Source organism: Streptomyces sp. NPDC093260 (genome assembly GCF_040683715.1).
GTDB lineage: Bacteria > Actinomycetota > Actinomycetes > Streptomycetales > Streptomycetaceae > Streptomyces > Streptomyces sennicomposti.
In genome coordinates this window covers 1-55914 of the sequence record NZ_JBFBEK010000014.1, presented here as the reverse complement: position 1 = coordinate 55914, position 55914 = coordinate 1, and the positions used below count along the sequence as shown (strand labels likewise).

General features: G+C 73.4%; 49 protein-coding genes. 25 read left to right on the top strand and 24 right to left on the bottom strand.

The window, feature by feature from the left end; translation table 11 throughout:
• Window positions 1-345: 345 nt before the first annotated feature.
• Window positions 346-573, bottom strand: coding sequence for a DUF5133 domain-containing protein (locus AB0N63_RS19420; protein ID WP_365530220.1), 228 nt, complete (start codon window positions 571-573; stop codon window positions 346-348).
• 200 nt (window positions 574-773) lie between these two features.
• Here AB0N63_RS19420 and AB0N63_RS19415 point away from each other — a divergent pair, with 200 nt between their 5' ends.
• Entirely contained in the window at window positions 774-965 is a 192-nt protein-coding gene (locus AB0N63_RS19415; RefSeq protein WP_365530219.1) for a hypothetical protein, read from the top strand.
• A gap of 243 nt (window positions 966-1208) precedes the next feature.
• Here the strand turns inward: AB0N63_RS19415 and AB0N63_RS19410 are convergent, their stop codons facing one another.
• Both AB0N63_RS19410 and AB0N63_RS19405 read right to left on the bottom strand, forming a co-directional pair.
• Entirely contained in the window at window positions 1209-2495 is a 1287-nt protein-coding gene (locus AB0N63_RS19410; protein WP_365530342.1) for a GNAT family N-acetyltransferase, read from the bottom strand.
• Between the two features lie 149 nt (window positions 2496-2644).
• Entirely contained in the window at window positions 2645-3538 is an 894-nt protein-coding gene (locus tag AB0N63_RS19405; RefSeq protein ID WP_365530218.1) for a hypothetical protein, read from the bottom strand.
• A gap of 341 nt (window positions 3539-3879) precedes the next feature.
• On the opposite strand from AB0N63_RS19405, the gene AB0N63_RS19400 reads away from it, so the two are divergent.
• On the top strand, window positions 3880-7020 hold the full coding sequence (locus AB0N63_RS19400; protein ID WP_365530217.1) for a TIM-barrel domain-containing protein: 3141 nt from the start codon (window positions 3880-3882) through the stop codon (window positions 7018-7020).
• Between the two features lie 355 nt (window positions 7021-7375).
• On the top strand, window positions 7376-8581 hold the full coding sequence (locus AB0N63_RS19395; protein ID WP_365530341.1) for a cytochrome P450: 1206 nt from the start codon (window positions 7376-7378) through the stop codon (window positions 8579-8581).
• Window positions 8582-8638: 57 nt separating this feature from the next.
• On the opposite strand, the gene AB0N63_RS19390 is transcribed toward AB0N63_RS19395, so the two are convergent.
• Entirely contained in the window at window positions 8639-9466 is an 828-nt protein-coding gene (locus tag AB0N63_RS19390) for an alpha/beta fold hydrolase (RefSeq protein ID WP_365530216.1), read from the bottom strand.
• 118 nt (window positions 9467-9584) lie between these two features.
• Between AB0N63_RS19390 and AB0N63_RS19385 the strand changes: the two genes are divergently transcribed.
• The 4 genes from AB0N63_RS19385 (at window position 9585) to AB0N63_RS19370 (ending at window position 14243) form a co-directional block, all read left to right on the top strand.
• On the top strand, window positions 9585-10004 hold the full coding sequence (locus tag AB0N63_RS19385; RefSeq protein WP_365530340.1) for a MarR family transcriptional regulator: 420 nt from the start codon (window positions 9585-9587) through the stop codon (window positions 10002-10004).
• An 821-nt stretch (window positions 10005-10825) separates the two neighbouring features.
• Window positions 10826-11383, top strand: a complete 558-nt coding sequence (locus AB0N63_RS19380) for an NUDIX domain-containing protein (protein ID WP_365530215.1) — start codon at window positions 10826-10828, stop codon at window positions 11381-11383.
• Window positions 11384-11519: 136 nt separating this feature from the next.
• A complete protein-coding gene (locus tag AB0N63_RS19375) occupies window positions 11520-12428 on the top strand; it encodes a poly-gamma-glutamate hydrolase family protein (protein WP_365530214.1) in 909 nt (302 codons plus the stop codon).
• Between the two features lie 162 nt (window positions 12429-12590).
• A complete protein-coding gene (locus AB0N63_RS19370) occupies window positions 12591-14243 on the top strand; it encodes an allantoin permease (protein ID WP_365530213.1) in 1653 nt (550 codons plus the stop codon).
• Between the two features lie 83 nt (window positions 14244-14326).
• Here the strand turns inward: AB0N63_RS19370 and sigJ are convergent, their stop codons facing one another.
• Complete coding sequence (gene sigJ, locus AB0N63_RS19365) at window positions 14327-15241, bottom strand: RNA polymerase sigma factor SigJ (RefSeq protein ID WP_365530212.1); 915 nt, start codon at window positions 15239-15241, stop codon at window positions 14327-14329.
• Between the two features lie 98 nt (window positions 15242-15339).
• Here sigJ and AB0N63_RS19360 point away from each other — a divergent pair, with 98 nt between their 5' ends.
• Window positions 15340-15723, top strand: a complete 384-nt coding sequence (locus AB0N63_RS19360) for a hypothetical protein (protein WP_365530211.1) — start codon at window positions 15340-15342, stop codon at window positions 15721-15723.
• A 77-nt stretch (window positions 15724-15800) separates the two neighbouring features.
• Here AB0N63_RS19360 and AB0N63_RS19355 read toward each other — a convergent pair whose 3' ends face one another.
• Window positions 15801-16781, bottom strand: coding sequence for a VOC family protein (locus tag AB0N63_RS19355; RefSeq protein ID WP_365530210.1), 981 nt, complete (start codon window positions 16779-16781; stop codon window positions 15801-15803).
• Window positions 16782-16876: 95 nt separating this feature from the next.
• Window positions 16877-17299 carry an ASCH domain-containing protein gene (locus tag AB0N63_RS19350; RefSeq protein WP_365530209.1) on the bottom strand — a complete coding sequence of 141 codons (423 nt, stop codon included), beginning with the start codon at window positions 17297-17299 and terminating at the stop codon, window positions 16877-16879.
• 384 nt (window positions 17300-17683) lie between these two features.
• Between AB0N63_RS19350 and AB0N63_RS19345 the strand changes: the two genes are divergently transcribed.
• Window positions 17684-19789, top strand: coding sequence for a SpoIIE family protein phosphatase (locus tag AB0N63_RS19345; RefSeq protein ID WP_365530208.1), 2106 nt, complete (start codon window positions 17684-17686; stop codon window positions 19787-19789).
• A 64-nt stretch (window positions 19790-19853) separates the two neighbouring features.
• Here the strand turns inward: AB0N63_RS19345 and AB0N63_RS19340 are convergent, their stop codons facing one another.
• From AB0N63_RS19340 to AB0N63_RS19315, 6 genes are all read right to left on the bottom strand, one after another.
• Window positions 19854-20477, bottom strand: coding sequence for a lytic transglycosylase domain-containing protein (locus AB0N63_RS19340; RefSeq protein ID WP_365530207.1), 624 nt, complete (start codon window positions 20475-20477; stop codon window positions 19854-19856).
• A gap of 119 nt (window positions 20478-20596) precedes the next feature.
• Window positions 20597-25099 carry an AAA family ATPase gene (locus AB0N63_RS19335; protein ID WP_365530206.1) on the bottom strand — a complete coding sequence of 1501 codons (4503 nt, stop codon included), beginning with the start codon at window positions 25097-25099 and terminating at the stop codon, window positions 20597-20599.
• Complete coding sequence (locus tag AB0N63_RS19330; RefSeq protein ID WP_365530205.1) at window positions 25096-26001, bottom strand: hypothetical protein; 906 nt, start codon at window positions 25999-26001, stop codon at window positions 25096-25098. The genes AB0N63_RS19335 and AB0N63_RS19330 overlap by 4 nt, the downstream gene beginning before the upstream one ends.
• Before the next feature lie 75 nt (window positions 26002-26076).
• Window positions 26077-27315: an MFS transporter gene (locus AB0N63_RS19325; RefSeq protein WP_365530204.1), complete on the bottom strand. Its 1239-nt coding sequence runs from the start codon at window positions 27313-27315 to the stop codon at window positions 26077-26079.
• A gap of 353 nt (window positions 27316-27668) precedes the next feature.
• Complete coding sequence (locus AB0N63_RS19320) at window positions 27669-28607, bottom strand: SDR family oxidoreductase (RefSeq protein WP_365530203.1); 939 nt, start codon at window positions 28605-28607, stop codon at window positions 27669-27671.
• 282 nt (window positions 28608-28889) lie between these two features.
• The gene (locus tag AB0N63_RS19315) at window positions 28890-29489 is read right to left on the bottom strand and encodes a TetR/AcrR family transcriptional regulator (RefSeq protein WP_365530202.1); all 600 of its coding nucleotides are present in this window, start codon (window positions 29487-29489) and stop codon (window positions 28890-28892) included.
• An 89-nt stretch (window positions 29490-29578) separates the two neighbouring features.
• Here AB0N63_RS19315 and AB0N63_RS19310 point away from each other — a divergent pair, with 89 nt between their 5' ends.
• The gene (locus AB0N63_RS19310) at window positions 29579-30301 is read left to right on the top strand and encodes an SDR family NAD(P)-dependent oxidoreductase (protein WP_365530201.1); all 723 of its coding nucleotides are present in this window, start codon (window positions 29579-29581) and stop codon (window positions 30299-30301) included.
• Window positions 30302-30898: 597 nt separating this feature from the next.
• Here the strand turns inward: AB0N63_RS19310 and AB0N63_RS19305 are convergent.
• Window positions 30899-31537 (bottom strand): peroxiredoxin-like family protein, encoded by a 639-nt coding sequence (locus tag AB0N63_RS19305; RefSeq protein ID WP_365530200.1) that lies wholly within the window; start codon window positions 31535-31537, stop codon window positions 30899-30901.
• Between the two features lie 63 nt (window positions 31538-31600).
• Between AB0N63_RS19305 and AB0N63_RS19300 the strand changes: the two genes are divergently transcribed.
• Entirely contained in the window at window positions 31601-32215 is a 615-nt protein-coding gene (locus AB0N63_RS19300; protein WP_365530199.1) for a TetR/AcrR family transcriptional regulator C-terminal domain-containing protein, read from the top strand.
• 457 nt (window positions 32216-32672) lie between these two features.
• Here the strand turns inward: AB0N63_RS19300 and AB0N63_RS19295 are convergent, their stop codons facing one another.
• The gene (locus AB0N63_RS19295) at window positions 32673-33398 is read right to left on the bottom strand and encodes a dienelactone hydrolase family protein (protein ID WP_365530198.1); all 726 of its coding nucleotides are present in this window, start codon (window positions 33396-33398) and stop codon (window positions 32673-32675) included.
• A 397-nt stretch (window positions 33399-33795) separates the two neighbouring features.
• Here AB0N63_RS19295 and AB0N63_RS19290 point away from each other — a divergent pair, with 397 nt between their 5' ends.
• Together AB0N63_RS19290 and AB0N63_RS19285 are read left to right on the top strand one after the other, a co-directional pair.
• Window positions 33796-34614: an SAM-dependent methyltransferase gene (locus AB0N63_RS19290; protein ID WP_365530197.1), complete on the top strand. Its 819-nt coding sequence runs from the start codon at window positions 33796-33798 to the stop codon at window positions 34612-34614.
• 272 nt (window positions 34615-34886) lie between these two features.
• Window positions 34887-36044 carry a PP2C family protein-serine/threonine phosphatase gene (locus AB0N63_RS19285; protein ID WP_365530196.1) on the top strand — a complete coding sequence of 386 codons (1158 nt, stop codon included), beginning with the start codon at window positions 34887-34889 and terminating at the stop codon, window positions 36042-36044.
• A 345-nt stretch (window positions 36045-36389) separates the two neighbouring features.
• On the opposite strand, the gene AB0N63_RS19280 is transcribed toward AB0N63_RS19285, so the two are convergent.
• The 3 genes from AB0N63_RS19280 to AB0N63_RS19270 form a co-directional block, all read right to left on the bottom strand.
• Window positions 36390-36758, bottom strand: coding sequence for a gas vesicle structural protein GvpA (locus AB0N63_RS19280; protein WP_365530195.1), 369 nt, complete (start codon window positions 36756-36758; stop codon window positions 36390-36392).
• 107 nt (window positions 36759-36865) lie between these two features.
• Window positions 36866-37417: a phosphatase PAP2 family protein gene (locus tag AB0N63_RS19275; RefSeq protein ID WP_365530194.1), complete on the bottom strand. Its 552-nt coding sequence runs from the start codon at window positions 37415-37417 to the stop codon at window positions 36866-36868.
• Between the two features lie 321 nt (window positions 37418-37738).
• Window positions 37739-38395: a fasciclin domain-containing protein gene (locus AB0N63_RS19270; RefSeq protein ID WP_365530193.1), complete on the bottom strand. Its 657-nt coding sequence runs from the start codon at window positions 38393-38395 to the stop codon at window positions 37739-37741.
• A 287-nt stretch (window positions 38396-38682) separates the two neighbouring features.
• Between AB0N63_RS19270 and AB0N63_RS19265 the strand changes: the two genes are divergently transcribed.
• On the top strand, window positions 38683-39606 hold the full coding sequence (locus AB0N63_RS19265; RefSeq protein ID WP_365530192.1) for an amidohydrolase family protein: 924 nt from the start codon (window positions 38683-38685) through the stop codon (window positions 39604-39606).
• A 339-nt stretch (window positions 39607-39945) separates the two neighbouring features.
• Here AB0N63_RS19265 and AB0N63_RS19260 read toward each other — a convergent pair whose 3' ends face one another.
• The gene (locus tag AB0N63_RS19260; protein ID WP_365530191.1) at window positions 39946-40656 is read right to left on the bottom strand and encodes a hypothetical protein; all 711 of its coding nucleotides are present in this window, start codon (window positions 40654-40656) and stop codon (window positions 39946-39948) included.
• A 253-nt stretch (window positions 40657-40909) separates the two neighbouring features.
• On the opposite strand from AB0N63_RS19260, the gene AB0N63_RS19255 reads away from it, so the two are divergent.
• Window positions 40910-41989 (top strand): NADP-dependent oxidoreductase, encoded by a 1080-nt coding sequence (locus tag AB0N63_RS19255; RefSeq protein ID WP_365530190.1) that lies wholly within the window; start codon window positions 40910-40912, stop codon window positions 41987-41989.
• A gap of 51 nt (window positions 41990-42040) precedes the next feature.
• Window positions 42041-42460: a MerR family transcriptional regulator gene (locus AB0N63_RS19250; protein ID WP_365530189.1), complete on the top strand. Its 420-nt coding sequence runs from the start codon at window positions 42041-42043 to the stop codon at window positions 42458-42460.
• A gap of 47 nt (window positions 42461-42507) precedes the next feature.
• On the opposite strand, the gene AB0N63_RS19245 is transcribed toward AB0N63_RS19250, so the two are convergent.
• A complete protein-coding gene (locus tag AB0N63_RS19245; protein ID WP_365530188.1) occupies window positions 42508-43302 on the bottom strand; it encodes an SAM-dependent methyltransferase in 795 nt (264 codons plus the stop codon).
• A gap of 238 nt (window positions 43303-43540) precedes the next feature.
• On the opposite strand from AB0N63_RS19245, the gene AB0N63_RS19240 reads away from it, so the two are divergent.
• Together AB0N63_RS19240 and AB0N63_RS19235 are read left to right on the top strand one after the other, a co-directional pair.
• Window positions 43541-43873 carry a metalloregulator ArsR/SmtB family transcription factor gene (locus tag AB0N63_RS19240; RefSeq protein WP_365530187.1) on the top strand — a complete coding sequence of 111 codons (333 nt, stop codon included), beginning with the start codon at window positions 43541-43543 and terminating at the stop codon, window positions 43871-43873.
• Window positions 43874-43920: 47 nt separating this feature from the next.
• A complete protein-coding gene (locus tag AB0N63_RS19235; protein ID WP_365530186.1) occupies window positions 43921-44607 on the top strand; it encodes an NAD(P)H-dependent oxidoreductase in 687 nt (228 codons plus the stop codon).
• Window positions 44608-44639: 32 nt separating this feature from the next.
• Here AB0N63_RS19235 and AB0N63_RS19230 read toward each other — a convergent pair whose 3' ends face one another.
• The gene (locus AB0N63_RS19230) at window positions 44640-45434 is read right to left on the bottom strand and encodes an SDR family oxidoreductase (protein WP_365530185.1); all 795 of its coding nucleotides are present in this window, start codon (window positions 45432-45434) and stop codon (window positions 44640-44642) included.
• Between the two features lie 370 nt (window positions 45435-45804).
• On the opposite strand from AB0N63_RS19230, the gene AB0N63_RS19225 reads away from it, so the two are divergent.
• The gene (locus AB0N63_RS19225) at window positions 45805-46422 is read left to right on the top strand and encodes a TOPRIM nucleotidyl transferase/hydrolase domain-containing protein (RefSeq protein WP_365530184.1); all 618 of its coding nucleotides are present in this window, start codon (window positions 45805-45807) and stop codon (window positions 46420-46422) included.
• Between the two features lie 32 nt (window positions 46423-46454).
• Here the strand turns inward: AB0N63_RS19225 and AB0N63_RS19220 are convergent, their stop codons facing one another.
• Window positions 46455-46643 carry a hypothetical protein gene (locus AB0N63_RS19220; RefSeq protein WP_365530183.1) on the bottom strand — a complete coding sequence of 63 codons (189 nt, stop codon included), beginning with the start codon at window positions 46641-46643 and terminating at the stop codon, window positions 46455-46457.
• A gap of 325 nt (window positions 46644-46968) precedes the next feature.
• Here AB0N63_RS19220 and AB0N63_RS19215 point away from each other — a divergent pair, with 325 nt between their 5' ends.
• Window positions 46969-47385: a hypothetical protein gene (locus AB0N63_RS19215; RefSeq protein WP_365530182.1), complete on the top strand. Its 417-nt coding sequence runs from the start codon at window positions 46969-46971 to the stop codon at window positions 47383-47385.
• A 180-nt stretch (window positions 47386-47565) separates the two neighbouring features.
• Here the strand turns inward: AB0N63_RS19215 and AB0N63_RS19210 are convergent, their stop codons facing one another.
• Together AB0N63_RS19210 and AB0N63_RS19205 are read right to left on the bottom strand one after the other, a co-directional pair.
• Window positions 47566-49077 (bottom strand): alpha-L-arabinofuranosidase B, encoded by a 1512-nt coding sequence (locus tag AB0N63_RS19210; protein ID WP_365530339.1) that lies wholly within the window; start codon window positions 49075-49077, stop codon window positions 47566-47568.
• 645 nt (window positions 49078-49722) lie between these two features.
• A complete protein-coding gene (locus AB0N63_RS19205; protein WP_365530181.1) occupies window positions 49723-50622 on the bottom strand; it encodes a helix-turn-helix transcriptional regulator in 900 nt (299 codons plus the stop codon).
• Between the two features lie 97 nt (window positions 50623-50719).
• On the opposite strand from AB0N63_RS19205, the gene AB0N63_RS19200 reads away from it, so the two are divergent.
• The 5 genes from AB0N63_RS19200 to AB0N63_RS19180 all read left to right on the top strand — a co-directional run.
• A complete protein-coding gene (locus tag AB0N63_RS19200; protein ID WP_365530180.1) occupies window positions 50720-51310 on the top strand; it encodes a non-oxidative hydroxyarylic acid decarboxylases subunit B in 591 nt (196 codons plus the stop codon).
• 170 nt (window positions 51311-51480) lie between these two features.
• A complete protein-coding gene (locus tag AB0N63_RS19195) occupies window positions 51481-52911 on the top strand; it encodes a non-oxidative hydroxyarylic acid decarboxylases subunit C (RefSeq protein WP_365530179.1) in 1431 nt (476 codons plus the stop codon).
• A 39-nt stretch (window positions 52912-52950) separates the two neighbouring features.
• Window positions 52951-53253, top strand: a complete 303-nt coding sequence (locus tag AB0N63_RS19190) for a non-oxidative hydroxyarylic acid decarboxylases subunit D (RefSeq protein WP_365530178.1) — start codon at window positions 52951-52953, stop codon at window positions 53251-53253.
• A gap of 198 nt (window positions 53254-53451) precedes the next feature.
• Complete coding sequence (locus tag AB0N63_RS19185) at window positions 53452-53973, top strand: MarR family transcriptional regulator (protein WP_365530177.1); 522 nt, start codon at window positions 53452-53454, stop codon at window positions 53971-53973.
• Window positions 53974-54021: 48 nt separating this feature from the next.
• Window positions 54022-55914: MDR family MFS transporter (locus AB0N63_RS19180; protein ID WP_365530176.1), on the top strand; the 1893-nt coding region annotated here is incomplete at its 3' end.

The following is a 55914-nucleotide window of genomic DNA, read 5'->3' as shown; positions in this document are numbered from 1 at the left end:
GCACCTCCATGCCTCACCCGGCCGGTGACCGACACGCGATGCCGTGCCCTGATCCTAGTGCTGTGACCGGGAAGGTTCACCGGCCAGCGACGCCCGGCACGGCGCCTCGCCGCGTTGTCGCATCACCCGAGTACATCCGGTTCGCGGGTGATGCTCCGCCTCGCGAGGCTCCCCCACTGCCTGAACGGCGCGGGAGGCGCCCCCCGTCACCGGACGCCGCGAGCTTCCCGGCAAATCTCCCGGTCACAGCACCAGGCACCCCCGCCCACAGCGTCGGACCCCGCACCCGGCACCGCCTCCGACTCCGCCGGCCCCGTTGCTGTCCGGCCCGGGCGACCGCTCGGGTCAGCTCACGGACGAGTCGTCCTCGGGGCGTGCCCCGGGCAGGTGGTGGCGGGCGGCGATCAGCGCGGCGTCCACGTCCTGGGTACCCGTCGACACACACAGGGTGTAGGCCACGTCCTGCATCCGCTGGCGCACCTGATCGCTCTCCGCGTCGGCCGCGTGCAGGGCCGCCAGAGCCTCGTACTGCTCGATGAGATCCCGCAGCACCGCGGGGTGGGCCAGCAGCATCCGGAGCACTCCTTCCACTCCGCCGCACGTCACCGGGCGGGCCGTGCACTCCTCCTCCCGATTCTCCGCCCGCCGCGGCCCACCCGCCAGGTGACCGCCCCCGGCCCTGGGGACGGGGCCGGAGATGCGGGGGGATGCGGTCCGGTCCGGCATGCCGTCGGCGGACTGCGGGAGTGCCGCCCCGGTCCTAGTCTGGAGGTATGGACGAGGACGAACACGTCTGCCCGGTCTGCGGGCAGTCGGTGGGCACGGTCGTCCGGCGGCACAAGACCCTGGGCGTATGGGTGCCCGTGCGGCGGCCCGGACCGTGCCGCAACCCCGACTGCGGGACTCCCGAGCGGCTCTCCCCCGAGCAGCCGGACGAGCCGCGGGAGCCGCGCCCGGAGGACTAGGACCTCTTGCTCGGATCATGCCGGGCCCGCGGGGCCTGGCGCCTCCCCCAAGCTCTTCGAGCAGGGGGGACCCCCGACCCCCACGCCGCGCCGTCGTCGGTTGCCATGGCTCCCCCCCCACCCACCCACCCACGATGCTCCCCGACTGCCTGAACGGCGTGGGAGGTACACCGCATCACCAGGCCCCGCTCCCTGATCCGGCCTGATCCAGACGAGAGACCCCAGGACCGTCCCCGTCCGCGCTCAGAGCCGGCTGTACGTGCCGATGTCCTCCTCGAACTCCTCGATCGCCCGGGCCGTGAGCGTGGGCCGGGTGTCGGCGATGGCCGTCATGAAGTCCTCGGTGGTGGCCGGCCCGCCCCGCCGCTCGGCGACCTCGCGTTCGAAGGCCGCCTGGGCGCCCTTGCGGGCCGCGAACTCGATGTCGGCCGGGGTGAACAGCTCGCTGGCGCCGACCAGTCGGGCGAGGTCCACCGAGTCCGTTCCGGCCCTGAGGTAGCGGGTCCAGATCGCCGCGCGGGCGGTGGGGTCGGGCGGGCCGATGGGGATGACGTAGTCGAACCGGCCCGGCCGCAGGAAGGCCGCGTCCAGGGAGCGTACGGAGTTGGTGGCGCAGGCCAGCAGGCACGCGTCGTGCTCGCGGAAGACCGGGATGAGCTTGAGCAGTTCGTTGGTCACCCCGTGCCCGGGATCGACCGCCTTCCCGGACCGCGCCCCGGCGATCTCCTCGACCTCGTCGATGAAGAGCACGACCGAGTCGAGCACCGCCAGGTCGGCGAACGTCTCCCGCAGGGCGGCGGCAAGGCCCTCGCTGGTGTCGGCCGCGAGCCGGGACGGGAACAGTTCCACGAACGGCCAGCCGAGCCGCGAGGCCACCGCCTTGGCGAAGCTGGTCTTGCCGGTGCCCGGCGGGCCGAACAGGATGACCGCCTTGGGCGGCACGACGCCGTAGCGGTCGGCGAGCGCCGGCTCGGTCAGCGGGAGCACCACACGGCGTTCGATGACCTGCTTCTCCCGCTCCATACCGGCCATGGCGTCCCAGAGGCCCTCGGGCAGGAGCCGGCCGCCGAGCGCGGCGAGGACATCGGCGTTGGCGGTGCCGAGCGGTTCGAGTTTCTCGTAGTAGGTGAGGTCGTCGCGGGACCGGTAGCCGGAGTTCTCCAGCGCCTTCGTCCCGGCGGCGTGCGCCGGCAGCAGCGCGCTGATGTGGCGGACCCCGAGCGCCCGCAGCCGGCGTTCCAGCTCCGCGACGAGGGCACTGCCGATCCCGCGCTCGCGCCAGCGGGCGGCGAGCGCCACCAGGAGGACCCAGCCCCGCCGGCCGGACGCCTGCGCGACGGCCATGCCCACCAGTTCGTCGCCGACCAGCGCGACCACAGCCGTCTGGCCCGCCTTGGCCGCGGCCATCACCTCGGAGACCGGGAACACCCGGTCCTCGTCGGCGCGGCGGCTCTGGTCCCAGATCTGGATGGCCTGGTCGAGATCGTCTTCGTGATAGTCGCGCAGATGCCATGCGGGCATCGTCACCACCACCTCACGCGGCACGGTGGTCCCATTGTCTCCCGCGAGTGCGCCGGACGACGAACCCGGCGCCTCGGCCGCGGGCGGGGGACGCCCCGCACGACCGCCCCGAGGCACACTCCGCGCCGATCACCGTCCCTGCGTCGGCCCCGTGTGGATCAGTCTCCCCGCACCTCCCCTCCTGCCCCCAGGTCCCGGTCCAGTTCGTCGCGCCACTCCTCGCCGAGCCTGCGGTGCAGGACGGACGCGGTGGTGACCGGCAACGGCAGTTGGAGGAACCGGCGGAGCGCGTCGGCGGCGTCGGCACGCAGTTGCCAGGCCTCCAAGTCCTCGCGGGTGAGGCGGAGTCCGGGCGCGTCCCGGCCCCGCCGCCAGGACGGTTCCAGGGCCGGCCGGGCCGCCGTGGCCTCGGCGACGAGGGCGCGCATGCGCAGGTCCAGGGGGCCGTCCTCGACGAGTTCACATGTCTCGCCGAGGTCGACGGCCGCGAGGGTGAGCATCACTTCGGGATGGGCGTCGAGCCCCGTCTGCACGGTGAGTCTGCGCAGTTGCGCGGCCATGGCCGTACGCAGCCGGGGCTCGGGGGTGCGTTCGACCAGGGCGGCCAGGTCGAGATGGCGGATCTCCGGGACGGGGCGGCGCGACCACTCGGGGATGTCCTCCAGGACCGGCAGGACCAGGCCGCTGTCCAGTGGTTCGTCGCGCACGTGATCGGGGTCGAAGTCGATGCCGTGCGCCTCGCGCAGTCCGGCGAGGAGGTCGGTGTACGCGGCCGTGGAGCCCGGCCAGGGACCGACGCCGGCCACCGGGGCCGGCTGCCGCCCGTTGAGTCCGAACGCCGCTGCGCCGTCGCTCGGTTCGGTGCCGTCGTGGCAACGGAGCGAGGCGACGAGGTCGGGGGGAAGCTCAGTCCGAGCCGCTGCTCGGCGGCCGCTGTCGCGTCGGGCGAGGCGGGCGGCCACGGACAGCGCCTCGGCGAGGAGGGGGCCACCGGTCCTCCGGCCCCGCGGGCCCACCTCTCCGCCGCCCGCCGACTTGGGTGTGTTCCGCAATTTTCCGCGTCGCCCTCATGTACATGACGGAGGCGGCGTGCTGTGATGCCTCTGCACGTTTTACAACGCTGAAAAGCGGGCGGAAGGAGCACTTCCCGGTCGCCTGCCCGGCCTGAGAACGGAGCTGTCCGATGAGACCCCTGCACATGAGGCGACGGCCGGGACACACGCGGTGGTGGGCGTCCACCGCCGCCCTGGCGACGGCCGCCGCGGTCGCGCTGTCCGGCGCGGGACCCGCGTCGGCCGCGACACAGACACAGGCATCGACATCCGCGTCCGCCATCGCGTCCGCGTCCGCGTCCGCGTCGGGGCACGGGACGCACACCCGGCGCGCTCCTGCCGTGAAGTCGGGCGACGCCCGTTTCGAAATCCTGTCGCCGACGCTGATCCGCACCGAGTACGCGGGCGACGGCGCCTTCGTCGACACGCCCACGTTCAACGCGGTCGGCCGCGACGACTTCACTCCGGCCGCCTACACCACCGAGACCTCCGACGGCTGGCTGACCATCAGGACGAGCGCGTTGACCCTGCGCTACCGGGTGGGCTCGGGACCCTTCAACGCCCGTGATCTCTCGGTGCGGTCGACCGCGGGCGGCGCCCCGGTGACCGCCACGCCCTGGCAGCGGCTGTCCTGTCCGCTCGGGCGGCTGTGCGAGGCGGAGAGCCTGCGACTCGACGGCATGGCCGTGGCCTCCGACCACACCGGCCACACCGGCGCCGGCTTCGCCGCGGGATTCGCGACCAGCGGCAGTTCGGCAGCCGCTGACATCGTTGTCGACAGCGCCGGGACCTACCAGTTCGCCCTGCGCTACGCCAACTCCCTCGGCGGCGACGGCAAGAACGAGGCCCGGACGCTTTCCCTCACGGTCGACGGCGGCGCGCGGCAGACGGTGACGCTGCCGGCCACGGCCGACTGGAACACCTGGAAGCTCGCCACCGCCGAGGTCGTACTGGGTGCGGGCCACCACACGATCGCGCTCACCCGCACCGCCTCGGACACCGGGAACGTCAACGTCGACAGCGTCGCGTTGGTGCGCCCCGGCGACCCGTACCCGGCGGTGTCCACGACGGCGATCACCGACTGCGCGCTCGACGTGAGTTGCGAGGCGGAGGCCGGGCGGGTCGCCGGCACCGCGACCAGTGCCGTCGACCACCGGGGCTACGCGGGCGGCGGGTTCGTCGCCGAGCTGAACCAGGGATCGGGTCTGACCACCCACCTGGTCGGAGTGCCCGCCGACGGCACGTACACCCTGCGGGTGCGCTACGCGAACGGCACCGGCGGCGACGGGCGCCACCAGACCCGTACGGCCTCGGTGACGGCGGGCGCGGCCACCGGCACGCTGACGCTGCCCGCGACGAAGGACTGGGACGACTGGCAGACCGCCTCGGTGCCGGTGGCCCTGAAGGCGGGCGAGAACGACGTCACGCTCGGCTGCCCCGACGCGGACAGCTGCCACGTCAACCTGGACACCGTCTCCGTCACCGCCGCCGGCGCCGCAGCCCCGCAGCCGCACATCGCGCTCGGCGGCTACCGCCGCGGCCTGGACGGCGTGACGGGTCAGGGCGACGCCCCGGCGACCACGCCCGGCCTGCTGAACAAGGACGGCTGGTACCTGCTGGACGACACCCCGTCGGCGCTCTACGACACCGCGACGCGGAAGGTGACACCGCGGCCCTCACACAACGGCCAGCCCTACCAGGACGGTTACGTCTTCGGCTACGGACACGACTACAAGCAGGGCCTCACCGACCTCGCCACGCTCACGGGGCCGCCCGCGCTGCTGCCCCGGTGGGCGTACGGCGTCTGGTACTCGGAGTACATCGACCGCACCGCGGCCGACTACGAGAACACCATCCTGCCCGCCTTCCGGTCCGAAGGCGTCCCGCTGGACGTCCTGGTGACCGACACGGACTACAAGGCCGTGAACAACTGGAGCGGTTGGGAGATCGACACCGGCAGGTTCCCCGATCCGAAGGCGTTCTTCGACTGGTCGGCCGCGCAGGGCCTGCACAACACGCTCAACGTGCACCCGAGCATCCTCGCCTCCGATCCGCAGTTCGCCCGGGCGCAGGCCACGGCCAAGGGCAAGCTGGTGAAGGGCGGTTGCGCCTCGGGCGCCTCGGTCGAGAACAACTGCTACACCTTCGACTTCGGCGACCCCGACCAGCTCAAGGCCTATCTGGACCTGCACCGGACCATGGACGAGCAGGGCAACGACTTCTGGTGGCTCGACTGGTGCTGCGACTCCTCGCAGTCGTCGCTGCCGGGTGTGACACCGGACGCGTGGATCAACCAGCAGTACGCCGACCTCACCGGCCGGACCCTCGGCCGCGGCTTCGTGCTCTCCCGGGCCTACGGCTCGCTGCAGGCGGGCGGTTACAGCGGTCAGCAGGCGCTGCCGACCGGGCCGTGGGCGGACAAGCGCACCACCGTGCACTTCACCGGCGACACCTCCTCCACCTGGGGCACCCTGAGGCTGGAGGTCGGCTACACCCCGGGCGAGTCCGCCGCGACCGGGATGGCCGCGGTCACCCATGACATCGGCGGCCACAACGACACGACGGGACTGACCGGTTCGGAGACCTACACCGACGGCGGGCAGACCCGCACCACGCACAAGCTGCCCGACGACCTGTACGCCCGCTGGGTGCAGTTCGGCGCCTTCCAGCCGATCGACCGCCTGCACAGCAACCACAGCGACCGGCTGCCCTGGCAGTACGGCGCCCAGGCGCGGAAGTCCGCCGACGCGTTCCTCAACCTCCGTGAGAACCTGGTGCCGTACACCTACTCGCTGGCCGAGGAGGCGAACCGCACCGGCGTGCCGATCGTGCGCCCCACCTACCTGGAGTACCCGGACGAACCCGAGGCGTACACCACCGCGGGCGGCGAGTACTTCTACGGCTCCGACGTGCTGGTCGCCCCGGTGACGACGCCGGGGACGACCGCGACCACCTCGGTGTGGTTCCCGCCCGGCCAATGGACCGACTACTTCACCGGCAGGACCTACCGGGGCGGCACCACCCAGGACATCACCACGAGCCTGGACACCATGCCGGTGTTCCTCAGGGCCGGCGGCATCCTGCCGACCCGCACCCACGACGTCGACGCCGACGAGAAGGCCCCGCTGACCGACGTCACGCTGACCGTCGCCGCCGGCGCCTCGGGGACGACGAGCCTCTACGAGGACGACGGCGAAACGGCCCCCGGCAAGGCCCGCAGCGCCACCACGACCATCCGGTACGCGGAGTCCGGCGGCCGTCACACCCTGACGATCAACCCCGCGAAGGGCTCCTTCCCCGGCCAGGTCAAGGACCGCCGCTGGACCGTCTCCGTCATCGGCGCCCAGCCCCCGACCCGCGTCACGGCCGCCGGCCTGCGCCTCCCGGCCCACGCCTACCACTGGAACGCCACCACCCACACCCTGACGATCACCCTCCCCCACCGCCCCGCCCACACCCCCCTCACCGTCACCTACCGGTAGCGGCAGAGCACTTCACACGTCCCGGAGCACCCGACACGACGGCCCCGCTCCCGAACCCCACCGCCCGTCTCCGCCCACACCCCGCGGAGGCGGGCCTTCGGCGTTGTGCCACAGCCGGCGGAACCGGGGTGGCCGTCCGGGCGTAGGCCACCTGGCTCATGTGGCGGCGTGCATCGTCGGTGCGGGTGAGGCGGCGTGCTTCCCTCGTGTCAGGAGGCATATGACAATGGCTGACACGCGACCGCAGGTTCCCCCTTCCCCGCCGCTCACGTCCCGGCGTCGCCGGCCGGCCGCCGCGGCGGCCTCGGCACCCTCGTCCACCGCGCCGCCCGCTGACGCCGGGAGGAGTGGGCCCATCACCGCTGACGAGAACAGCGTCGTCTGCGCGTTCGACTACAGCGAGGCGCTGGAGTTCGATCCCGCCCTGGCCGACCTCATGGCCCGCGGCGGTCCCACCCGTATCCGGCTGCCCTACGGGGACGCCGACGCCTGGCTGGTCACCGGTTTCGACGCGGTCAAGCAGGTGACCACCGACCCCCGGCTGAGCCGGGCCGGCATCATCGGCCGCGACTACCCGCGGATGACGCCCGAGCCCATCGTCTCCACCGAGTCACTCAACGTGATGGACCCGCCGTACAGCACCCGCGTCCGGCGCCTCGCCGCGCAGGCCTTCACCCAGAGCCGGGTGGACGGCATGCGGCCCCGGATCGTCCAGCTCGCCGACCGCCTGCTGGACGGAATGGAGGAGGAGGGGCCGCCCGCGGACCTGGTGCGACATCTGTCCGACCCGCTGCCCCAGCACACCATCCTGGACCTCCTCGGCGTCGAACGGGAGCAGTGGCCCCGCATCCAGGCGGCCGTCCGACAACTGCTCACCGTCGGCGCGGGCAACAAGCAGGCCGCCGCCACCGCCAAGGCCGACCTGCGGGCCTACTTCGCCGAGCTGGTCGAGCAGCGCCGCCACGCACCCGGCACGGACCTGATCAGCGCGATGGCCGCGGCGCGCGACGGCGAGGAGTGCCTCGACGACAGGGAACTGGCCGTCATGGCGCTGATGCTGGCGCTCAGCGGCCAGGACACGGCCACCTGCCAGATCAGCGACATCACCTATCTGCTGCTGACCCGTCCCGAGCTGAGGGACCGGCTCCGGAGCCACCCGGAGAGCCTGCCCGGCGTCCTGCACGAGCTGCTGCGCCACATCCCCTTCCGCAAGGGGATCGGCATCCCCCGGGTGGCGCTGGAGGACCTCGAACTGGGCGGTGCCCTGATCCGCGCGGGCGACTTCGTCCATGTGTCGTACCTGACGGCCAACCGCGACCCGGAGCACTATCCGGACCCGCACGACATCGCTCTCGACCGCCCCAGCAGCCCGCACATGACGTTCGGTTGGGGCGGCCACCGGTGTATCGCGGTGCCCCTGGCCATGGCGGAGCTCGAAGTGGCCGTCGGCCGCCTCCTGGAGCGCTTCCCCGGGCTGCGGCTCGCGGTCCCGCCCGGGGAGGTGCGCTGGGACGCCGAGACGATCAGGCGCTTCCCCCTGGAGCTGCCGGTGAGCTGGTAGCGGCTGCCGGGCGCGTGGCTCCGCGTGGTGCGGTACTGCCGCGGCGCCCGAACGCCCTCAGGGGCGGTCCACCTCGTGGAGGAACGCGGCGACGGTCGCGGTGTACTCCTCGGGGTGGTCGAGGTTGGGGAAGTGCGCGGCGTCCTCGATCACGGCCGTGCGGCCGTGCGGCGCCGCTTCGGCGATGCAGTCGGCCATGGCGCGCGGTTCGGGTGCGTCCTGCGCGCCGTTGAGGGCGAGTACGGGGACGGTGATCCGGGCCGCCCGGGCGGCGAGGTCCGGCACGCGGACGTGGTGGTCGGGCTCACCGGGCGCGTGCTTGCCGATGGTGTGCTGCCGCATCGCGCGCAGGCGGGCGTACACCTCTGGGCGTACGGCCTCGCGCGGGCGCCCGCGGCCGTGCACCCAGAGGTCGCTCACGTCGTGCCACGCCTCGATGTCACCGGCCGCCAGCGCCTGGAACGCCTCGATCTGGGCCTGCCGGGACCACGGGTCGGTGAACTCGCGTTCGTCCGCGCCGCCGCCGGAGACGACCAGGGCCCGGACCAGTTCGGGGTGTTCCAGCGCGGTCGCGACGGCGATCATCGCGCCCATGGAGACGCCGACGAGGGCGGCGGGGCCGACACCCAGATGGCGCAGCAGCTCGGCGAGGTCGTCGGCCTGTCGGAACGGGCGGCTCGCGTTCGCGGACCGCCCGTGGCCACGGGCGTCGGGCGCGATGACGCGAAACTCCTTCGCGAGGACCGGGATCTGCTCGTCCCACATGGTGTGGTCCACGAAGCCGGCGTGCAGCAGCACCACGGGGAGGCCGGCGCCATGGGTGTCGCGGTACGCGAGCGCGCCGTCGGAGGACTCGAAGAAGCGGAGGTCTGTGACTTCACTCATGACAACCAGGTTGTCATGAGTGGGAGAGAATGACAACTTGGTTGTCATATACCATCGGCCTGTGAGTGATGAAGAGCGTGAACGCCCGCTGTCCCCGGCCGAGGCGGGGCCGCGGCTGATGGAGATCTTCGCCCTGGTGGGACCGCTGTACCGGCGGGTCCAGCGGCAGATCGAACGGGACGCCCCGCGGCAGGGCCTGTCGGTGGGGGTGCGCGCGGTGCTGGACCTGCTGCGCGAGCACGGGCCGATGACGGTCCCCCAGATGGGCCGGGCACAGTCGATCAGCCGTCAGTTCGTCCAGCGGACGGTCAACGACGCCGCGGCGGACGGGCTGGTGGAGGCCGTGCCGAACCCCGCGCACGCGCGGTCCTCGCTGATCCGGCTGACCGACGCCGGCCGCGCGGCGATCCAGGCCGTCGTCGCCCGGGAGCACGAACTGCTGGCCGAGGCCGCGGACGATCTCACACCGTCGGACGTGGACACGTGTGTGCGGGTGCTGAGCCGGATGCTGGCCCTCTTCGAGGACGTCGACGGCTGAGGGCGCCGGCCTCGGCAGCCCGTCGCAGCTCACTTCCACCGGCGTGCGCCGTCCGCGCCGCGCCACTCGTCGTACACCGCCCGCGTCATCCGTCGCCGTCCGCCGGGCCGTCGTACGCCGGCTGCCACATCCGGGACGCCGCCATGCCGTGCCGGCGTTGGCCGCGGCCCGCGGGCCGTGACACCGAGCGCGACGTCGCCGGCGAACACCGGCAGCCCGTCTTCGCCGCGCCGCGCCGGGATGCCGGGGAGGCGGCTGACCCGCTCGCCCGCCGCGTCGACCGCACCTCGGACGCGCTGCGGGGCGTGACCGAGACGGAACCGGCCGCGAAGGACACGGCCGGCACGACTCCGGCGACGCGGAGGCCGTCATCGGGACAAGGGGCCTGCCGCCGCCGTATGGACGGCAGTTCTCCGGAGCGGCCCGCAGGGACCGAAGGGACCGGTGCGGCGAACTCGGCGGTAACAACCGGGCCCGGTCGGGACACTCGGCGTTTCGGCCACCGCGCCGCGGCGCGAACTCCCCGTACGACAACGGTCGACGCGTCGCACACCCCGTGAGAACCGCTCCGTTCCCGGGAGCGCGGACCGACCGAAAGACATGTGTTCGAAGTGCGGCCGGCGTCGTTGGACCCGGTGACACGGAAGCGACGTCACGAGGGGGCCGACGTTGGCGACGACCGGACCACACCACGAGCCCGAACGGGACACACGGAAGGCAGCGCGGGGTTCGGCGCGGGAAACGGCACGCGCGGAGCGGACGACGAGCACCCCGCCGAAGGCCACGGGAGCGGCGCCCGCCCGGCACCCCGGCGGTGCGCGGTGAGCGGCGGGCGGCACACCGAACCGCTGGACGTGCACCTGATCCTGCGCCGGGAGACCGGCGGCGGACCGCGGGTCCTGCTGTCGCGCCGGGCCGGTCCGGTGTACGCGACCGGGCTGTGGCATCTGCCGTCCGGACACCTGGACGGCCCCCACGAGGACGTCGTCACCGCCCTGGTCCGCGAGGCCGGGGAGGAGACCGGCGTCGTCGTCGACCCGGCCGACGTCCGGGCCGCCGTCACCGTGCACCACCGCGGCCCCGGCGGCTCCTCCCGCACCGGCTTCTTCTTCGAGGTCCTGCGGTGGACGGGTGAACCCCGCATCGCGGAGCCGGACCGCTGCGACGGGATGGAATGGGCGCCCCTGGACGCGCTTCCCGCCGGCATGGTGGCGTACTGCCGTGCGGGTCTGGACGCCTACCGGGCCGGCGCGCGACTCGCGATCCACTTCCAGTCGCCCGGTGACGCCGTGGCCCACGTACCCGGCGCCGACCGCCTCCGCCTCGTCCCGGACGTCTGCGCCCCGGCACCCGCCACGACGAGGGGAGGCGCGTCGTGACCGCGAAGGGGGGACCCGACACTCGTGCGGGGCTCCGACCGGGCGGCTTCCCGGACGGGCCCCGCAGCGCGCCCGCGAGCGGCGCGAGGGCGGCCCGGCGTGGGGGCCGGAATCGGCGTGATGCAGGATCACCTCCGTGAACAACACCAGCAGACGCACCGTCCTCGCCTCCGTCGCCGCCGTCGCCGCCGGCCTGCCCACCCTCAACGCCGTGACGGGCAGCGGCGCGACCCCGGCCGCGGCGGCCGACCAGTACGCGTCCAACTCCGAGCTGTACACCCGCACCGCGGACCGGGAGGGCATCGACTGGGTGCGCAGGTTCCGCGTCGGCGCCCCGGCGCAGCTCACCGACAACGCGCGCGGCACCAGCATCCCCGTCGGCAGCACGGCCGTGATCGCGCCGCACGGTGGCGGGATCGAGGCGGGCACCAGTGAACTGTGCCTGGCGATCGCCGGGTACACCCCTTTCGACACCAGCACCGACCCGGCGAGCGCGGCACTGCCGGGTGAACCGCAACGTGACTACTGGATGTTCGAGGCACTGGCCAACTCCGCCGCGCAGCACGTCACATCGACCCACTGCGACGACCCGGCCGCCCTGGCCGTGTGCACCGCCAACCTGTACGCCGTCTCCCTGCACGGGTTCGACGACACCGCCGTGAAGAAGATCAACATCGGCGGCCGGGACGCGCGGCTCCGGCGCAATCTGCTGGCGGCGTTCACCAAGTACGGTCTGACCTCCCCCGCGGCCAGGCCCGAGTGGAACGTCACCGTGGTGCTCGCGGGCGCCGACGACCCCATCAACGGCGACGACCCGGCCAACATCGTCAACCGCACCCGGACCGGCGGCGGCGCCCAGCTGGAGCTGTCCACGGCGCTGCGCAAGGCGATGTTCGGCGACTTCTCCGGCGCGGCCAAGCGCAGGACGACGTTCGGCGTGCCGAGCGCCGACAGCCCTTACGCCGACCACTTCTGGAACGGCTTCGTCGGCGCCGTCCGGGAAGCGGTCAAGAACCACGAACTCGGCCTGGACGCCCTGCAGTAGGGCAGCTCGTGCGGCACTGCGCCCCGCGCCGACGGAGCGGGCGGACGGCGATCACGCGGGCGCGCCGACTCGTTTCCGGCCCCTTGAGGTGAGGGTCCGGAAACGAGCCGGTCACGACAGCGGGTCGTCCGGGGAAACAGGCGGTTCCTACCGTGACCGCTCATGGACACGAAGCCACGACTGTCGACGCCAGGCACCGCGAGGACCGCCGCCGACCAGGCGGTCAAGGAGACGCTGGAGGACTACACACTCCGTTTCGCGCCCCGCAGTTACCGCCGCTGGACCCCCATGGTCGTGGCCACCACCGCCCTCGGTGGCATCGCCTACATGGCCGACTTCTCCATCGGCGCGGGCATCGGCCTGACTCACGGTACCGGCAACGCCCTGGTGGCGATCGCGGTGGCCGCCGTGGTCATCTTCGTCACCGGCGTCCCGCTGGCGTACTACGGCGCCCGTTACAACCTGGATCTGGACCTGATCACCCGCGGCTCCGGCTTCGGCTACTACGGTTCGGTGCTGACCAGCGTCATCTTCGCCAGCTTCACCTTCATCTTCTTCGCCCTAGAGGGCTCGATCATGGCCCAGGGCCTTGAACTCGGCCTCCATCTGCCGGTGTGGATCGGCTACTTGGTCTCCACCTTCATGGTGATCCCGCTGGTGGTCTACGGCATGAAGGCGCTCAGCCGGCTCCAGGTGTGGACCACGCCCGTCTGGCTCGTGCTGATGGTCGCCCCCCTGGTGTATCTGATCGCCGAGGACCCCGGCAGCGTGGACCGGTTCCTCGCGTACGCGGGCACGGACGGCGACGGGGTCAACACGGCCTCGGTGCTGCTCGGTGCGGGTGTGTGCCTGTCGCTGATCGCGCAGATCGGCGAGCAGATCGACTACCTGCGCTTCATGCCGCCGAGGACCGGGGCGAACAGGCGCACCTGGTGGACCGCCGTGCTGATGGCGGGGCCCGGCTGGGTGGTGCTCGGCGCGTTGAAGCAGGTCATCGGCGTCTTCCTCGCCGTCTACATCCTGGCCAAGGTCGGCCCGGCCGCCGCCACCGAGCCGATCCAGCAGTTCCGCGGCGCGTTCGACGCGATGATGCCGTCCTGGCTGGTCGTCCCGCTCGCCGTGGTGCTGGTGGTGATCAGCCAGATCAAGATCAACGTGACGAACGCCTACTCCGGTTCGCTCGCCTGGACGAACTCCTTCACCCGCGTCACCGGGCACTACCCCGGCCGTATGGTCTTCGTGCTGGTCAACCTGGGCTTCGCGCTGGCCCTGATGGAAGCCGACATGTTCAGCTTCCTCAACGACATCCTCGGCTTCTACTCGAACTGCGCGATCGCCTGGGTCGTCACCGTCGCCACCGACATCGGCGTGAACAAGTACCTGCTCGCGCTCTCCCCGCGCCAGCCGGAGTTCCGGCGCGGCATGCTGTACGCCGTCAACCCCGTCGGAGTCGTCTCCTTCGTCGCCGCCTCGGGCCTGTCGATCGCCGCGTACTTCCACGCTTTCGGCGACACGCTCCAGCCGTACTCGCCCGTCGCCGCCGCCGTCATCGCCTTCGTGCTCACCCCGCTGATGGCGATCGTCACCAAGGGCAGGTACTACCTGCGGCGCGCCGACGACGGCATCGCCGAGCCGCTGCTCGACTCCGACGGCAATCCGAGCGCGGTCACCCTCGACTGCCACGTGTGCCTCAAGCCCTACGAGCGCCCCGACCTGACGGCCTGCCGGACCCACGACGCCGTGGTGTGCTCCCTGTGCCTGAGCACCGACAAGATCGGCGACCACGTACTGCCGGCGCAGCCTCCGGCGGCCTGAGTCCCGACGGTCCGCGGTGACCGGGGGCACGCATGGCGCAGAGCGGTGAACCGGCCCTCGACACGGGCCGGCCGCCGCGTGCCTCAGTCCTCGGTCGCCCACGGTCGCAGCTTCTCCGGGTTGCGGATCACCCAGATCCGGGTGACGACATCGTCGCGGACGTCGAAGGCGGCCACGGTGGCGACGGCGCCGTCCCGCAGGGCCACCAGGCCCGGCGTGCCGTTGACCGTGCGCTCCAGGAGTTCGAGTCCCGGCGCCCGGTCGGCGATGGCGGCCATGTACTGGGCGATGCGGGCCCCGCCCTCGACCGGGCGCGGGACGGTGCCGACCATGCCCCCGCCGTCGGCGGTCATCACGGCGGCCGGGTCGAGGAGTCCGACGAGGGCCGCGATGTCCCGGGTCTGCCACGCCTCCTTGACGTGCCTCACCACGTCGGCCCGGCGTGCCTCCGGCACCGGGGCGGCGTCGGGTGCGGCGGCCACCCGCCGCCGGGCGGCGGAGGCGAGCTGCTTGCAGGCCGCGGGGGTCCGGTCGAGGACGCCGGCGATCTCGGCGAACGGGTAGCGGAAGACGTCGTGCAGGACGAACGCCACGCGTTCGGCAGGCGTCATCGAGTCCAGGACGACGAGGAAGGCCATGGTCACCGACTCGTCCAGGACGATCTGGTCGGCGGGATCACCGGGACCGGCCGCGCCCGCGTGGTTCCACTCGGTGCGGTCGGGCAGCGGCTCGGGCAGCCACGCGCCGACGTAGCGTTCCCGGCGGGCGCGCGCCGAGCCGAGCAGGTCCAGGCAGATACGGCCGGTGACCGTGGTCAGCCAGGCGCCGGGGGACAGGATCTCCTCGCGCCGGGCGCGCGGCAGCCCGTACCAGCGTGCGTAGGCGTCCTGCACGGCGTCCTCCGCCTCGGTGACCGAACCCAGCAACCGGTAGGCGACGTTGATCAGTCGACGTCGCTCGCCGTCGATCCCGTCCACGCCGGTCCCGACAGTCCCCATGTGTACGGCCGCCCCCCGCCTTACCTTTCGCAGGCCCGTTTCGTCGGACCGGTGAGACCTTATCGACACTGCCCGAGGGCGGAAAAGGGGACTGTGACATGGCCACTGAGCTGACGGCGGACACCCGGCTCGCGAACGCGCGACGCCGCTTCCCGTTCCTGCGCATCGCGATCGCCGTGCAGACCCTGACCCTCTTCTTCCAGGCGGTCTCCGCGGGGCTGCTGCTGACCGCGCCGTACGGGGAGACGCTGCACGGTGCCGGAGCCCGGGTGATGTACGGGGCGTCGATGCTGTACGTGCTCGCGGCGGTGCTGGCGTGGAAGCCGGGTGGCGGCCCCTCCCGGCCCATCTGGCACGCGTCGGGGTTCCTCGCCCTCGCCTCGGTCCAGGTCGTGCTGGGCATCGCGCACGTGCCGTCGGTCCATCTCCCGCTGGGTGTCCTGATGTTCGGCCTGAGCGTGCTGGCGCTGGCCCGGCGCTGAGACGCGGTACGGGGCTCGCGCCGCCGGTCCGGGCGGGCATCACGCCCCGGTGCGTGATGCCCGCCCGACCGCCCCGGTCAGCCGTCGGAGTCGGGGTAGGTGCTGATCTCCACGAGGTTGCCGTCGGGGTCACGCAGATAGGTGCTCACGAAGGGGCCCCGGGCGCCGGTGCGCGGCACCGGGCCTTCCTCCGGGGTGATGCCGCAGGCCGCCAGGTGTGCCACGACCTGTGTCTGCGGGGTGTCGGTGACCAGGCACAGGTCGGCGCTGCCGGGGGTGGGGCGGGCGGCGTGCGGAAGGAGTTCGCGGCCGGCGGCGTGCACATTGATCTTGCTCGGGCCGAACGCCAGGGCGCGGCGGCCGTCGCCGAACGTCACCGGTTCCATGCCGAGGACGCGCCGGTAGAAGTCGACGGTCCGCTCGATGTCCGCGACGGTGAGCACCAGATGGTCGATGCCCGTGAGCCTCAGTCCCGTTGCGGCCTCCGGCCCGGCGTACGGTCCGAGCTGCCGTGCGCAGGCGGCCCACGCGTCGGCGGAGAGCAGGTCGCGGGCGCGGGCGAAGAGGCCGTACAGGGCGGCGCCGTGGCGCGCGGCCAGATCCTCGTTGTGCGCGAGGACGTCCAGTTCGTTGGCGGCGGTGATCTCCACGAAGGCGCGCAGGTCGGCGTCGGAGGGGGTGTGCTCGCCGCCGGTGAGGCGGTCGCGGAAGACCACCGGCCGGTCCCCGCCGAGCAGTGGGTACACGGCGTCCCGGTCGCAACTCCCGTAGAGGTGGACCAGCGCCTCGGCGCGCTCGCCGACGAGAGCGGCCAGTGTGGCGCGTTCGGTCGTCGCGAGCAGGGCCTCGTCGAACCCGTCGGTGCCGTAGGCGGCGTGGCACAGCCCGGCCGCCTGGACGTCGGGGTCGGCGCCCCACTTGGCCAACAGCTGTGCGACTCGGGACAGATGGGCGAGCAGGGTACCGCCGGGGTGGGGCAGGCGGTCGGCGCCGCGTTCGCGCAGGAAGTCCTCGACGTGGGTCAGGGGGTACTCGGGTTCGCTCGGGCTCGTCGTCACGTCACGAAGTCATAGCCGTGACGTGTCGGCCGGAGCAACCCGTTTCCGGTGACGCCGCGGCCTCGCTCCCCTGGACTGAAGCTGGTCGAGCGCGGTCAAGGGGTGTCGTTCCCGACCGCCCGGAAGCGCTGGGCGACGACGAGGGTGTCGTCGCCGACGACCGGCGTACGCCCCAGGAACTCGCTCACGCCCTCGCTCCGGAAGAACTCCTCGTGGGCCGTCTGCCACGCCGCGGCATCGTGGTAGCCGCGTCCCTCGGCGCGGGCGAAGTCGTCGTCGATCTCCTTCATGGGGACGACCCGTACGTCGACGAGTTCGATCGTGACGGCCGGACGCCCGTCGGAATCGAGCACCGCGAACCGCTGTCCGGCCGTCGGCACGGCCTCCCCTGCGTGCTCGTAGATCTCCAACAGCCCGGTGAGCGCGGTCTTCTCGCCGCTCTGGATCGCCGCGACGCCACGGTCGCGTTCCGGACCGGGAAAGGCGAGTTCGAGCGTCGGCAGCTCGTCGTGTCCCATCGGGCGAGCGTACGAAGCCCGAGCGCGCCGATCAAGGGGTGCCCGGTGACGAGATCCACCGCGTACGGCCGTCGGGGGGCGGCCGGCTGCGGGTGCCGCCGCCGGTGGCGCGTGTTCCCGGCCGGCCGGGAAGACGGCCGTACGGCTGGAGGGGCCTGTCACGGCAGGTGACTCCAGGCGCCGACTTCTTGCGCGTTCAATAATGCAGCGCCGAAAGGAACCCTCTCCGGCACGGCACTTTCCCGTGCCTCCCCCGCCCGCGCCGTTTGCGGACTCGGCGGCCGCGCTGTGCGATGGTGACCGTCACCGGTGTGAACCAGGTGGCGTAGCAGTTGATCAGGGCACTCGCGCCGGTGAGGTCGGCGGGCGGAAGGAGCGGGTGCGATGAGCGGAGAAGAGCGGCGCCTCGAGTGGCCGGACCGTCCGGGGGACGGCGCCGCGGCCCCGAGCGGGCTGCTGGACCTGCTGGGCGTCGCCGCGGTGCTGGTGGAGACCGACGGCCGCATCGACATGTGGAGCCCGCAGGCCGAGGAGCTGTTCGGCTACACCCGCGCCGAGGCCGTCGGCCGGTACGCCGCGCCGCTGCTCCTGCACCCCGAGCACCGGGAGGCCGCGATCAGGCTGTTCGCCGAGGTGATGGCGACCGGCCGGGGCTGGGCCGGGGCGTTCCCCGTGCGGCACAAGGACGGCAGCACCCGGCTGGTCGAGTTCCGCAACATGCGGCTGACGGACAGCCTCGGCGACCACTACGCCCTGGGCCTGGCCACCGACCGGTCCACGGTCCAGGAGGTGGAGCGGCAGGTCGCCCTGTCCACCCGGCTGGTCGCGCAGGCGCCGATCGGACTGTCCGTGCTGGACACCGGTCTGCGCTACCTCGCAGTCAACCCGGCCCTGGCCGCGATGCACGGCGTCGCCGAGGCCGACCACATCGGCCGGCGCTTCCGCGACCTCCTGCCGGGCCCGGCGTTCGAGGACGTGGAGCGGGCCATGCGGCAGGTCCTGGCCACCGGCGTCCCGGTCGTGGACCAGGAGGTGGTGGGGCTCACCGCCGCGGACCCCGAGCACGAGCACGCCTGGGCGGTGTCGCTCTACCGGCTGGAGGACCACCACGGCCATGTGCTGGGCGCCGCCAACGTGGTGGTGGACGTCACCGACCGGTACCGGGCGGCCAGGGAGGCCGACCGGGCGCAGCGCCGTCTGCGGCTGATGGCCACCGGTTCGGCCGGCATCGGCACCACGCTGGACGTGGAGCGCACCGCGCGGGAGCTGGCCGACGTCGTGGTGCCCGGCCTGGCCGACATGGTCGCGGTGGACCTGCTGGACTCGGTCCTGCAGACCGGTCGCACGGACGTGGGCGAGGAGCCGGCGCTGTTCCGCGCCCTGGCGGTGAAGATCGCCTACGCCACGGACGCCGAACGGGCGCTCGTCCCCCCGGGCCACCTCACCGCGTACCACGCCGGCCATCCGGCGGCCCACTGCGTCCGCACCCGGCGACCCGTGCTGATCACCCACCTGGACAGCGGGGACACCGGGCGCGTCGCCGCCGACTCCGACGCCGCCCGGCTGCTCGCCGAGGCCGGGGTGCACACCCACATGGCCGTGCCCCTCACCGCCCGCGGGCACGTCATCGGCGTGATGGGCCTGGCCCGCGCCCGCAACCCGCAGCCCTTCGACGAGGACGACCTCACCCTCGCCTGCGAGCTGGCCTCGTGCGCCGCGCTGAGCATCGACAACGCCGTCCTGCACCAGCACATCCGCAGCGCCGCCGAGACCCTCCAGCGCAGTCTGCTGCCGCGCCTGTCGCCCCGCCATCCCGGTCTGGAGGTCGCCGCCCGCTACCGGCCCGCCCAGGCTTTCAGCGAGGTCGGCGGCGACTGGTACGACGTGATCCCGCTGGACGGGGACCGGACCGCCCTGGCGGTGGGCGACGTCATGGGCAGCGGCATCCCGGCGGCCACCACGATGGGCCGGCTGCGCACCGCCACCTCCACCCTCGCCGACCTCGATCTGGGCCCGGCCCGCATCCTCACCCACCTGGACAAGATCACGCTGGGTCTCGACCCGTACATCGCCACCTGTGTGTACGCGGTCTACGACCCCCACCACGCACAGCTGCGGGTGGCCTCGGCCGGTCATCTGCCGCCGGTCCTCGTCCGGGCCGGGCAGGCGCCCGAACTCCTCGATCTGCCGAGCGGCATCCCGCTGGGGGTCGGCGGCGCCCCGTTCCAGGCCACCACGCTCCCGCTGCGGCCGGGTGACCAGCTGGTCCTGTACACGGACGGACTGGTCGAGACCCGCAACGACCCCATCGACGAGCGGCTGGAGGACCTGCTGCGGCTGCTGTCGGCGCCGTACGCCTCCGCGGAGGAGACCTGCGACCAGCTCCTCAAGCAACTGCGGCACCCGGCCGGGCACGACGACGTCGCCCTGCTCGTCGCCCGCGCGCACCCGCTGACGGCGGACGGCGTGCCGGGCCCGGCCCGGGACTGATCACACCCGGCGCCATACCCCTCGCGGGGCCGACCGCGCCGCCGTCGCCGCCGAGTGCGACCGCTCAGCCGGTCCCCTCGCCGTGCGGTCCGGCGTCGCGCTGTGCGCCGCCGTGTGCCAGGGCGTCGGCGGCCCGGCTCCGGAAGGCGCGGAACCGGCGCAGGTACGACCGTGCCATGGGGCCGGGCGGGACGCCGCGGGCGAAGGCCCGCATGTTGCGCTCGCCGGTGTTGTAGCCGAGGGCGAGGAGTTCGTCGCGGGTGTAGCGGCGCACATGCCGCCGCGGCAGGCTCCGGTCGAGGTCGCTCAGGTGCAGGGCCGCCGCGTGGACGGCGAAGGCCGGGTCCTCGCGCAGGTCCCGCCACGGCCGCGACAGGCCGTGGGTGCGGCGCACCCTCTCGAACGTCGCCCGGTGCATGTTGGCGACCCCGAAGGACGCCCCGGGCTTCCACCACTGCCACAGGCGTTCCAGCAGCGGGTGGTGGGGTTTGTACGCCTCGTTGTGGAGCACGGTCATCACGAGCAGGGGCGGCACCCCGGCCGTCTCGGCGGCACGCACCACGTGTGCGGCGTAGTCGGCCGGGTCGTAGCCGCCGGGCCGCAGCGGCGGCGTCCTGGCCGCGCCGCCGTCGCCGTCCGCCGGCTCCACCGGCCGCCGCTCCGGCGCCGCCGCGGTCCGCTCGCTCATCCCCGCCCGCCTTTCCCCTGCCGTCCGCCCTCGCCCGGGCCGGCAGGCCGTCCGCTGTCCTGAGACCCGCATGCCCCCGCGCCCCCGCCTCAACCACGGTTCACACCACCGGCCCGCGGTCACCCGCTTGCCGGGCGCGCAGCCGGGCGCCGGTTCGGCGGTACGTCACCCCGCCGCCGCCCGCTCCGCTCCCAGCCGTCCTCGGTGCGCCGCCGACGCCCCGTGTCGAACGCGTAGACGTCCTTGTCCGCGCAGACCACGAGCCGCCCGCCGGGGGCGAGGTCCAGCGCGTCCACCGCGACCGGGCCGGGCAGGGCGAACGTGTCGACGTGCCGTGCGGCCCGGAACGGATGCCGGCCGTGGTCCGCTTCCCACACGGTCACCCGGCCCGTGCCGTCGCCCGTGGCCAGCAGCAGCCGCCCTTCCAGCAGGCGCGCCGCGAGCGCGGTCGGCGCGGCCGGGTGTTCCGCGACGACGGCCCCGTGATCCGTCGTGCCGTCCCAGAGGCGTACGGTGCCGTCCGCGCCCGCGACGACGGCCAGCGGGCGGCCGTGCGAGCGGACGCAGGCCACCGCCCTCGCCGGCACCGGGCTCTTCAGCTCCCGTACCTCGTGGGCCGGGCCGAGCAAGCGCCACAGGCGTACCGGCCCGTCCTCCTGCGCGGAGACGACGGCGAGCCGGCCGCCCTGCGGGGCGCAGGCCAGCGCCGTCACCCGGGCGGTGTGGCCGCGCAGGTCACGCAGCGGGGCGCCGCTGATCAGGTCCCACACCCGCAGGCAGTGGGTGTGGTCCGCCGTGACGGCGACGGTCTCCCCGCGGTGACGGCCGATCGCGGCGGCCGTGGCCCAGCGGCGCGCGTACGGTTCCATCGTGATGCCCCTGGCCAGGTCCCACACCTCCGCCGGCCGGTTGACGGCCAGGGTCAGCGCATAGGCGCGGCCGTCGACGGCGGTCGCCGCGACGCCAGTGAACAGGGAGACGCCGTCGCCGACATGGCGTACGGCGGGGGTGCCGGTCTCCGCCCACCAGCTGCGGATCGTGAGGTCGCGGCCCGTCGTCACCACCATCGGCCGGCCGCCGCGCAGCAGCGAGGCGACACCGCTGACGGCGCGGGTGTGACCGTCGCTGGCGGAGCCCGGCGGCGGGGTCAGGTCGCACACGTGCAGCGTGCCGTCGGCCGCGCCGACGAGCGCGGTGGTGGCGTCGCCGCCGGGGGTGTCGGTGTGCAGGGCGGTGAACCGCACGGCCGCCGCGGGAGCGCCCACCGCGGAGCCGGCCGGCCGTCGGGGCGCGGAGGAGGCGACCAGGCGGCGGGTCTCCAGGTCGAGCACGTGCAGGGAGGCGTCCTCGCAGGCGACGACGGCGACGGGGCGGCCGCCGAGTTGCGCGCAGGAGACGGCCGTGGCGGGTGAGGGCGGCGCCCAGGCGGCGACGCCGCGCGGCGGGGAGAGCCGGCGCAGGGACCAGATGCGCACCGCCTGCCGGTCGGCGGTGACGGCGACCGGCAGGCCGTGGACGAGGGCGCAGCCGACCGCGCGTAACGGTGGGCGGTCCGGTACGGCGGCCGAGGCCGTGCTCCGGCCCTCCGCGGGGTCCCAGAGGTGGAGGACGCCCTGGGAGTCGCCGGTGACGATGACCTCCCGGCCCAGTCTCGCGGCCGGGGTGGCCGCGGCGGGGTCGGCGTCGACGGTCGACGTCGCCAGGTTCCCGGTGCAGCCGTCCGGCAGTTCCAGCCGGTGCTGGAGCGGGGCCGCGGTGGCGAGGTCCCAGGTCCGCAGGACGCCGTCCTCGGCGGCGCCGACCACGATCCGCCGGCCGAGCAGACCGAGGGTGACCAGGCCCGTCACCGCTGCCGGCGGCTCCTCGCCGGCCGGGCGGTCCGCGGTGTGCCCCTCGCCGGTGGCGAGGTCGTGGACGTGCACGGCGCCGGTCGCGGTGCCGGTGACGAGCAGCTTGCGGCCCTCGCAGTCGGCGGCGGTCAGCGCCGTCAGGGGCTCGGCGGCGGCGCGGACGGGGAGTTCCAGCGGACGGCCGGTGGCCAGGTCCCAGGCACGCGGTTCCGGGCCGTCTGCGGCGACGGCGATCTGCCGTCCGGCCAGCTTCGTACGGCAGAGGGCGACGACTGGCCCGCCGGCGCCGTAGGCCAGGGGCTGTACGGACAGGGCGGCGCGGGAGCTGCCGGCCGCTGCCCACGCCGGACGCCACCGGCCGGGCGGGCAGCTCACGTTCAGCTCGGCCAGCAGGGCGGTGTGCCGGTGCCGGGCGGCGTCGCAGGCGAGGATGTGGCGGCGTTCGTCCGGGCCCGCGCTCCGGTGCAGATCGAGGTGGTCGCGGTAGACGGCCGCGGCCAGGCGCGCCTCGTCGGAGCGTAGTCCGTGCAGCAGCGGTGCCAGGCCGGAGGGGTGGGCGTGCACCAGGAACCCGGCGTCGCCGACCAGTTCGTCCAGGCGCCCGGCGGCGGCCGCCTTGGCGGGCAGCCGGCGCAGCAGGTACGGGTCGGCCTCGCGCCACTGCCGGCGGCCGGCGGCGTCGCGCGGTACGGCGCGCAGCATCCGCCGGTACCAGTGGTCCTCGGCGTCGGGAGGCGCGTCGTGCCGCAGGTCGTCGGCGAGCGCCTGGTGGTAGAGCCGGTAGACGCAGCGTCCGTCCTCGTCGAGGCTTTCGACCAGGTAGGGGCCGACGGCGTCGCTGCGCAGCAGTTCCAGCAGGTCTTCGGTGGTCCGGCCGGCCAGGTCGGGCCGGGGCGCCGCGAGCGCCGCCCAGTGAGTCAGGGGCATGCCCTGGCCGTCGGCGTAGGCGAGCGGTCTGAGCAACCGCCGTACGCGTACGACCTCGTGGGGCGGGAACTGCTGGGCGAGGGCCCAGCGGAAGGCCCGGCCGATCGCGGCGGCGGGACCGCCCGTGGTGTCGGGCAGGTCCGGAGCGACGGGTTCGGCCGGGCCCGGCGGGGTGACAGCGGCCGTCGCGCGGGCGATGAGCCGGGCCACCAGGTAGAGGGGGTGCGCCCTGCCCGCGATCTCGGCGGCCGTGGCGGTGACGAAGGCGTCGGGGAGCCGGGTGTCGCTGCCGGGGCCGTGCGGGGCGCGCAGCAGTCGCTCGCAATAGGCGGTGAGGTCGCCGACGGCCGTCCACTTCGCTTCGGCGAGGTCCATCTTGTGCACCGGGAGCCCGGCCGCGGTGAGCACGCCGACGATGTGGGGCCGGGTGCCGATCAGCAGGCGCAGGCGGGGCGACTCGGCGACCAGGTGGGTGAGGAAGCGGGCGATGCGGCGTTCCTCGTCGTGGGTGACGCCGGACTCGTCGAGCGCGTCGACGACGACCGTGGCGACGGAGTCCAGGCGGTCGAGGCGTTCGCGCAGCCCGCTCTCGGTGGGCTCGGCCGCCTGCACGGCGGCGGCGAGGGCGGCGACGACCTGGGGCAGGGTGAGGGCGCGGGCGTGCACGGCGGCGGTGATGGCGCCGCGCCGCGGTGCGGTGCCGGGCGTCACGGTGCCGGCCGGGACGGTGTCGCGGACGTCCGGGTCGGCCAGGGCGACGAGGCGGCCCAGGAGCGCGGACTTGCCGACGCCGGGCGGGCCGGTCACGACGGCGAGGCGGGTGGCCGGGTGGCGCTCGCCGCCGAGCCAGGCGGCGAGTTCTCTCAGGGCGCGGGTGCGGCCGGTGAAGTAGTGGCCGGTGTCGGCGGCCGTCTGCCGTCCGGTGCCGCGCGGAGTGAAGTGCTCGGCGAGATCCGTCCGCCGGCGGCGCTGCTCGGCGAGTTCGTACGGTACGGCACGGCCCAGGGCGCGGACGAAGTAGCGCTGTTCGGCGACGTCGAACTCGCTGCCCGCGGTGCGTAGTTCGGGTACGTAGTGCGGGTTCGGGAAGAAGCCGGTGGTGGGGTCGCCGGGCACGGTGTCGTCGCACAACTGGGCCCAGTCGGCGCGTTGTTCGATGCCGCGCCGCTGGAACTCGGCGTTGAGGGCGCCGGTCAGGTCGGGCAGGCTGATGTGGCTGGCGCGGTGCCCGAGGCGGGCCTCGTCGGCGAGGACGTGGGCGAGCGCGGCGCTGAAGGCGCCGTCCTGTGCCTCGTCGGTGATCCGGGCGGCGCTGAGCACGCCGAAGGACTCGAGGTACCGGTGGTCGGCGCCGGGCGCGTGGGCGAGGGCGAGTTTGGCCCGGACGGCGTGGCGTACGGCGTCCACCGCGCCCTGTCCGGCGTAGCAGGCGTCCAGGACGAGCAGGAGCCGCCGTACACCTTTGAGGGCGGGCAGTTCCACGAGGTGGCGGGCGGCGAGCGCGCTGACGCGCACTTCGGCGGCGCCCGGGTCGGAGTCGGCGCACATCAGGTAGTGGGCGCCGCCCTCCTCCTGACCGTGGCCGCTGTAGTGGACGAGGAGGGTGTCCGCGTCGTCGAAGCCGTCGGTGAGCCAGCGCAGCAGGGGGCGCAGCACGTCGTCGGGGGTGGGCGGGTCAAGGATGCCGTCGGGGAAGGCGGGCACCGGTTCGTACCCGAGTCCGGCCAGGGCGGCGAGGACGGCCGGGAGGTCCTTGGCGACGCCGGGCAGCGCGGGCAGTTCGGCGTGCGTGTAGCGTGCGGCGCCGACGGCGAGCGCGTAGCGTCGCGGCGTGGCCGCGCTCATCGGGCCGCCACGAGGCCCTCGCCGATGGCCGCGCCGGTCTCGCGGGCGGTCAGGTGGCGCAGCGCGTCGTGCGCCTTCCAGCCGTTGGCCACGGGGATGTCGCGCAGTACGGCGCCGGGTCGTGCGTCGGCCGTTCCGGGGCGGGGTGCGAACAGTGGGCTGAGTTCCTTGACCGAGGCGACCACGTCGTTCCGGTCCGCGAGGTTGGTCCAGCGGTCCAGGCCGGCCGGCCAGTGACCGTGCCCGGCGGCGGGGGCGGGGCGCAGCCGGTCGAAGACGAGGGCGGGCATGCCTAGCGGGGAGCCGAGGGTGACCAGGGTGCGCACGGGCCGGTCGGGCCGGGCGCACAGGCTCTCGTAGGCGACGACGGAGCCCAGCGAGTGGCCGACGAGGACGGTGGTGTCGGGGCCGATCCGGGCGTCGACGGCCGCGGCGGCGCGGGCGCGCACGGTGTCATCGGTGAAGTAGCGGCGCACCTGCCGCAGCACGCCGAGCAGGAACCGTTCGGCCACCGGCCCCGGCAGGAACGGTGAGCGCAGCAGGACGTTCAGCGCGCGCTGGAGGCTGCGCGGGGTGGGGGCCTTGGTCGTGGCGCGGGCGGCCGGGTCCGCCGTCGGCGCGGCGGCGGCCGCCAGGGCTTCCAGCAGGGCCTGTTCGTAGGGATCGGTGAGGTCGGCGACGGAACGCGGCGCGGGCGGTTCGCCCTTGCGGCCCACGGCGCGGAAGGCGTCTCCGTAGAACGCGACGTCGATGTCGTCCGGGGTGAGGGCGGGGTCGGTGATGTCCCCTGCCGTGGCGGCGAGTTCGACGCCGTCGGCGAGGGCGGCGGCGACCGGGTCCCGCAGACTGCGCCGCCCGACGTATTCCTGCCCGATCCCGTGCACCACCACGACGCGCGCCACGTCGTCCCCCTCTCGCCGCCACCGTTACTCCTCCATGATTCCGCAAGTGGCCTCGCCAGGAGGGGCAGTTGGGCGCTACGGGGTGTGCTGGAGCGTGTCGGTGCGGGCCACCGGGTCCGCCGCCTCGGCCGCGCGCCGGTGGGCGGCCCGGCGGGCGACCGGGTCCATGACGTACGCGGCCACCGCCGTCAGCAGGCCGAGCAGCAGCCAGCCGGGGGCGCCCCGGTCCAGGAGCAGCCAGGTCACGATCAGCGGACCGAGGGTGCGGGCGACGGTCACTCCGGTTCCGAACAGCCCCTGGTACTCCCCCATCCGGTCGGCCGGGGCGAGGGCGAAGGAGAGCTGCCACGATCCGGCCGACTGCTGCATCTCCGCCACGACCTGGAGTACCGCGCCGGCGGTCAGGATCGCGGTCGCGGGCCACGCCGACCGTCCCGCCGACAGCGCGAACACCGCGCAGGATGCGGCCGTCACGAGCCCGGACCGGCGCAACACCCTGACGGCGCTGCCGAGTCCGGTCACGGATCTCGCCGTGCGCACCTGGAACAGCGTCACCGCGAGGGTGTTGAGGACGAACAGTCCGGACGCGAGCCAGGCGGGCGCCCCGGTGCGTTCGGTGATCCACAGCGGCAGCGCGAGGCTGAGCAGCGGCAGCCGCAGCAGCAGCACGGTGTTGAGGAGGGCGAGCAGGGAGTACGGCCGGTCGCGGAGCACCGCGAACCGCCGCCCGCCGCCCGCACCGGCGGGCGCGGGGACGCGTACGGCGGGCAGCCGCAGCAGGAGCAGCGCGCAGACGAGGAAGCAGAGCGCGTCCAGGGCCAGCGCGCCCCGGTACGCCGGAGCCGTCCCGACGCTCAACGCCACCCCGCCGAGCGCCGCGCCCACCGCCAGTCCGCCGTTGAGCGTCGACTGCAGGCGCGCGAGCAGTCCGGTCCGTTCCCCGGCCGCCACCAGGTGGGCCAGCAGCGCCTGGCGGGCCGCGGCGAGCCCGGACTGGGCGGCGGCGTAGCAGCAGGCCGTGAGGACGAACGGCGCGAACCCCCGGACCAGCAGGAAGGAGGCGACCGCCGCGGCGGTGCCGAGCGCCAGCAGCACCGACGTACCGCGCGGCCCGTGCCGGTCCGCGAGCCGCCCGACCGGCACACCGACCAGCGAGCCGACTCCCCAGGCGAGGGTCAGCCCGAGTCCGACCCGGGCCGGGGCGAGTCCCGCGATCCGGGTGAAGTACAGCGCCGAGGTCACGTAGTAGGCGCCGTCGCCGATGGAGTTGGCGAGCTGGGCGAAGGCCAGGGAGCGGCCCGGTCGGTGCGTCATACCGGTGACGGTAGAGGGTCGGTGGACCGCTGGTCAGACCCAATCCCGGTCCGTCCCGCTGCCCCACTTCCGGTTCGCCCGCTCCGTGGGCCCGCCGGGGAGCTGGCCGTCACGGTGGATCACTCCGCTGGTGTCCCGTACCGTCCCCCGGCGACCCCTGGGGTCTTCCGTTTGGACCAGGCCGGATCAGGGAGCGGGGTCCGGTGAGGGGGGGCGCCTCCCACCCCGTCCAGGCAGTGGGGGAGCGTCACAAGGCGGAGGAGGGCGGCATGGCGGAGCCATGGCGACCGACGACGACACCGTGAGGGGCGGTGCCAGACCCCGCGGGCCCGGCATGATCCAAGTGAAATGCCCTAGTCGAGGCCGGGCGGAGAGGGCCGGTGGGCTGACCGGTGGGCGTCGAGGTCGGCGCGGCCGCCGGCGCCGAGGACTCCGGTGTCGGCGACCAGGCGCGTCGAGGACTGGCGGCGCAGTTCCCGCCGGGCGACCCGGGTGACGAGGGGCGGGAAGGCGGGGCGCAGGGGCTGGCACCAGCGCAGCCAGGGGGGCGCGTAGATCTGGTGGGCCCGGTGGGTGATCCCGGCGGTCAGCCAGTCGGCGACCTGGGCGGTGCTGTGCACGGCGCGGGTGAAGCGGGGCTGGTTGCGCCTGAGGGCCCGCAGGACGGGGTGGTCGTCGATGCCGGTGACCATGTCGGTGGCGGTCCAGTGCAGATAGGCGATGCCGACGGTGATCCCGTCGGGTTCGACCTCGCCGCGCAGGGCCTGGGCGAAGGACTCGACGCCGGCCTTGGAGGCGCAGTAGGCGCTCATCATCGGGGCGGAGCCGAACGCGGCGGTCGAGGCGATCTGGAGGAAGTAGCCGCGGGTGCGGGTCAGTTGGGGCAGGAATGCCCGGGCGGTGTTGGCGGAGCCGGTGAGGTTGACGTCGACGACCCGCTGCCACAGGTCCGCCGGGGTGTGCGCGAAGGGGCCGGCGGCGGCGATGCCGGCGTTGGCGACGACCACGCTCGCCGGTCCCAGCTCGGCGGCGATCCGGCGGGCGGCGTGTGCGAGCGCGGCGGGGTCGGTGACGTCGGCCTCGACGCAGACGGTCGGGCCGGGCAGGGACTCGGCCGCGCGGCACAGGGTCTCCTCCTCTCGCCCGACCAGCGCGACGAGCATCCCGGCCTCGGACAGGCGCCGGGCGAGGGCCTTGCCGACCCCGCGCGCGGCGCCGGTCACGACCGCGACCCGGCCCCGCAGCGGCGGGACGGGACGGCGGCGCCGGCCGGATCCGGGGATGACACGCATGGGCTCTCGTTCCGTCGCGGCCGTCTGCCCCACCGACAGCGGCATCCCTACCGGCATACCCGGTCGGCGCCGTCCGCTCCGGCACTGCCACCCGATCGGCGCAGCCCCGGAATGACCAGGGGGTCGGGACGGTGGACCGTCCCGGCATGCTCCGGGCGAAGCGGCCGCACCCGGTCTTCCCGCATCCGGTCTTCCCGCATCCGGTCTTCCGCCCCCGCCCGCCGCTTGGGCGGCGCACGCCGCCGTCCCGCCCGGGCGTGCCATTTGAAGCGGGAGCGGCGGTCAACTCCCGCGCGGGTTCAAAAGGTTGTCGGCGATGATGTCCACCAGGGCAGGTGAGACGGGCGAGCCGGTCAGGGCGCGGTAGACGAGCGGGCCGGTGATCGCGTCGAGCGTGGTGTCGGGGTCGAGATCGAGTGCGACCTCGCCGGCGACGATCGCTCGCCTGAGCATGTCGCGTTCCTGGGCGCGGCGGGGGCCGAGGTAGCGCTCGTGGAAGCGCTCGGCCGTGCCGGGGTCGTGCTGCGCCTCGGCGAGCAGGGCGAGCAGCACCTTCCCGGCGGGATCGTCCGTGAGGAAGCGCGCGAAGTCGCGGAGGTAGCCGCGGACGCTCTCGGCCGTGGGCTGCTCCGTCGGCACGGGCAGCCGTTCGCCGCTGTCCTCGATGAGGGTGTCGAGCAGGATCTCGACCTTCGAGGGCCACCAGCGGTAGATCGTCTGCTTGGCGACCCCGGCCCGGCGGGCGATCGCCTCGACGGTCAGCGCGCCGAAGCCGCGCTCGGCGAGCAGGTCGTCCGCCGCGTGCAGCACGGCGAGACGTGCGGCCTCGTCGCGCCTGTTGCCGGAGCGCGGCCGGCGGGGCTGGGGGCTGGCTGCGGACATGCGGCACACCCTACCGGGCAGTCGGCCCCACCTGTTGTCTAGACGCAACGCCGCGTCTACTGTGAGGCCTCGACCACCGAGGAGTGAACATGTCCGTCATGCCCGACCAGCCGGCCCCCCTCTCCGACCGTCACGCCCTTCTCATCGGAGCCTCCCGCGGGTTAGGGCTCGCCCTCGCCGGCGAACTCGCCGGGCGCGGCTGGCAGGTCATCGCCACCACGCGCCGACCGGGCGGTGAGCTGCGGGTGCGCGCCGACGCCTCGAACGGACATCTGACCGTCGAAACCCTGGAGATGACCAGCTTCGCACAACTCGTCGCTCTGCGTGAGCGCTTGAAGGGCCGTCGGCTCGATCTGGTCTTCGTCAACGCGGCCATCGACCGGGGTGACCTGCCGATCCACGAGGTTCCGACGGCCATGTTCACCGAAGTGATGATCACCAACGCGCTCAGTCCGCTGCGCGTCCTCGAAGCCCTCCACGACCTCGTCGCGCCCGGCGGAACCGTCGCGGTCATGTCCTCCGAGCAGGGCAGCGTCTCGCTCAACACCGAGGGCGGCTACGAGCTGTACAAGGCGAGCAAGGCCGCGCTGAACCAGCTGATGCGCAGCTACGCCACCCGCCACGCCGGCGACGGGCACACCAAGCTGCTCATCGACCCCGGCCACAACCGGACCCGGCTCGGCGGACCCGATGCGCCCCTGGTCCCCGAGGAGAGCATTCCGGCCGTCGCCGACGTCCTGGAGGCGGCGCACAAGGGCGGGTCCGGCGACCTGCGCTTCCTGGACCGCCACGGGGCGACCGTCCCCTGGTGAGGCGTACGGGGCGACCGTCCTCCGGTGAGAAGCCGGGCAGTCGGGTCCGGCGGCGACGGCTCCGCCGTGGCGTTCGGCAGGGCCGGGACGGAGCCCTCGCCGCTGGGGGCGGCGTCGACGCGGGCGCGGACATGAGCCCCGGTGACGGGGCTGCTCAACGGGTGGTCCGACGGCCAGTCCAGCATGTGCCGCAGCACGTCGGCGGCCCGGGGCAGCCGGTCGATCCGCTCCCGCACGGCGGCGTGTCCGGCCTCGGTCAGGCCATGGCGTTCGGCGGCGTCCTCGCTGGTCATCACGGTGGCGGTGTCGGCGAGCGTCATCATGCCGTCGTCGTGCCACGGCCGCGCGCAGGCGAACCGCCCCAGGCCCGCGCGGTCGTACTGGCGCGCCCGGCCGCGCCGCGCGGTTAACCGGATCAGCCCGCGCCCCTCGCAGTAGCGCGGTGTCGGCACCGAGACCCCGAAGACGCGGTCGACCTCGCCACCCACAAAGAGCGGGGCAGCATGATCCGCCGCTATGTCATCCGGCGAAACCGCCCTGCCGACGACGGGCGCCTACGCGCCGTCGTCGGCAGGGCACACGGTGCCTGATGCGGCACTAGCGTTGCCCGTCGGCCGTCTGTGCGTCCGTACGATCGGCCGCCGGTGCGTCCGTGCGGACGGCCGACCGCGCCGCGAGTTCCAGCAGTTCGTCCACCGGCCACTGGTCGTAGGCGTGTTCGCCGTACTTGGCGGCCAGGATTCGACCGTCGCGGGCGAGGAGGAAGTCGGCGGGCAGGCCGAGTCGGCCGCCGTGCGGGCTGCGGGAGGGCAGGCGCTCGCGCCCGCGCGCCACCTGCCACGCGCCGCTGAGGACCGCCCATGCGAGGGGCCCCCACACTCGCGGGCTGAGCAGGGCGCGGGGCGACCGCTCCACGCCGAAGTCCGCGTACAGCCGCTGGGCCGGGTCGGCGACGACGGCGAACGGGAGGTCCGCGGTGTGCGGCGCCAGCTCCTGCGCGGGCGAGTGGAAGACCACGACCTCCCGCACCCCGGCGGCCTCGATCTCCCCGTGCCGCCGTACCACCGAGCGCAGATGCAGATTGCACACCGGGCAGCCGGCGAAACGGCGGAACTGGAGATGGACGAGCCGCTCGGGGTCGGGCACGGCGACCCGTTCGCCACAGACGGCGGTGAGCGAGCGGGTCTCGACGGTGGAGCCGGGTTCCAGCCGGCCGCGGGAGGTGCGCATGGGCATCCCTTCGTAGGCGTATGCCGTACGCCTACCAGCGTAGGCGTATGTCGTACGCTGTCAACCGTCATGCCACGTCCGCGTTCTCTCACCCCCGAACAGCTCGCCTCGGCCGCGCTCGCCGTCATCGACCGCGACGGCCTCGCCGGGCTCTCGATGCGCGCCGTCGCCAAGGAACTGGGCGTGAGCACCATGGGGCTCTACCGGTACGTGACGGACCGCGACGAACTCGAACGACTGGTCGTGGAACGCGTGCTGGGCGCCGTGGACACCGAGCCGCCGGAGCCGGGCGCACCCTGGCGCGAGCGGGTCACGGTCCTGGCGGGGCGGCTGCGCGCCACCGTGGGCGCCCATCCGGAGGTCGTCCCCCTCACCGTCACCCACCGGCACCACTCCCTCGGGGTGCTGCGCTGGTCGGAGACCGTGCTCGCGGTCCTCACCGAGGCCGGCCTCGAGGGCGAGCGGCGGGTCGTCGTCCTGCGCGCCCTGCTCGGCTACGTCATCGGGGCCATCCAGCTGGAGCACCTGGGCCCCCTGTCCGGCCCCGGGACGACCGCCCTCGCCGCCCTGCCCGTCGCCGAGTTCCCGCTGATGGCCGCGACCGCCCGGGACGCCCGCACCGTGGACGCCGACCGGGAGTTCCTGGGCGGCCTCGCCCTTCTGCTCGACGGCATCGCCGTCTGAAGGCACTACGGACGCGGGCCGGTGGCGAACCCGGTGCCCGTCTCGCCACAGCGGCACCGGGCCTTGAGTCACCTGGGCCCGCTGGACCCAAGCCGGTGTTGGGCCGGGCCTGGCCGCGTCAGAAGGTTGCCAGACGACCTCCGCGCTCCATACCTGATCCGTTGTGGGACGAACTGTTCGCCGCCATGGGCTGCCAGCGGGATCCAGTTCTGCTCGACTGCTACGTCTCCGGCGGCGCCAAGGCGGAGGAGGTGCGCGGTGTCGGGACCGGCGACATCCACTGGGCCAAGCCGGGCCTCTACGTCATCACCAAGGGCACCCGAGACCGCGAGCTCGTGCCGATCTCGCCGGAGGCATGTGTCCGACTCGCCCGCTACCCGGACAGCGTCGGCACGCCCGAGGTCGGCGAGCCGGTCTGGCGCACTCGGCACGGTGAGCACCACCCAGTCCGCCCGGATCACTCCGTTATGGGCAGGCACTCGGCGAGCAGGTCGACGACGTCCCGCCAGGCTCGCTGCGCGTGCTGAGGGTGATAGCCGACCCCGGGACGCACGATGTGGTCGACCGGTGGGTGATGGAAGGCGTGCACGGCGCCGCCGTAGACCACGAGGCGCCAGTCGACGCCCGCAGCCTGCATCTCGGCGGTGAACGCGTCCCGTTGCGCGGGCGGCATGATCGGGTCTTCCGACCCGACCCCGGCCCACACCGGGCAGTGAATGCGCGCCGTCTCGCCCGGTCGGCCCGTGGTCAGTCCGTTGACTGTCGCGATCGCGCGCAGGTCGACGCCGTCGCGCCCGAGTTCCAGCGCGATTGCACCCCCGGTGCCGTAGCCGACGGCGGCGATCCGGTCCGGGTCGGTCCGCGGCTCGGCGCGGAGCACGTCGAGCGCCGCGTGGCCGATGCCTCGCATCCGGTCGGGGTCGGCGAGCAGCGGCATGCAACGGGCCAACATCTCTTCAGGGTCGCTCAAATAGCGCCCGCCGTGGAGGTCGAAGGCCAGCGCCACGTATCCCAGCTCGGCGAGCGCATCGGCCCGGCGGCGCTCGACGTCGCTGAGCCCCACCCCCTCGGGCCCGACCAGGACTGCGGACCGGAGGCCGGCACCGGCCGGGAGCGCAAGGTGCCCGATCATCGTCAGGCCGTCGGCCGCGTATTCGATCGTGCGCGTTGTGACTGTCGTCATGAGCCTGGACTGTAGTGATCGTCGAACCCGGTCGGGGCGGTGTTCTGCCGCTGGCAGAAGGCAGGTCTCTGGCGTATTCCACGAGCCACCCCGTCAGCGGTTCAGCTCAGAGTCTGCGAACAAACCGCCGTCCGCCCGAAGCGCGGGCACACCCGACGCTGCTGCACGCAGATGGGGTTTGTTCACAGGCTCTCACCTTGGGATTTCGACGTCGCGCGTGGGAAAGCGATGTGCGCCCGGGGCTCACGAAGGATGACGCTCGCACCTCGTTCCTCGCAGATCTCCAGGAGCAGGCCGAGCAGCCCAAGCTCGCGATCGCCCACGGGCACGCGCTCTGCCAGTACCAACAAGTCCAAAGGTGTGGTCAGCGGGCCGCGGGATGGGGAGGATGTGCCCCATGACGGATCACGGTTCCTCCATCGACCCCAACAAGCCGAGTATCGCCCGTGTCTACGACTACCTGCTCGGCGGCAAGGACAACTACGCCGTGGACCGGGAGATCGGCGATGTGTTCAAGCGCGACCTCCCCGGTTCCGTGGCGATCGCCTTCGCCAACCGCTCCGCTCTGACCCGGGCGATCGGGGAGATCGTGACGACCACCGCGATACGGCAGTTCATCGACCTGGGCAGCGGCCTGCCGACCGCCGACAACGTCCACCAGGTCGCTCAGCGGCACGATCCGGAGTCCCGGGTGGTGTACGTCGACATCGATCCCCAGGTGCTGGTCCACGGGCGGGCGTTGCTGGAGGAGAACGACCGGACCCGGGTCGTCCCGGTCGATGTCCGCGACCCGGAGGGCGTGTTCACCCACCCGGACACCCTGGAACTGATCGACTTCGAGCAGCCCGTCGCCGTCGTCTTCAGCGCCATCCTCCACCACGTCAACGACGAGGAGGACCCCGCCGCGATCGTCCGCTACTGGCGTGAGCGCGTGCCCTCGGGCAGCCACTTCTTCGTCAGCCACTTCCGGTCCGGCAACAACCCGGAGACGGAGGAGGCGGAGCGGGTCCTCCAGCAGACCTTCGGCCGGGGGCGGTGGCGCACCGACGCGGAGATCGAGGCGTTGCTGGACGGTCTGGAGATCCTCGAGCCCGGGATCGTCCCCGCGTCCCTGTGGCGTCCCGAGGTGGTGGACACCCCGCGGATCGGCGACGGCGAACGGGAACTCACCGTCTGGGAGCGTCTGATCTCCGCCGGTCTCGCGCGCAAGCCGTAGCCCTGCCCGCTTGGCGGCCCGTCACGACGTGCCGGGAGGTCGGCGAGGTCCTACGGTGTCGGTATGACTGCGGAGCGTTCGGCGCGGCCGTCGTACCGGCGGTCGGCCCGGGGTCACGCGCCGCTGCCGTGCGACGCCCCGCCGTGCGCGCCGGCGGTGCGCGCGTCGACGAGCCGTCCGGCCCGGGAACACCCCGCTCCGGCCCCGCACCTCTCGACCGGTCCCGCCTTGCGGGGTGGCGCTGTCTGCCGTGGCCGCCGGTCCCGCCTCTGATGCGGTGGCGACGGGGTCCGAACCGCCGGGGAGGGACGCCGCGAGGCGACCTGCGCCCGCGGTTCCGCCTCCTGCCCGGGCTGGTCGCCGCGCTGCTCCTGGTCGGCGGGGTGGTGGCCGACCTGTTCGGGGCGCAGCCGTACATGGGGCTGCCGCTGCTCTCCGCGGCCCCGCTGGTCGCCAGCGCCCTGATGTCCTTCCGCGCCAGCCTGTTCTTCGCGGTGGCGGCGTGCGTGATCTCGGTCCTGCTGGACCTGCACCTCGGGCGCCCCGCGACGGCGCTGCTCGTGGACCTGGCCGATGTGCTGACCACCGGTCTCCTGGCGCTCGGGGTCAACCGCATCCTGGCCCTCCAGGGGCGCCGGCTGGCGCAGGTCCGCGACGTGGCCGAGATCGCCCAGCGGGCGGTGCTCCCGGACCCGCCGCGCCGAGCCGGGCCGGTGGCGGTGGCCGCCCGGTACGTGGCCGCGGAGACCGAGGCGCGGATCGGGGGCGATCTGTACGCGGTCCAGTCGACCCCGTTCGGGGTGCGGGCGATCATCGGGGACGTGCGGGGCAAGGGGCTGGGGGCGGTGTCGACCGTCTCGGTGCTGATCGGGGCGTTCCGGGTGGAGGCCGACCACGTGCCCACCCTCGGCGAGCTGGCGCACCGGCTGGACGACGTCCTCGCCCGGGGCGGCGCGGGCGGGGAGTCCGAGGATTTCACCACCGCCGTACTGCTCCAGATTCCCCCGGACGGGCGCACGGCCCAGGTGTGCAACCGCGGGCATCCGCCGCCGTACCTGGTCGACGGGCGGGCCGTCTCGCCGTTGGAACCGAGCACCCACGAGCTGCCCCTGGGGATGCGGCTGTGGCCCGGCGCCGGGGCGGACGGCGGGGCGGGCACGGACGTCTTCCCGCTGAACCCCGGCGCCTCGCTGCTGCTGGTCACCGACGGGGTGACCGAGGCGCGCGACGGGCAGGGGACGTTCTACGATCCGAGCGACCGCCTCGCTCCCGGTGCATACCCGAACCCCCGGCGGCTCGTGGACGCCGTGGTGCGTGACGTGGCGCGCTGGACGGGGGGACGGAACCAGGACGACATGGCCGTCCTCGCCCTGACCCGTACCGCGGGGAGGGGGCGCGGGCCGGACGACGCCCCGCCTCCGCCGCCGTGAGGGCGGGCTCGTGCGGCGGCCGGGTGGAGCCCGATCGGCCGCAACCGGTCAGAGGCTGGGGCGTTCCGGGCGGATGATGCACACGTGGCTCACAGACGGCGTTCCCACTGCCGTGCTTGCCCCGGTGACGCTACACGTAGAGCCTGCCAACGCCCTCGGCTCCCGATTCCTGTCCCGCCGCCGCAGGGCCGCCCTCGGCGGGGCCGCGGCCCTGACCGGGGCGGTTGCCGCCGGACGCGCTGCCGACCGGGACCCGCCACCGGTGCCGACGCGGCGCCCACGGTCTCCCCGTCTCCCGGCGCCTGACGTCACACACCTCCGGTCCGCGGGCGGTCTACCGACGCCCTACTTCCCCCGTGCCTCGTCGCGGGCCTGGTGGAAGGCCTCCGAGATGGTCTCCGCGGCACCGGAGAGGACCCCCTTGGCCGCCCCGTGCGCCCCCGACTCCTTCATCCGCCCCGGAAGCTCGGTCAGTCCGGCCGGCTTGCGCGGCCCCGCCTCCAGATCGAGCCGGTTGCAGGCCTCGGCGAAGCGCAGATACGTGTCGACGCTCGCGACCACGATACGTATGTCGATCTTCAGGATCTCGATGCCGACGAGGGAGACCCGGATGAACGCGTCGATCACCAGCCCTCGGTCGAGGATCAATTCCAGCACGTCGTAGAGGCCGCTGGAGCCTCCTCCGCCACCGCGCTGCTGTGTCGCCACGGTCATCTGCCGCCAGTCCCTTCCACCGTCGCCCGCTCCCCCTCTCGGATAGCCCCGGCCGCCGTTCTCAAACGGCGGCCGGGGCATCGGTACGGACGAGGGGACAGCTCTCCCTACGACCACCGCGCCTTGCGCGGCAACCGGGGAGTCCTGCGGACCAGCCAGGCGCAGGCCAGGCCGATGACGGCGCCCGCGGCCACGTCGCTCGGGTAGTGGGCGCCGCTTTGCACCCGTTCGACGGCGACCAGGCCGGCCGGAACCGCGCACAGGGCGCCCGCCGGCGGTGCGAGGGACGCGACCGCGGCGGTGAAGGCGACCGCCGCCGCGGTGTGACCGGACGGGAAGGACGACGAGTCGGGACGGTCCTCGACCTCGTCGTGCGGTATCCACTCCTCGGGCGGGCGGGGCCGGTCCGCGAGCCGTTTGCACAGGGCGTTGGACACCAGTTGCGCGACGGCGAGCGCCGTCAGACCGGTCACGGCGGCCCGGCGGCCGCGCCGCCCGCCGCACACGGCCATGAGCGCGGCCGCGCCGCACCACAGTTTCGAGCTCTCCGCGCACTCCTCCACGGCCGACAACACCTTGGCGGCCCCGGGCGGGACCCGGGACGCCGTCTGCCGGGTCAGCCGCCGGTCCGCCTCGAAGAACGCTGTCACTGCTTCCATGGTCTGCAGGTATCCCCGTCCGGCGCGGCCGACACCATCGGCCGGCGACGTCGCCCCCGGCCGTCGCTGCCTTCGGCCGGTTCGTGCGGAGCGGCCGCCGCCCCCGGGTCGCCGCGCGGCGGCGGGCGTGGTGGCGGGCGGCGCGGACGCGGTCGCCGCGGCGCGGGCGGCACACCGGCGCCTGCCGCCGGTGTGCCGCGCCCGCCGGGTGAGTGCTCGGCCGGGCGGGCCGATCGCCCCCTCCGCCTCCGTCTCGGTCTCTGCCTCGGCCCCAGCCCCAGCCCCAGCCCCAGCCCCAGCCCCAGCCCCAGCCCCCGAGTGTCAGCTCTTCGGCATGAGGACCGTGTCGACGATGTAGACCGTGGCGTTCGCGGTGCGGACGTTGCCGCAGACGACCTTCGCGCTGCCGTCGACCGTGAAGGTCTCGCCCGAACCGGCGGTCGTCAGCCGGGACTTCTCCAGGGTTTCGTAGGAGCCCTTCGCCAGGTCATCCGGCGCGAGGCGCTTGCCGACGACGTGGTAGGTGAGGATCTTGGTCAACTCGGCCTTGTCGTTGAGGACCTTGTCGAGGGTGGCCTTAGGGATCTTGGCGAAGGCGTCGTCGGTGGGCGCGAACACGGTGATGTGCTGCGCGTTGTTGAGCGTGTCGACCAGGCCGGCCTTCTTCACCGCGGTCACCAGCGTGGAGAGCACGGGGTTGTGCGAGGCCGCGGTGGCCACCGGGTCCTGCGCCATGCCGCCGAAGGACCCGGCGCCGTTCTTCGGCACCGCGGAACAGGCCGCGCCGAACGGCTGGTCCACGGCGCTCGCGCCGCTGCCGGAACCGCCCATGTCGTCGCTGCTCGGCGAGGCGGACGCCTGGGCGGAGGTGTCCGACGCGCCCGAGTCGCCGCTGCCGCCGGAGCAGGCGGTCAGGGCGAGGGGCAGCGCCGCTGCGGCGGCGAGCGCGACGGCGAGGCGGCGGGTACGGGTGGTCATCGTGGTTCTCCCGGTGACGGTGGGGCGTGCTGTCGAGGACGGAGGCGACGAAGGGATACTCGGCCGCACGTGGCCCGGCCGGGTCCTCCTCTTCGTCCCTCACGCGGGGAATCCGGGGCTGTGGCCTGGCCGGATGGGTGACAACCCTCGATCGGGTGAAAGATCGCCCGGCGGCAATCCGCCCCGCGCGCGGCGGCGAATGACCCGGTGGCCTGTGACGGATTCCTCACGGAACCCCTGGTGGAAGGGGTCGCTCCGGCCCCTCGTCAGGGGTGATCGTGGGCGGTATGAACGATCACCGTACGGCGTCCGCCGGCTCCGCCCCGGCTTCGCGCGAGGAGGCGGACGAGGTCCGTCGTTTCTGGGCCGGGCTCGGTCTTCCGGGACTGATCGACGTCCACACGCACTTCATGCCCGAGCGGGTCCTGCGCAAGGTGTGGGACTACTTCGACGCCAACGGGCCGCTGATCGGCGGGCTGAAGTGGCCGATCACGTACCGGGCGGAGGAGGCGGAACGCACGGCGCTGCTGAGGGAGTTCGGGGTGCGCGCCTTCACCTCCATGCTCTATCCGCACAAGCCCGGCATGGCCCGGTGGCTGAACGGCTGGGCCGCCGAGTTCGCCCGCCGCACCCCCGACTGCCTGCACACCGCCACGCTGTACCCCGAGCCGGGTGTGGAGGCGTACGTCCGCGAGGCCGTCGAGGCGGGGGCGCGGGTGTTCAAGTCCCATGTGCAGGTGGGGGCGTACGATCCGGCCGACGAGCGGTTGGACCAGGCGTGGGGCCTGCTCGCCGAGGCCCGCGTCCCCGTGGTGATGCACTGCGGCTCCGGTCCCGCGCCCGGCGAGCACACGGGCCCCGAACCCGTCGCCCGGCTGCTGGCGCGCCACCCGCGACTGCGGCTGATCGTCGCGCACCTGGGGATGCCGGAGTACGAGGAGTTCCTGGGCCTCGCCGAACGGTACGACGAGGTGCGGCTGGACACGACGATGGTGTTCACCGACTTCTCCGAGGGTTTCATGCCGTTCCCGGGCCGGGCCCTGCCGAGGCTCGCGGCGCTCGGCGACCGTGTCCTGCTCGGCACCGACTTCCCCAACATCCCTTATCCGTACCTGCACCAGCTCCAGGCCCTGGAGCGGCTGGGTCTGGGCGAGGACTGGCTGCGGGCCGTGTGCCACGACAACGCCGCGAAGCTGTTCCCGGTGGAGTGAGCGGCGGTGCGGGCGGCTCAGCCGGCGGTCCAGGCGCCGAACGTGCGGAGCCGGCCGGTCGCTCTGCTCACGAGTGGTGCCCTGGGCGAGGCGGACTCCGCGCCGCGGGCTCATCACCCCGTCGCGGTACAGGACCCCGGGGAAGGACCCCCGGCCGCCCGAGAGCGGGGGCGGGGCGTGCCCGGTGGGCGCGGCGTGCTGGAGGCCGGCCGCAGCAGCGAGGGCTGACGGGCCGGTCGAGGTGACGCGGGTGGTCAGCGGGCCCGCCGGGGCGACGCGGGCGGCCGACGGGCCGGCCGCCGACGGCTGCCGGTGTCGGTCCTCGGCGCCCCGTCCCGGTCAGTCGCGCAGCCAGATCCGCAGGGGGCCGACCGGCTCGAAGCCGTGGTGGAGCGCCGCGTCCAGGTCCTCCCCGTGTTCGTAACCGACCACGGGGAGGCCGGGGAACAGGCGCTGCACGGTGTGCAGCGCGCCCGGCCAGGCTCCGGAGGCACCGCCCGCCGACGCGAACAGGTTGGAGATCCCGGCCACCCGGTCGCTTCGGCTCGCCACCGCTCCGGCGACCACCCGCCCCTCGGCGGATCGGCCGGCGAGCACGAAAGTGGCCCGGTCTTTTAGCAACTCGGACCGGAACAAGGCGTCGTCGCCCGTACCGTCGTCCCGGGCGAGCTGCCAGGCGCGCAGTGCCGGCGGAGTGCGGACAACCTCCCACGCCAGCTCCGGCTCGGTGGCCGCGGCGCTCGCCGGGCGGTGGATCCAGTGGGCGTCGAACAGCACCCGGAAGCCCGCCCGCGTCAGGTCCAGGTCGGCGAAGCTGTCCTTGACGCTCGCGCCGGGCGCCCCGACGTCGATCCGGTTCAGCAGCTCGGCCGCGTCGGCGCCCGGGGCCAGCGTCACGGCGTCGGGGTGGTACGGCGGCGTACGGACCGACGCGGTCCACGCCTGTCGGCCGAACTCGCCGCGCACACCGTGCGACCGGCTCATCACGGCGCACCACTCGGCGTTGTTGCGGGCCGCCGCCCGGACCAGGAACCGCTGTGTCGTCGTCACGGAGAGGATCATGGCCCGTCGGGGCCCGCGCGGTCGAGCGGTTTCGCCGGGGCGGGACGGTCGCGGCGGCCGCCGCGGGGTGTGCACCCGGACGGCGTTCCGGCGGCCCCGGTGGGCGTGGCGGGCTTGCCCTTGACGTGCGGGTCAGGGATTAGCGTCTGCGGGTCCGGTGCCGCCCCGGCGGACGACGGCCGTGGCCGCCCGGCGCACCCCGACACCCTGCTCCGTCCGCTCCCGCGTCGAGAGGCCGCCCATGACCACAGCCCTGCCCCGGACCGTCCGCGAAGTACGGCTCGCCGCCCCGCCCCGGGGGCTGCCCACCCCCTCGGACTTCGCCGTCGTCGAGGCTCCGCTGGCCGCCCCGGAACCGGATCAAGTCCTGGTCCGCAACCGCCAGTTCCTGGTCTTCGGCGGTCTGCGCACTCTGATCGGCGGCGAGGCGCGCGACACCCCCGTACCGGGACTCGCGCGCGGGGACGCGCTGTACGGCCCGGCTCTCGGCGAGGTGGTGCTCGCGCCGCCGGGCAGCCCGCTGCGCCCCGGCGACCTGGTGACACACCTGCTCGGCTGGCGCGAGTACGCCCTCGTCCCCGAGGCGCAGTGCACTCCCGTGGACCCGGAGCTGCCCGACCCAGTCGCCCAGCTCTCCTCCGGCTCGGCCGCCTACGGCGCGCTGACCCGGCTCGCCGGGGTGCGCGAGGGGGACGTCGTCCTGGTCACCGGCGCCGCCGGGGGTGTGGGGTCCCTGGCGGGGCAGATCGCCCGGCTGCTGGGGGCCGGGCGGGTGATCGGCACGACCGGTTCGCCGCAGAAGGCGGAACGGCTGGTCTCCGAGCTGGGGTACGACGCGGTCCTGACCGGCGGTTCCTGGCGCGGGGCACACGACGCGGCGGACTCCCGTGCGGCGTACCGGGCGTTCGCCGCGCAGCTCGCCGAGGCCGCGCCGGACGGCATCGACGTGCTGCTCGACACGGTGGGCGGTACGCAGCTGACGGCGGCGGTGGACGCCGCCCGGCAGGGGGCGCGGTTCGCACTGGTGGGAGCGCTGTCCGGGCAGCTGGCGGCGGAGGGGTCCGGGGCCACGGCCCCGGTGGAGATCGACGCGCTCCGGCTCATCGTCAAGGGGGTGTCGGTCAGGGGGTACATCGGCGTCGACCATCCCGAGGTGGAGACGGAGTGGCTGGGGCGGTTCGCGGCGTGGCTGCGCTCCGGCGAGATCCGCTTCCCGCTCACCCGGATCACGGGCATCGACCGCGCTCCGTGGGCGTTGCGGGAGCTGACCGAGGGCAGCCAGTTCGGTACGGTCGTCGTGGAGTTGCCGGACCACGGCTGACGGAGCGCGGCTGACAGCCGCAGGCGCGGCGGGCAGGAGGCAGGGGGACACATGCGGATCGGCGACGCCGCGGCGGCCGTGGGCGCGACGCCCCGGGCGCTGCGCTTCTACGAACAGCGCGGCCTCCTGGCGGCGCCGCACCGTACGCGATCGGGGCAGCGGGACTACGGCCCCGGGGAACTGGCCGTCCTGCGTGTCATCCGCCAACTCCTCGCTCTGGGGCTCACGGTGGAGGATCTGCGCGGCATCGCCGACCGCCTGCCCCTGCTCGCCGCGGATCCGCGACCGTGCCGCGGGCCCGCGGCGGCGGACGCGCCCGAGGAGGGGGTGGTCGGCGCGGCGGTGGTGGAGCGGCGTATCGCGGCGCTCGACGCGGACATCGAACGGCTCACCCGCCTGCGCGACGCCCTGAAGGCCGGTCTGGCCGACCGCCGCGGCGCCGCCCGCCCCCAGTGCTCGCCGGCCGGCTGAGGCGTACGGGCGCGGAGGCGCCGCAGAGGGCGGGCGCGCGGCGGGTGTTACGGGACGCGGGCGACGGCGGCGTAGATGCCGCTGTCCTCCTCCTGCGGGGCCGGCGTCTTTTTGACCCACTCGGTGGCCGTGACCAGACCGGGCTCGACGAGTTCGAGGCCGTCGAAGAACCGGGCGACCTCCGTCCGGGTGCGGAAGCCGAGCTGGATGCCTCCCTTGGCGTACTCGGCGGTGACCTGCTGCGCCAGTTCCGGAAAGAGGTCGGAGGCGGCGTGCGACAGCACCAGGTAGCTGCCCGAGGGGAGCGCGTCGACCAGACCGCGCACGATGCCGTGGGCGTCCTGCTCGTCGGGGATGAAGTGCATCAGTGCGATGAGCGACAGCACCACGGGGCGCTCGAAGTCGAGGATCTCGCGCGCGTGTTCCAGGATCTCGTCCGGCCGGCGCACATCGGCCTGGATGTAGTCGGTGGTTCCCTCGGGGCTGCTGATCAGCAGCGCCTCGGCGTGCCGCAGCACGATCGGGTCGTTGTCCGTGTAGACGACCTTGGCGGCGGGCACGGCGCGCTGGACGATCTGGTGCAGGTTCGGCTCGGTGGGGATGCCGGTGCCGATGTCCAGGAACTGGTCCAGGCCCCGGTCGGCGAGCCAGGCCGCGGCGCGGTTCATGAACGCGCGGTTCTGCCGGGCGGCGTCGTGCGCCTGGGGCGGCAGGGCCCGGCCGACCGCCTCGTCCACGGGGTAGTTGTCCTTGCCGCCGAGCAGCCAGTCGTACACCCGGGCCGGGTGCGCCTTGCTGGTGTCTATCCGGGGGAACGGAAGGTCGGGGGTGCCGGTCGCCATGGCGGACTCCGTCGTGCGAGTGGATCAGGCAGGGGGTCGATCACCGCAGTTTCGCACACCATACGCCGTGCCAGTAGGCGCAGTTGGGGACGGTCCGCGCCGACCGCGGGTGCGGGCGGGCGTTTCGGGGCGGACCGGGGCGGGGGGCCTCCTCGGCCGCCGGCGCACGGGGGTCGTATCGGGATATCGTGGTGTGTCGGAATGTCCAGTGTTCGATGTTCGATGAGAGAGGTGGCGCATGGCCGGGGCGGCGGAATGGGATCCGGGTGAGCTGATCGAGGTGTTCAAGGCCCTCGGCAACCCTGCCCGGCTGCAGATCATGCAGTGGCTGAGGGACCCCGACCTGCACTTCGGCGAGTACGAGGCGATCGCGGACCGGCGGACGGTGGGTGTGTGCGTCACCCACATCCAGGCGAAGTCGGGGCTGGCGCAGTCGACCGTCTCCAGTTACATGAGCACGCTCGAACGGGCGGGCCTCGTGCGCCCCACCCGGGTGGGCAAGTGGACCCACTACCGGCGCGACGAGGAGCGGCTGGCGGAGGTGGCGCGGGCGGTCGGGACCGCCCTCTGATGTCACGAACCCATTGACACATCGCAATACGTCGATATGATTTTCCCATGTCGACCTTCACTGCCGCGCCCACCGCGCTGATCGTCCACGCCCACCCCGAGCCCCACTCCTTCAGCACCGCCCAGATGACCGCCGCGGCGCGAACCCTGAGCGACGCCGGCTACCGCGTCGAGGTCGTCGACCTCTACGCCGAGGGGTGGGCCCCGGTCCTCGGCCGCGACGAGTTCGCCCCCGTGGACGGCCCCTTCAAGCCGCAGGCCGAGCAGATGCGCGCGGTCGCGGACGGGACGCTCGACGCGACCGTACGCGCCCACCTGGACCGGCTGCTCGCCGCCGATCTGCTCGTGCTGTCCTTCCCGCTGTGGTGGTTCTCGCTGCCCGCCGTCCTCAAGGGCTGGATCGACCGGGTCTTCGTGATGGGCGGGGTCTTCGGCGGGCGGCACGGCCTGTTCGAGGAGGCGGCGCTCGCGGGCAGGCGCGCGATGCTGCTGGTGACGACCGGCGGCTCCCGTGAGTCCTTCCAGCCGGGCGGCATGCTCGGCGCGATGGACGACTTCCTGTTCCACATCCACCGCGGCATGCTCGAATTCGTCGGCTTCCGGGTGCTCGACCCGGTGATCACCTACGGGCCGGCCCATCTGACCGAGCAGCAGCGGGCGGCGGCGCTGGAGGCGGTCCGCGCGTCTGTCGCGCTCGTCGCCGCGGACGCGCGGACCGTCCCCGCCGCCGGCTGAGGCCTCACGGCACCCGCGGCCGGCCGGCCGCGTCAGGGCAGGATCGAGTCGACGTACCCGCCGTCAGCGCGGAGCGCGCCGCCCGTCGTGGCGGAGGCGAGATCCGAGCTGAGGTAGACCACCATGTTGGCGATCTCCTCGGGTTCGATGAGGCGTTGCAGCAGGGACTGCGGCCGGTACTCCCGCATGAAGACGCGCTGGGCCTCGTCCCACGGCAGGTCGCGGTCGACGAGCTGGTACACGAAGTCCTCCACCCCCGCGGTGTGGGTGGGACCGGCGATGACGGAGTTCACCGTGACGCCTGAGCCCGCGGCCTGCTTGGCGAAGCCGCGGCCGACGGCGAGCAGGGCGGTCTTGGTCATCCCGTAGTGGATCATCTCGGCCGGCACCACCACCGCCGAGTCGCTCGCGATGTACTGGATCCGGCCCCAGCCGCGCTCGGTCATCCCCGGCAGGTAGGCGCGGGTGAGGCGGACGGCGGCCAGCACGTTCACCTCGAAGTAGCGGCGCCACTCCTCGTCGGTGATCTCCAGCGGGTCCTTGGCCCCGAAGATGCCGAGGTTGTTGACGAGGACGTCCACCTCGGGCAGGAACTCTCCGACCACGGCGGCCCCGTCGTCCGCGGCGACATCGGCGGGGACGGCGACGAACTCCCCGTCCGGCACCTGCCCCCGGAAACCCTCGATCGCCTCGTCCACCCTTCGCCGGTCGCGTCCGTTGACCCCCACCCGCGCGCCCGCCCGGGCGAGGCCCGTCGCGATCGCGGCTCCGATGCCCTGGGTGGAACCCGTGACGAGAGCCGTCCGTCCGGTGAGATCGATACGCATGCCGTGTCCCTTCGCGGTGTGCGGGTGTGCGGATGTGCCGGCCGGGCGGCCGGTCCCGCCTTCCGGTTTCCCCGGCGGCGGGCCGGTTCCCCCGGCACTTCCGTGTCGGCCATCATCGTCCGGTCGGGAGACTCGGAGAGCGAGGCACGCGGGGCCGTCGGCGCCGGCGACACGTGTGGGTGCGCTCCCGCGGTCGTACGGCCGCCCCACGACGCCGCTCAGCCCGCGGGTGCGCGTGCCGCCCGGCTGCGAGCGCGCCCGGCTGCCTCACGGGCCTGCCGCCCGCCGCCGGGCGCGGTGACGACGGGCTCGGCGTGCGATCGCGGTAATTCCCTCGCGCGGCGGCCTTGACGGGGTGAGACTCGGGGGCATGACTGACATGGGGGCGTTTCGCGACGCGGTCACCGGGTGGGCGGCGGGTGGGGCCGACGGTCCCGCGCGGGAGCTGGCCGCGCGGCTGCCGGTGCGGGTGGCCGTGCTGCTCGAAGGGCCGAGCGACGTCGCCGCGGTCGAAGCGCTGGCCGGGCGCCGCGGCCGGGACCTGGAGGACGAGGGGGTCTGCGTCCTGCCGATCGGCGGTGCGATGAGCGTCGGGCGCTATGCCCCGCTGCTCGGCGCTCCCGGCCTCGGGCTCCGTCTCACGGGACTGTGCGACGAGGCGGAACGCCCTTACTACGCGCGGGGTTTCGCACGGGCCGGTGCGTCGCCGCACGGTTTCTTCGTCTGCGCGGCGGACCTGGAGGACGAGCTGATCCGCGCGCTGGGCGTGCCGAGGGTGACGGAACTCGTGCGCGCGGAGGGCGACTCGCGCCCGCTGGCGACCTTTCTGCGCCAGCCCGCGCAGCAAGGCCGCCCTCCGCAACGGCAGTTCAGGCGGTTCTTCGGGACGAAGAAGGGCCGCAAGATCCACTACGGTCGCGTCCTGGTCGAGGCCCTCGGCCCCGACCGCGTCCCGCCCCCGCTCGCCGATCTGTTCTCGGTTCTGTGACGGAGTCCGTGACGGGGAGCTGTTCAACCTGCCTACGCCGCGTTTCCCGTCCGTTCCGTCTCCTGGGCCGGCGCCGCCCTCCCCGGCACCAGGACGGCGAGGGTGCTGCGCGCCTCGCGCCGTAGCGTACGGCGTCGGGCGAAGGTGGCGGTGAGGGCGAGTACGGAGACCGTTCCACCGTAGAAGGCGGCGGCGATCGTGGAGAGGAGCCCGACCGTCATCGGGCACGCACCTTTCTTCCCCCGCTCGGCCCGCCCGGGCCGACGGCTCCGGGTCAGGCGTTGATGCGTTTCCCGCCACTGTAGCGCCCGTAAAGACACGCAGGAAGCCCGTTACCGACAACGCCCGTCCACGCGTACGCACATTCCCTCATCCGCGCATCGACGGCCCATTCGGCGCGAAGAACCGATTCACCTTCATATCACCCCCTTTGGCCGATTTCGTACTGCCGTCGCGGCCCGGGTTCCTGAATGCTGGGTGCTTCACCGTCGTTCACGGCCCGGCCGTCTCACCGGCCTCGCCGACCCCACTCGACAGGAGCCGCCCGTGCGCACGACCGTCAGGACCGGACTCGTCGCCGCTGCCGCCACCGCCCTGGCGTTCGCGACCACGGCCACGGCCACAGCCGCCACGCGGGCTCCGCAGGCGTACGTCCAGCGGTGCACCGACCTCGGCAACGGCGATCTCTGCATCGACGTCACCGGCAGAGTCGGCCAGACGGGCCGCATCGGCGTCGGCTACTGGAAGCGGGCGGGCGACGCCGTGCACGTGCGGCTCGGCTGGCAGAACACGACGGGCGGCGGGGCGAACTTCAGCCGGACCGTCCACGGCCCCCTCACCCCCGGCATGAACACCGGTACGGAGACGTGGACCACCTACCTCGCCGCCGGCTGCGTCTACCCGCTCATCGAGGTCGTGGGCCAGGGCACACTGAAGGGCAAGGAGGTCTGCGTGCCCGCGTAGCGGCACGGGATGGCCAGTCACGCGCGACGATCCTCGCGGGCCGCACCCGTTTCCGCGGCGGCCGAAGAACCACCGCGCCGACAGGGCCACCGTACGTCCCGCCACCGACATCCAGGACCCGGGAGCGGCCCGGCCGGACCACCGTTCGGGCGGTCCGGCCGGGCGCCTACGAGGCGGCTGTCACGCCCAGGGCGAGGCGACGGCCCAGCTGGTGTCGTCGGCCCAGAGGGTGGCGCTGTCCCAGGTGTGGGAGCCCCCGTCGCCGGCGACGTAGGCGTCGTGGTCGAAGTGGCGGACGAAGTCGCTCGGGTAGTTGGCGGACCGCAGGGACAGACCCTGGCCGTTGTGGCCGGCCTGCGGGCAGAACGTGGCGTCCTGCGCGAACAGTCCGCCGCCGGCGCTGCTGTCGACGCGCAGCCGGAAGTCGTAGTGGCGCAGGTACTGGCCGGGCTTGTCCGCGGACTCGAAGGAGACGCAGGAGGCGTCGCCGAGACCCGCGCGCACGATCCAGGTGGCGGCGGCCTTGTCGGCGGCGGCGCTGGAGGAGGAGACCGTCGCGATGGAGGCGTTGCTGTCGGCGCTGTTGTGGCGGAGGTACTGGTTGGTGCAGCAGGCGGTGGTGGCCCGCAGCGAGACGCGAGAGCCCACCGTGAGTCGGGCCGCCGCGGACGAGGTGGCGTAGCCGGCCGCGTTGATGTTGGCCTGTACGGCGTTCTCGGTGGCGTCCGAGGGGTAGCCGGAGGTCATCACACCCTCGTAGAAGGTGCCGGCGGAGCCGTTGCTGTTGTCGCCGCCGATGCCGAGGATGATGGCCCCCTCCTTGTGCATCGGGTTGTAGCCCGTGGCGTTGGGGCGTGGTCCGCTGTAGTAGGTGGACAGGCCGCCGGACTGCGCGTTGCCGCCCCGGATCGCCCACTGGTTCGGGCCGCCCTTGACGACGGCGGTCAGGAACCGGTGGCCGACGCTCGGGTCGCCCGCGTTGTAGCCCCGGTTGACGCCGGAGAACAGGCCGTTCTCGAGATCGGCCATGATCCAGGGGCCGTTGCCCGCGCCGTAGCCCCAGCCCTTGCTGTCGCCGAAGTAGATCGTCTCCATCCGGCCGTTGCCGTTGTCGCGGCTGTTGGTCTCGGCGTTGCCGTAGTCGAAGCAGCAACCGCCGTTGTAGTGGGTGCCGTCGAGGATGGCGTACATGCCTTCCGGCTGGTCCCCGGTGGCGATGCCGTTGGTGTTGTTGTTGCGGTAGCCGGTACCGGGGGCGATGAAGACGCCGTACGCCTTGTGGCCGGCCACGGTGACCGGCGCGGCGGAAGCCTCGGCGAGGTTGTCGTAGCCGCCCGCGGCGGGGCCGTTGAACCCTCCGGGCGGAGCCTGGGTGAGGTGGTTGCCGCGGCCGGACTGGTCGTAGAGGACGGTGATGAGGCAACTCGTGCCGGCGCAGAAGGAGTCCTGCGCGGCGGCGTCGGCGTAACCGCCCGCGCTGAGCGTGCCGATGTCGCGGGTGGCTCCGTCCGAGGCGCGTTTGACCTGGTAGAGGCGGCCGTTGTAGGCGGAGTACAGCGCACGTGTGGTGCTGTGCGCGGCCACGCAGGGGGTGCCGCCGGCGGCGTACAGGTCGCAGGGGAGCGTGCCGGCCGCTGCGGCTCGGGCGCTGCCGGCGGTCGTCTGACCGGCGGCGGCCCGGCCGCCGAGCATGGCGAGCGCCAGGGCGAGGGCCAGCACCAGCGGCAGCAGGGTGAGCGGCCTGACCCGCCGGGAGCGGGCCGAAGTCACGGACATGGGTTGTCTCCTGGGGATGGGGGAAGCCGGCGGCGTCCCACCGCCGGGTACCGGACCTGGCCCGGTGAAAAGGCATGTACATGACATGCGAATCTCTGTGCGGACACCTCCACGGCGGTCGGGAACACCGTCACGCACGTCGCCCGCAGCCACCGGAGTGGCGATGCCATTGAACGGTATTTCGAACGGTGGTCGCAGTGACGGACAAAGATTGATGATAGGAAGCCACCGAGGGGTGTCAACAGCCCTCGCACGTCCGATACTCCGACCATCGAAAGCGCAGGTCAGGGCCGCTTCGGGAGCAAAGATCCGGTGAACGTGCCGCCCTCCCGCCCCGATCAGCGCCCAGTGGCCCCCGTCGCCGTCCGGCCGGGTTTCGAGCGTGGGCGGTCGGAGGAGCCCTTCCACGACATCGTGCGGTGGGCCGACCGGGAACTCCTGCACCACGCCGGGGAGATCGCCCTGTCACGCGACCTCTGCCGCGCGCGGGCACGGTGGCTTCCCCCGGTCACCGAGCCGTAGGGGGCGTGGGCGGCACGGGGGCCGCAGGAGGCGCGGGGGCTATGTCCCCCGTGCCGTGCGGCGGAAGGCCGTCGGGGTGGTGCCCGTCCGCTGCCGGAAGAACTTGGTGAAGTCGCTCGAGTCGGCGAAGCCGAGCCGGACGGCGACGGCTCCCGCGCTCGACGTCCCGTGGGCCAGTTCCCGCTTGGCCTCCAGCACCACCCGTGCATCGATGTAACGCTTCGCCGACATGCCGGTGGCCGCCTGGGCGGCGCGGGTGAGGGTGCGGCGGCTGTAGCCGAGAGCCGCCGCGTAGTCCTCCACCCGGCGGGTGACCGTGAAGTCCCGTTCGACGGCGGCGTGGAAGCGGCGGAACGCCTCGTTCGGAACGGGTCTGCCCGGTTCGGCGCGGTAGGCGTTCGCCAGCCGGGCCGTCAGCACCGCCAGCAGGTGCCGCAGCACCCGCACATGGGCTTCCAGGGGCAGCTCGGCCAGCGCGTCGTACTCGAAGCGCAGATGGTCCAGCGCCCGGCGCAGGCCCTCGGCGTCCCGGGGAGCGGGGGTGAGGACCGCCTGCGCGAACGGCGTGTCGGCGACCGGGCCGACGGCGGGTCCGGCGCCGGTGAAGCCCGGCGGGAAGGCGATCACCAGGCCGTCGGCCGCCGGCAGGTCACAGCCCCAGCGCTGCACCTGCCCGGGCCGGATCCACAGCCAGTCGCCGCCCGCCAGTGCGTACCGGGTGAAGTCCACCGAGACCGACAGCCGGCCGCCGGGGTGCAGGGTGACGATCTGGTGGAAGGCGGGGCGCAGCGAGGCGTACGGATCGTTGCCGTGGCGGCGGGCGCGATCGGGCAGTCCGGACAGCTCCAGCAGCTCCAGGCCCGGCGGCGAGCCGGCCGTGGGCCGCAGGGTCAGCTCCCCGATGGCCGACCGTCGTGCAGCCTGTCCGTTTTTCCCCATGACGAGTCCCGAGTGTACCGCCGCCGCCCGCGATCCGGCTCCTAGCGTGGAGCGGTAGGCACAGGTCAGCGCGGTGTGCGCGGGAAGGAACCCTCCTATGAGATTGGTCGTGGGGATGACGGGAGCCACCGGTGCCGTCCTCGGTGTCCGCTTCCTCCAGACGCTGGCGCAGCTGCCGGACGTCGAGACCCACCTGGTCCTCAGCCGGTGGGCGCGTACGACGATCGAGCTGGAGACCGGCCTGTCCGGGGACGAGGTCGCCGCCCTGGCCCACACGGTGCACCGGCCCGAGGACCAGGGCGCCACCATCGCGTCGGGTTCCTTCCGCACCGACGGCATGGTGATCCTGCCCTGTTCGATGAAGACCCTCGCGGGAATCCGCGCCGGTTACGCCGACGGCCTGGTCGGGCGGGCCGCGGACGTGATCCTCAAGGAGCGCCGCCCGCTGGTCCTGGTGCCGCGCGAGACGCCGCTGAGCGAGATCCACCTGGAGAACATGCTGGCGCTGTCCCGGCTGGGGGTGCGGATCGTGCCTCCGATGCCCGCCTTCTACAACCACCCGCGGTCGGTGGACGACATCGTGGACCACATCGTGGCTCGCGTCCTCGACCAGTTCGACCTCCCCGCGCCCGCGGCGAAGCGGTGGGAGGGCATGCGCGCGGCCCGCGCCCTCCGGCCGGCCTCGTGACGGTCGCGGTACGCCGCCGAGCCGCCGCGCCGGCCAGGCCCGCCCTACGGCGCTCGCGGACTGCCCGCCCGACTCACACGGCGGGGACGCTGCGGGCCGCCTCCCCCGCCGACTCCCGCCCCGATCCGACCCCTTGTCCTAACAGTCCCACTCAGTTCTACGGAGTACCCATGCCCTACGACGACTTGCGCGGTTTCCTCGACACGTTGGAGAAGGAGGGGCAACTGCTGCGCGTCACCGAGGAGGTCCTGCCCGAACCCGATCTGGCGGCGGCGGCCAACGCGGCCGGCCGGATCGGGGAGGGCGCCCCGGCCCTGTGGTTCGACAACGTCAAGGGCTTCACCGACGCCCGGATCGCCCTGAACGTGCACGGCTCCTGGGCCAACCACGCGCTGGCCCTCGGGCTGCCCAAGCACACCCCGGTCAAGGAGCAGGTCGCGGAGTTCGCCCGGCGCTGGGACGCCTTCCCCATCGCCCCCGAGCGGCGCGAGGACGCCCCGTGGCGGGAGAACACCCAGGTGGGCGAGGACGTCGACCTGTTCTCGGTGCTGCCCCTGTTCCGCCTCAACGACGGCGACGGCGGCTTCTACCTCGACAAGGCGGCCGTGGTCTCCCGCGACCCCGAGGACCCGGGCCACTTCGGCAAGCAGAACGTCGGCACCTACCGCCTCCAGGTCATCGGCCGGAACCGGCTGGCGATGCAGCCCGTGCCGGTGCACGACGTCGCCCTGCATCTGCGCAAGGCGGAGGAGTGGGGGGAGGACCTGCCCATCGCCATCACCCTCGGCAACGACCCGGTGATGGCGATCGTGGCCGGCATGCCCATGGGCTACGACCAGAGCGAGTACGAGATGGCGGGCGCCCTGCGCGGCGCGCCCGCACCGATCGCCACCGCCCCCTTCACCGGCTTCGACGTGCCGTGGGGTTCGGAGGTCGTCATCGAGGGTGTCATCGAGAGCCGCACGCGGCAGATAGAGGGCCCGTTCGGGGAGTTCACCGGGCACTACTCGGGCGGCCGGCGGATGCCCGTCATCCGGGTCGAGCGCGTCTCCCACCGTACGAACCCCGTCTTCGAGTCCCTCTACCTGGGCATGCCGTGGACGGAGTGCGACTACCTCGTCGGACCGAACACGTGTGTCCCGCTGCTGAAGCAGCTGCGCGCCGAGTTCCCCGAGGTCCAGGCCGTCAACGCCATGTACACCCACGGGCTGTTGGCGGTGATCTCCACCAAGAAGCGCTACGGCGGATTCGCCAAGGCGGTGGCGATGCGGGCGATGACCACGCCGCACGGGCTCGGGTACATCACCACGGTGATCGTGGTGGACGAGGACGTGGACCCGTTCGACCTGCCGCAGGTCATGTGGGCGATGTCCTCGAAGGTCAACCCGGCCGCCGACGTGGTGATGCTGCCCAACCTGTCCGTGGTGGAACTGGCGCCCGCGGCCCAGCCGGCCGGCATCACCAGCAAGATGATCATCGACGCCACCACACCCGTGCACCCCGACGAGCGGGGCAACTTCTCCACGCCCACCAAGGACCTGCCCGAGACGAAGGAGTGGACCGCCCGGCTTCAGCGGCTGATCGCCGAGAGCCGCCGCTGACCGCCGCCCGCCCCGAGTGACCGAAGAGGAGACCCACCCATGACCGACTCCGACTCTCTGCACGACCGCGTGACCGAGCCCACGACCGACCGTACGGCCGAGCCCATGGCCGGCTGCTGTCCCCGCTGCGCCTTCGAGGCCGTCGACACCCTGCACACCTCGCCCGTGCCCGGCGTCTGGGACATCCTCCAGTGCCGCCGGTGCCTGTACACCTGGCGCACCACCGAGCCCGCCCGCCGCACCCGGCGCGAGGCGTACCCGGAGCAGTTCCGGATGACTGCGCAGGACATCGAGAACGCCCCCGAGGTTCCCGCGCTCCCGCCGCTGCGCACCGGCGCCTGAGGCGCTCCAGCCCCCGGCCGCCCGTCCGGCCGGGGGCTGCCGCGCGCCCGGAGCCAGGACGCCGGACACGCCCGTCAGGGGTGTTTACCTTCGCAATGCTTGCCTTTGCCAAGGTTTTGCGCCAAGTGGACCGATTTGGACGCCCTAGGCAATCAACCACCTCTATGGTTGCTACAAGCAACGATTGCGGGAGGTGTGATGGCCGAGCGGGCGCAGTACGAAGAACTGGCGCGTCAGCTCAGTGCCGTCGGCGCCGTCAACCGGGACATGGGGCGGATCCTGCCACCCGACTGCCCGGCCGGCTCCGCCGCCGTCCTGACCCTGATCGGCCGCCACGGCGACATGCGCATGAGCAAGCTCGCCGAGCTGCTCGCCGTGGACATGTCGGTGACCAGCCGGCATGTCGCACACGTCGCCGCACGCGGCTGGATCGACCGGCTGCCGGACCCGGCGGACAAGCGCTCGCGCATCCTGCGCCTCACCCCCACCGGGCTCGACCAGCTCGCCGAGCTGTCCCGCCGCACCACACACCTGCTGACGGAGCGGCTGAGCGACTGGACCGACGACGAGGTCGGTCAGCTCATCCGGCTGATGGGCCGGCTGCGCGACAGCTTCGGCGACTGCCGGTCCACCCCGGTCCCGCTTCCCGCGCCCGCGGCGGAGCCGCCCATGGCCGGGCAGCCGTACGCGAGGACGTCGTGGCCGAACAGGGCGCCGTAGTCGCCGCAGACCACCCGTACACCCGCAAGACGTAAGCAAAGGAAGCCCATGGCAACGACCACACCAGCCGGTGTGCGGGCCCACGCCAGGCGAGGGGGCGACCAGCACGCCGCCGACGACGCCCCGATGACGCATCGCCAGATCATGGAGGCGCTGTCCGGGCTGCTGCTCGGGCTGTTCGCCGCCATCCTGTCCTCGACCATCGTCACCAACGCCCTGCCGACGATCATCAAGGACCTGGGCGGCGGCCAGTCGGCGTACACCTGGGTCGTCACCGCGGCGCTGCTCGCCATGACGGCCTCGGTGCCCCTGTGGGGCAAGCTGTCCGACCTGCTCAGCAAGAAGGCGCTCGTCCAGATAGCCCTGGTGATCTACGTCGCCGGCTCGGTGATAGCCGGTCTGGCGCAGAACCCCGCCATGCTGATCACCGCGCGCGTCGTCCAGGGCCTGGGTGCGGGCGGTCTGTCCGCGCTGGTGCAGGTCATCATGGCCGCGATGATCGCGCCCCGGGAGCGCGGCCGCTACTCCGGCTACACCGGCGCCACGTTCGCCGTCGCCACCGTCGGCGGACCGCTGCTCGGCGGCGTCATCACCGACACCTCCTGGCTCGGCTGGCGCTACTGCCTGTTCGTCGGCATCCCCTTCGCCCTGATCGCCCTGCTGGTGCTCCAGAAGACGCTGCACCTGCCGGTCACCAAGCGCCAGGTCAAGGTCGACTGGGGCGGCGCCTTCCTCATCACCGCCGCGGCGTCCCTGCTGCTGATCTGGGTCACCTTCGCGAACGACAAGTACGACTGGGTGTCGTGGCAGACCTTCACGATGGTCGGCGGCGTGATCGTGCTGGCGCTGCTGTTCGTCCTCGTGGAGACCAAGGCGAGCGCGCCGATCATCCCGCTGCGCCTGTTCCGCAACCGCACCATCGCGCTGGCGTCGCTCGCCTCGCTCTTCGTCGGCGTCGGCATGTACTCCGGCACGGTGTTCTTCTCGCAGTACTTCCAGCTGGCCCGCGACAAGTCGCCGACCATGTCCGGTGTCATGACGATCCCGATGATCGGCGGCCTGTTCGTCGCCTCCATGGTCTCCGGCCAGATCATCACCCGCACCGGCCGCTGGAAGGCCTGGCTGGTGGCCGGTGGCGCCTGCCTGACCGCGGGCCTCGGGCTGCTCGGCACGATGCGCTACGACACGCCGTACTGGCACCTGTCGCTGTACATGGCGCTGCTCGGCGTCGGCGTCGGCATGACGATGCAGAACCTGGTGCTGTCCACCCAGAACCAGGTCGCCCCGCAGGACCTCGGCGCGGCGTCCTCGACGGTCAGCTTCTTCCGCACCCTCGGCGGCGCGGTCGGCGTCGGCGTCCTCGGCTCGGTGATGTCCACCCGGATCAGCCACCACGCCAAGGACACCATCATGTCCCTGAGCCCCCACGCCCGGGCCGCCGCCGCCCAGGCGATGAGCGCCGGCGGCGAGCTGCCCGACATGGACGCGCTGCCCCGCGCCGTGCGCACCTGGCTGGAGGGCGCCTACGGGCACGGCATCGCCGACGCCTTCCTCTACGCCGCGCCCTGCGCCTTCCTCGCCTTCGTCGTCGTGCTGTTCATCAAGGAGGTCCCGTTGCGTACCACCGGTGCTCTGGCCCAGGCCGCTCAGCAGCAGAGTTCCGCGGCGGCTCCGACCGTCGCCGAGGCGCAGACTCAGGCCCCGGTCGTCGAGGCCGCCGTGTCGGACACGTTCACTCCCGCCGGTGAGCGGGTGCCGGGCCGGGCCGGTGCAGACTCCGCTGCCCAGGCGGGCCCGGAGGGCACGCAGCGCCCGGCCGCGGTCGCGACCATCGCCTCCGACGGCGCGGGCGCGGGCGGCGGGATCCCGGTACGCGGACACGTCCGCGGTGCGGAAAGCGCTCCGGTGGCGCAGGCGGCGGTGACGCTGATCTCGCTGGCG

What these genes read in the sequence shown, in the direction of transcription:
- AB0N63_RS19420 (WP_365530220.1), bottom strand. Translation starts at nt 573, where the DNA reads ATGCTGCTGGCCCACCCCGCGGTGCTGCGGGATCTCATCGAGCAGTAC.
- AB0N63_RS19415 (WP_365530219.1), top strand. Translation starts at nt 774, where the DNA reads ATGGACGAGGACGAACACGTCTGCCCGGTCTGCGGGCAGTCGGTGGGC.
- AB0N63_RS19390 (WP_365530216.1), bottom strand. Translation starts at nt 9,466, where the DNA reads ATGAGTGAAGTCACAGACCTCCGCTTCTTCGAGTCCTCCGACGGCGCG.
- AB0N63_RS19385 (WP_365530340.1), top strand. Translation starts at nt 9,585, where the DNA reads ATGGAGATCTTCGCCCTGGTGGGACCGCTGTACCGGCGGGTCCAGCGG.
- AB0N63_RS19370 (WP_365530213.1), top strand. Translation starts at nt 12,591, where the DNA reads ATGGACACGAAGCCACGACTGTCGACGCCAGGCACCGCGAGGACCGCC.
- sigJ (WP_365530212.1), bottom strand. Translation starts at nt 15,241, where the DNA reads ATGGGGACTGTCGGGACCGGCGTGGACGGGATCGACGGCGAGCGACGT.
- AB0N63_RS19360 (WP_365530211.1), top strand. Translation starts at nt 15,340, where the DNA reads ATGGCCACTGAGCTGACGGCGGACACCCGGCTCGCGAACGCGCGACGC.
- AB0N63_RS19350 (WP_365530209.1), bottom strand. Translation starts at nt 17,299, where the DNA reads ATGGGACACGACGAGCTGCCGACGCTCGAACTCGCCTTTCCCGGTCCG.
- AB0N63_RS19345 (WP_365530208.1), top strand. Translation starts at nt 17,684, where the DNA reads ATGAGCGGAGAAGAGCGGCGCCTCGAGTGGCCGGACCGTCCGGGGGAC.
- AB0N63_RS19340 (WP_365530207.1), bottom strand. Translation starts at nt 20,477, where the DNA reads ATGAGCGAGCGGACCGCGGCGGCGCCGGAGCGGCGGCCGGTGGAGCCG.
- AB0N63_RS19335 (WP_365530206.1), bottom strand. Translation starts at nt 25,099, where the DNA reads ATGAGCGCGGCCACGCCGCGACGCTACGCGCTCGCCGTCGGCGCCGCA.
- AB0N63_RS19325 (WP_365530204.1), bottom strand. Translation starts at nt 27,315, where the DNA reads ATGACGCACCGACCGGGCCGCTCCCTGGCCTTCGCCCAGCTCGCCAAC.
- AB0N63_RS19320 (WP_365530203.1), bottom strand. Translation starts at nt 28,607, where the DNA reads ATGCGTGTCATCCCCGGATCCGGCCGGCGCCGCCGTCCCGTCCCGCCG.
- AB0N63_RS19315 (WP_365530202.1), bottom strand. Translation starts at nt 29,489, where the DNA reads ATGTCCGCAGCCAGCCCCCAGCCCCGCCGGCCGCGCTCCGGCAACAGG.
- AB0N63_RS19310 (WP_365530201.1), top strand. Translation starts at nt 29,579, where the DNA reads ATGTCCGTCATGCCCGACCAGCCGGCCCCCCTCTCCGACCGTCACGCC.
- AB0N63_RS19305 (WP_365530200.1), bottom strand. Translation starts at nt 31,537, where the DNA reads ATGCCCATGCGCACCTCCCGCGGCCGGCTGGAACCCGGCTCCACCGTC.
- AB0N63_RS19300 (WP_365530199.1), top strand. Translation starts at nt 31,601, where the DNA reads ATGCCACGTCCGCGTTCTCTCACCCCCGAACAGCTCGCCTCGGCCGCG.
- AB0N63_RS19295 (WP_365530198.1), bottom strand. Translation starts at nt 33,398, where the DNA reads ATGACGACAGTCACAACGCGCACGATCGAATACGCGGCCGACGGCCTG.
- AB0N63_RS19290 (WP_365530197.1), top strand. Translation starts at nt 33,796, where the DNA reads ATGACGGATCACGGTTCCTCCATCGACCCCAACAAGCCGAGTATCGCC.
- AB0N63_RS19285 (WP_365530196.1), top strand. Translation starts at nt 34,887, where the DNA reads ATGCGGTGGCGACGGGGTCCGAACCGCCGGGGAGGGACGCCGCGAGGC.
- AB0N63_RS19280 (WP_365530195.1), bottom strand. Translation starts at nt 36,758, where the DNA reads ATGACCGTGGCGACACAGCAGCGCGGTGGCGGAGGAGGCTCCAGCGGC.
- AB0N63_RS19275 (WP_365530194.1), bottom strand. Translation starts at nt 37,417, where the DNA reads ATGGAAGCAGTGACAGCGTTCTTCGAGGCGGACCGGCGGCTGACCCGG.
- AB0N63_RS19270 (WP_365530193.1), bottom strand. Translation starts at nt 38,395, where the DNA reads ATGACCACCCGTACCCGCCGCCTCGCCGTCGCGCTCGCCGCCGCAGCG.
- AB0N63_RS19265 (WP_365530192.1), top strand. Translation starts at nt 38,683, where the DNA reads ATGAACGATCACCGTACGGCGTCCGCCGGCTCCGCCCCGGCTTCGCGC.
- AB0N63_RS19255 (WP_365530190.1), top strand. Translation starts at nt 40,910, where the DNA reads ATGACCACAGCCCTGCCCCGGACCGTCCGCGAAGTACGGCTCGCCGCC.
- AB0N63_RS19250 (WP_365530189.1), top strand. Translation starts at nt 42,041, where the DNA reads ATGCGGATCGGCGACGCCGCGGCGGCCGTGGGCGCGACGCCCCGGGCG.
- AB0N63_RS19245 (WP_365530188.1), bottom strand. Translation starts at nt 43,302, where the DNA reads ATGGCGACCGGCACCCCCGACCTTCCGTTCCCCCGGATAGACACCAGC.
- AB0N63_RS19240 (WP_365530187.1), top strand. Translation starts at nt 43,541, where the DNA reads ATGGCCGGGGCGGCGGAATGGGATCCGGGTGAGCTGATCGAGGTGTTC.
- AB0N63_RS19235 (WP_365530186.1), top strand. Translation starts at nt 43,921, where the DNA reads ATGTCGACCTTCACTGCCGCGCCCACCGCGCTGATCGTCCACGCCCAC.
- AB0N63_RS19230 (WP_365530185.1), bottom strand. Translation starts at nt 45,434, where the DNA reads ATGCGTATCGATCTCACCGGACGGACGGCTCTCGTCACGGGTTCCACC.
- AB0N63_RS19225 (WP_365530184.1), top strand. Translation starts at nt 45,805, where the DNA reads ATGACTGACATGGGGGCGTTTCGCGACGCGGTCACCGGGTGGGCGGCG.
- AB0N63_RS19220 (WP_365530183.1), bottom strand. Translation starts at nt 46,643, where the DNA reads ATGACGGTCGGGCTCCTCTCCACGATCGCCGCCGCCTTCTACGGTGGA.
- AB0N63_RS19210 (WP_365530339.1), bottom strand. Translation starts at nt 49,077, where the DNA reads ATGCTCGGCGGCCGGGCCGCCGCCGGTCAGACGACCGCCGGCAGCGCC.
- AB0N63_RS19205 (WP_365530181.1), bottom strand. Translation starts at nt 50,622, where the DNA reads ATGGGGAAAAACGGACAGGCTGCACGACGGTCGGCCATCGGGGAGCTG.
- AB0N63_RS19200 (WP_365530180.1), top strand. Translation starts at nt 50,720, where the DNA reads ATGAGATTGGTCGTGGGGATGACGGGAGCCACCGGTGCCGTCCTCGGT.
- AB0N63_RS19195 (WP_365530179.1), top strand. Translation starts at nt 51,481, where the DNA reads ATGCCCTACGACGACTTGCGCGGTTTCCTCGACACGTTGGAGAAGGAG.
- AB0N63_RS19190 (WP_365530178.1), top strand. Translation starts at nt 52,951, where the DNA reads ATGACCGACTCCGACTCTCTGCACGACCGCGTGACCGAGCCCACGACC.
- AB0N63_RS19185 (WP_365530177.1), top strand. Translation starts at nt 53,452, where the DNA reads ATGGCCGAGCGGGCGCAGTACGAAGAACTGGCGCGTCAGCTCAGTGCC.